Genomic DNA, 56,880 nt, shown 5'->3' on the forward strand with positions numbered 1-56,880 from the left:
CTCCCCCACAAGGGGGGAGAACGCCCGTGGCAGCGTCCAGTGTTCCTCCACACGCTCTGAGCCGCGAAGCCTGAATGACGGATCGATGTGCTTGCCTCGGGTCCTCTCCCCCCTTGTGGGGGAGATGGCCGGCAGGCCAGAGGGGGTAGGGCGTCCGCCTCTATCTCGTACGGATCGCATTGATCCTGCGAGGAGCAAGCGGAAGACCTCCACATGATGCCGACCACGACCGCATCGCTCGGCCGCGCCCCCTCCCAACTCGCCGGCACCTGGGAGGGCGGGCTGCTCATCTTCATCGCGCTGCTCTATCTGGCCGGAGCGGTCGTCAACCCGACCTTTTTCGGTTCGACCGAGGGCCTCCACGCGCTGCTGCGCGACACCTCCCGCGTCGGGATCATCGCCGTCGGCATGACCTTCGTCATCGTCAACAAGGATCTCGATCTCTCCGTCGGCTCAACCTACGGGCTGATCGCAGTCGTTTTCGCGAGGCTCTTCGCGCCGAACTTTCTCGATTTCGGCGTCGTCGCCACCATCCTCCTCTGCCTGCTCCTCGGCGCCGCCATCGGCCTCCTCAACGGCGTGCTCGTCACGCTCCTGAGAGTCCCGGCCTTCATCGCCACGCTGACGATGCTGTTCATCGGCCGCGGCTTCGTGCTGGCGCTGACCCATGGCCAGGCGATCTACTATTCGGGCAAGGCCAGGGACAACCCGCTTTTCCTTCACCTGGGCGAAACGAATGCCCTCGGCTTCAACAACCAGATCGCCATCTTCGCCATTGTCGCCGCGATCGGAGCGATCGTGCTTGCCAAGACGCGCTGGGGTTATGAGACCTTTGCCACCGGCGGCAACGAACAGGCGGCCGTCTATGCCGGCATCCCGGCGAATTGGGTGCGTATCCGCGCCTATCTGATCTCGTCGCTCTCGGCGACGGTCGCCGCCCTCCTGGCGGCCGCCCAGGACAAGGGCGTGACGCCGCTCTATGGCGTGAGCTGGGAGCTTACCGTGATCGCCTCGGTGATCATCGGCGGCGCCTCGATCCTCGGCGGCCGCGGCCGGGTCGTCGGGTCCTGCCTCGGTGCGGCGCTGGTCGTGCTCATCGACAAGGTGCTGCGCGAAGGCTGGCCGATCACCCGCACGGTCGTCATCGACGGCGAGAGCATCGCGGTCGGCGCCCGCTATACGCTGCCGGCAGGCGCAGTGCTGGTCTTCCTCGGCCTCCTCCTCGTCATCGCCGTGCTCATCGAACCCTATCTCATTCGCCGCCAGGTGCTCACCCGTTTCTGGGCCTGGCTGCGCCGGCGGCCGCCGCCTGCAGCGATGGAAATGGGTGGCGTTGCCCTCGAGGGGGTGCAGACCAAGGGAGCGATGGCGGCGGACATGGCGCTGTCGGCCACAGGGCTCGGCAAATTTTTGGCGCGGCGCGATGCGCTGGCCATCATCCTGGCCGCCGTTCTGTGGCTGACGGGCCTGGCGCTTCGGCCGGACTACTGGTGGAACCTCTCCAACACCTTCGCCATCCTCCTCAACTACACGGAGCTGGCGCTGATCACGATCGGGCTGACCTATGTGATCGCGGCCGGAGATATCGATCTCTCGGTCGGCGCGGTCCTGGCGCTTGCCGGCAGCACGGCGGCCTATTTCCTCAAGGTGCTGGGGGCCGATCCGATGACGGCGATCGCCATGGGGCTCGTCGTCGGCATGGCCGCGGGTCTCGTCAACGCCACCGTGACCGTGGGGTTCAAATTACCCTCCTTCATCGCCACGCTCGGCATGTTCTACATCGCCCGCGGTCTCGCCGCCTGGTTCGTTGCCGGGCAGCAATTGACCGGCTGGACCGAGGCCTACAATCTCATTGGCCGCAAGGTGAGCGACGTCCTCCTTTATTTCGGCGTCTCGCTGCCGCCGGGCATCATCCGTAACGTCACCGAGGTCGTCAGCGTCCAGACGGTCTGGATGTTCTTCGTCGCCGTGGTCGCCGGCGTCGTGCTTGCCTATACGCCGTTCGGCCTCAAGGTCTGCGCCACCGGCGGCAATCTCAGGGCGGCGGCCTATGCCGGCATCAACACCAGCCGTATCCGCTTCCTCTCGCTGATGCTGGCGGCCCTCTGCGCCACCATGGCGGGACTCATCAACGTCGCCTATTTCCGCAGCTTCAACCCGGTTGCCGGCCAGTTCCGCGAGCTCGACGCCATCGCCTCGGTGATCATCGGCGGCGGGTCGATCTTCGGCGGCCACGGGACGATGATCGGCGCGCTTGCCGGGGCCGCCGTCATCACGCTGATCCGGGCGCTGCTGCAGCTGAACGTCCAGGGGTTCACCATGCCGCAGCACTGGATCAACGTCTTCATCGGCGTCATTTTGATCGTCGCCGTACTGATCGACATATGGGTGCGCCAGGCCAACATCCTCGGGACTCTCCGGGCGCGCTTTGCGAAGCGAGCGCCAAGTGGAGCGGCAAGCCATGGTTGACACGCAATCGACCCAACCGATCGTCGAGATGCGCGGCATCGAAAAGGCCTTCGGCGCCGTGCAGGCGCTTCGCAAGGTCGATCTCGTCCTCTATCCCGGCGAAATCCTCGGCCTCGTCGGCGACAACTCGGCCGGCAAGTCGACGCTCATGAAAATCCTGACGGGCGCCTATCAGCGCGATACGGGCGAAATCTTCGTCGCCGGTGAGCCGGTGCAGTTCAAGAGCCCGCATGAGAGCCGTGACGCCGGTATCGAGATGATCTACCAGGACTTCGCGCTCTGCGGAAACATGGATGTCGGCCAGAACATCTTCCTTGGCCGCTGGCCGCTCAAGGGGCCGTTCGTCGACCGGCGGGCAATGTATGCGGAAGCCGACCGCGTGCTGAAGCGGCTGAAGGTCGATGTGAACTCGGTCTACCAGAAGGTCGAGAGCCTCTCGGGCGGCCGCCAGCAGTCCGTGGCGATCGCCCGCGCCATCTCCTTCGAGCCGCGCGTGGTCATCCTCGACGAACCGACCGCCAACCTTTCGGTGATGGCGACCGAACGGCTGCTCGAGACCATGCTCGAATTAAAGAGGCAAGGCGTCGCCCAGATCATCATCTCGCACCGGCTCGTCGACATCTTCGCCGTCGGCGACCGGGTCATGGTGCTGAAACGTGGCGAATATGTCGGCGACCGTTACATCAGGAATACCGACGAGCACGAGGTGCTGGAGATTATCGTCTCCGGCACCCGCGAGACAGCGCTGACGTCCGATGAGGCAAGACTGCGCCGATCGTAGGACGGCGACGATTCAAGGAAACATGCAGCGGGTCTCAGACCACCCGCGCCGTCACACAGTGGATCGAATTGTTGCCGTAGCCCAGACGGTTCCACTCGGCGTGCTCGGGCTGAGTCCGGCCCGCCATGTCGGTGGCACGCGCCCGCACGACGAGCGGTCCCGTCTCATCAAGGCGCATGATCAGCTCCCACCATTGCCATGCGGAACTCCGCCTTTCGCCCACGAGCCGCGCCTCGCGCCACGGCCCATCGTTCAGGCTTATATCGACCCTCGATATGGTTCCGGTGCCTGACCACGCGACGCCACGGATCGCCGTCTCGCCGCGTGGCAGGCTCTCCCCCTGATCCGGCGAAGCAATCAGCGCCCGCACATTCATGAGCGTTACCGGCTCAAGCTCGTCGCGCCCGTTCCGGACCCACTGGTACCAGTACTTTTCCGTCTGGTAGTGGGCCTCGCAGGGCGTGTCGGTAGCGATGATCTCGGTCAGCCACTTGACGGAGGCCACCGCATACCAGCCGGGCACGATCAGCCGCAGCGGGTAGCCGTGCGGCGGCGACAGCGGCTCGCCGTTCATCTCGTAGGCGAGCAGCACTCCCGCTTCGCGGATTTGGTCGAAGGAAAGATCGCGCTCGAAACGGATCGGGGCATCGTGACCGTCGACGACCCCGCCGTCCGCACCGCGGAACGTCAGGTGCGTCGCGCCGGGCTGCAAACCTGCCCGTTCGATCACCTCGATCAGCGGAACGCCGGTCCATTCGGCCGTGCTGACGGCGCCCACGCCCCAGGGTTCTCCGGGCACCTCTGGATCGAACTGGCTGCGGCCATTGCCGGCGCATTCGAGCGTCACCACAAGGCTCTCGGCGCGAAGATTGTGCAGGTCTCGCATGCTGAGGCTGAGGGGCCTTTCGACCAGCCCGCCGACGGCAAGCCGATAGCGCTCGCCATCGAGGTTCGGAATATCGAAGTGGTTGCGCAGGTAGAACCGACCGTTGGGCATGACCGCCCCGCCCGCGAGGTCCGGCACCGACGTTTCGCCGTTCAACGGATTGGCCCGATGAATGAGGAGTCCCGCCTCGACGGCGTCCTGGCAAGCGTCGGCAGGATCGAGCAGCGCGGCCGAAACCTCCGCCGGGGGCCGATCGCAGCCGCCACTCGCGACCACCTCGGCGCAGGTCGACGCCGCCATCGCCTCGACCTCGCCGACCTGACGGAACGGCGCCAGGAAAGCCTCGAGGGCGATCTCGTCCGCCGCCTCGGCGATGAAGAACAGCGAGTGGGTACCGCGAACGACGGCCTCGCCCTTGATGACGACGCCGTGGCGGGCAGCGCTCGGCCGGCTCAAATGGTTCAGCAGCATCACGCCCATTGCCGGATCGCGCGCGGGGCAGGCCTCGGGCGAATGCTGATGACGCACAATGAACAGAGGCATCGGGAACCTTTCGGCAAGGCCGCACGGGCATTCGCGGCAATATAGCATGTGGCATCTTCGCTTTCGCCGGGTATCGCTGAAAGTCTGCTGTGGGAGATGCCGGACGGCTATGGCGACGGCAAACTCCGTCATCTCTGCGATCTTACGATATGGACGGGTGCGCCGGGCCGCCGGCGTCACGGATGAAACCTCGGTCGCCTGCGGCCGCGTCGAGGCCGGCGAGCCGGCCGACCGGGCGGGACTTTGCGAAGGCGACGTCGTGTTGCCGATCGCGAGACCTTGGTGAACCGGCCTATCTCGCGTAGGTGCGAAGCGTCGCTGCCGACCCGTCTTCGAAGAGCGTCGTCAAAGCCTTGACGAGGGCGAGACGAAATGCGGCGTTGGCCGCCAGATCGGCATCGAACACGTCCTGCATCGTCAGATAGGCATCGACGATCCGTTCCGGTTCGACGACGTCCCGGACGAGACCCGCGATGCGGGCGGCATGCGGGTCGCGGACGTCGATCGGCTGGCCCTGTTCGTCCAACCCTCGCGCGTATCGCATCCAGGCGGCGACGCCGAGCGCCAGCCGCTCGTAGCCGGCGCCGGCCTTCAGGCGGTCGCGGATTGTGCCGAGCAGCCGCTGCGGCAGCTTCTGCGAGCCGTCCATGGCGATCTGCCAGGTCCGGTGACGGAGCCGCGGATTGCGGAACCGCCGCAGGAGATCGGCGCGGTAAGCGGCGAGGTCGAAACCCTGCAAAGGCGGCAGGGTCGGCGACGCTTCTTCGCGCATCAGTGCCTCGATGAGCGCCTCCATTCCCGGAAGGGACATGGCGTCGGCCACCGTCTCGGCGCCGGCCAGATAGCCGAGATAGGCGAGCGTCGAATGGCTGCCGTTGAGCAGCCGAAGCTTCATCGTCTCGAACACGGCGACGTCGTCGACGAAGACCGCTCCCGCCTTCTCCCAGGCCGGGCGGCCGAGAGGGAAATCGTCCTCGATCACCCATTGCTGAAATGGTTCGGTCATGATCGGCCAGGCGTCCTCGAGCCCAAGCGCCGCCGCGATGGCGTCGCGGTCGCTGTCCGTGGTGGCCGGCACGATCCGGTCGACCATGGTGGAAGGGGAGGCGACACTGCGTGCAAGGCCGGCAAGGGCCGGGTCGCGCAGTTCCGCGAAGCGTGTCACCACCCGTTTCAGCACGTGGCCGTTCGACGGGAGATTGTCGCAGGAAAGCAGGGTGAAGGGAGCGTTCCCGGCCCTGGCCCGGCGGGCAAGCGCCTCGACGATGAAGCCGATCGCCGAGCGCGGCCGCTGCGGATTCTCAAGATCATGGACAATGTCGGGGTGAGCTTCGTCCAGCGTGCCGGTCGCGGGATTGTGACAATAACCCTTCTCGGTGATCGTCAGCGAAACGATGCGCGTTGCTGGATCGGCCATCCGGGCTAGAACGGCTTCCGGATCCTCCGGTGCGCAGAGCAGCGCGACAACGCTGCCGACGATCTGCAACTGCTCGGCTTCGCCGTCCTGGATCTTGAGCGTGTAGAGTCCGTCCTGCGGTTGGAGCGCATCTCTCGTATCCGGGCTCCGCAGCGAAACGCCGGAGATGCCCCAGGAGGGATCGCCCGCGAGAATCGCCTCGGTGAAGACGGCTTGGTGCGCGCGGTGAAAGGCGCCGATGCCGAGATGGACAAGACCTATGGTGACGAGCGCCGGGTCGTAGTCCGGCTTTGTAACGCCCTCGGGCAGGCGGTCGAGCGTCCGTCTTGAAAGCCGCATGGCGCTCTCCTCCCGCGTCCGATTGGCAGTGCGGGCAAATTGATATACTAGTACAGCAGATGGTGTCAAACGCGGTGGACCGGAGATTGCGGCATCAAACATCAGATGGATCGGGTGGTATCAGGCTCCTCCGGGTGACGACCGCGGCCGCCATTTATCGGCAACTCTACGCTGCAATCGTCTCGCTTGAGTTGAAGCCGGGCCTGCCGCTGCAAGAAAAGCGCATTGCGGAGGAATTCGGCGTCAGCAGGACGCCGGTGCGTGAGGCGCTCTTGCGGCTCGCCGAAGCTGGCCTCGTCGAGATTTTCCCGCAATCGGGCACTTTCGTTTCACGAATTCCGCTGTCGGCGATTCCCGAGGCGGTGATCATTCGCAAGTCACTGGAGCGCACTACCGTGGAGTGCGCGGCACAAGTCGCCAATGCGGGGGATATCGCGCGTCTCGATGGGATCATCGCCCGCCAGCGCGCCCATGCAGTCACGAGCGAGGCTTCACTCTTCTACGAACAGGACGAGGCGTTCCACGAAGCGATTGCCGCGATCGCCGGCTATCCTGGCATCTGGATCCTTGTCAAAACTGCCAAGCTGCAGATCGATCGCGCCCGCCGGCTGACATTGCCGGTGCCCGGTCGCATGGCAACCGTCACGGAGGAACATGCGGCAATCCGCGACGCCATAGCGGCGCATGACAAGGATTGCGCCTCAGCGGCGATGATGCTCCACCTCGGCGCCGTCATTCCAGACGTCGAAGCTCTTCGGCAGCACCATCCGGACTACTTCGCCTAAGGTTCTTCAAGGGGAAGAGGTTCAAAATGCTCCAGAGCAACCGGGAGGACACGCCGTCCGGCCTTGAAGGTCATTTAAATGCCACAAAACTGAAGAGGCTCGGACATCGATCGACAACGATCGTCGCTGCCCGCTGGCCAATGTCAGGCCAATGCCTCTGCCGCACCAGAATGGTTGCACTTCCGGAGCGGGCATTTTCTCCAAGGACCGATGAGAAGGTTCGCCGCGACCAAAGCAGATCTGCGAGGTTCAATGCGATGCACTCCACCCAGGACCGTCTTCCAGTTTCCATCATCATTGCGAACTACAATTATGCGCAATTCGTGAGTCGGGCGATTGATAGCGCACTCGCCCAAAGCTACGGCAACGTGGAAGTCATTGTCGTCGACGATGCTTCGACCGATCATTCCGCCGAGGTCATCGCTTCCTACGGACCTCGGATAAAGCCGTGCATGAAAAAGGCGAATGGCGGTCACGGTGCAGCGTTCAACACCGGTTTTGCGGCAAGTCGCGGCGCGATTGTCCTCTTCCTCGACGCCGACGATTACCTCTACCCGAACGCTGTGTCCGAGATCGTCGCTCAGTGGGGTGACGATACCGCCCAGATGCAGTACAGATTGCATATCGTCGACCAGGGTGAGCACGTCAATGACGTGTTCCCGCCGCCCGAAGTGCCGTTCGACTCTGGCGATGTCACCCCGCAACTGTTGCGCCGTGCGCGCTACCAGACCACGGTCACCAGCGGGCTGGCCTTTGCCCGTTCGGCGCTGGAGAGCGTCATGCCGGTGCCGGAGCACGAATTCCGACAGGGTGCAGACGGTTATCTGGTCACCCTGGCACCGCTATACGGGAAGGTGAAGTCGATCGAGACTTGCCTCGGTGCCTACCGCATGCATGGAAACAACCATTCGATTTTCGCCGAGAAGCTGGGCCAGAGGGCCCGCTGGCGCGTCGAACACGATTTTCACCGGCTGCAAGCCCTTTCGCACCAGGCCGAGGAGGTTGGGCTGGAGGTGCGCAGGACGCCAATCTGCGCGATCCGACGCATATCGAGGAACGTCTGGCTTCGCTCTGCGTGGACCGCCAGCGCCACCCGGTCGCTGAGGATTCGAGGCTTTCGCTTGCCGCAGCCGGCGCCGCGGCCAGCATGGAAATGAACGTATCGCTGCGCCGCCGTGCCATGCTTGCAGCCTGGTTCCTGTCGGTCGGGCTCCTTCCGCGACGCATGGCGCAGGCGGTCCTTTCATGGAAGCTTGTCGCCTCTTCGAGGCCTGCTTTTCTCGCCCGGATATCCAAAACCATTCGCTATGTGACGGGATAGTCCGCCGCTGCCGCGGAACACGGGCCTGGCGAGCTGCAACAAAAGCGGTAGCTAATACGCCCCTCTCTAAATCAAACGGAATGTGGTAGATTTGCGCTGGGAGCAACGTCGGCTTGTGGAGAAGCCCGATGATGGCCGACCCGTTATGGGCCGGATCTTATGGACGTTGCATCAGCCTCTCCGCCAAGCCGGATAGGGCAGGACCTCCATGAGGTGGTCTCGCCAAGAGCTCGGATTGGGAGGTGTTCAATGGTGCGCAAATTCTGTCTGGCTCTCGCCGTCGCGGCATCTGCACTCGCGATCGCCGGCGCCGCATGGGCCGACTTCACGATCCTCGTGCCGTCGAGTGCCGAGGGCGACGGTCTCAGAGCCGCCGCCGCAGACTACTCGAAGATGAAGGGCACGAAAGTAGAGATCGTCCAGGCGCCTTATGCAAATGTCTTTGAACAGGCCGCCAACGCCGGCGCTACCAAGTCCGGCGTCTTCGACATCATTCTGATGGACGACCCGTGGATTCCATTCTTCGCCGAGAACGGGCACCTCGAGGATCTGACGCCTTACTTCAAGAACGCCGGAATGGAGGGGCCCGACGACGACTTCCTGTCGAAGTCGCTCGCGATCTGCCGCAATCCCTACAATACCGGCCCCTACGTCTGCCTGCCTTATGTCGGAAACGCGCAGATGTTCTTCTACGACCCCATCAAGTTCAAGGAAGCCGGCGTCGAGACCCCGAAGACCTGGGACGACGTGCTGAAGGCCAGCAAGGCACTGACCGAAGCCGGCGGTGGCCGCTATTTCGGCTACGTGTTCCGCGGCGGTCAGGGCAACCCGGTCGTTGCCGACTTCATGCCGATCTTCTGGTCCTACGGTGCCGATCTATTCAACGCCGATCGGTCCAAGGTGACGATCGACACGCCGGAAGGGGCAGCCGCGATGAAGACCTTCATGGCTCTGCGCGACGTCTCGCCCAAGGGTGTCGAAAGTTACAATGCCAACGAGGTCGGGACGGCGCTTGCCGCCGGCACGGCCGCTTCATCGATCAACTGGCCGGACTGGGTCGCGACCTTCGAAGATCCGAGCCAGTCTAGGATGGTCGGCAAGATCTCCCACAGCCCGATTCCCGCGGGCACGAAACCGGGCAGCTCGGAAATCGGCCACTGGACCATGGGCATCATGACCGCGTCCAAGAACAAGCAGGAAGCCTTCGACTTCATGATCTGGGCGACCTCGCCCGAGCAGATCAAGATCTCCGCCGAGCGCGGCAACCCGCCGGTTCGGACCTCGACCTTCACCGATCCGGAACTGACCAAGCAGGAGCAGTTCCGGCATTATCCGGTGCTGATGGAGGCGATCCAGGCCTCGACACCGCGTCCGCGCCATCCGAAGTGGCCGGAGATCGAGAATGCCTTCGGGATCGAGCTTTCAAAGGCGGTTGCGGGCACGATCACGCCGGAGGAGGCGCTGAAGAACTCACAGGCAGCAGTTGAAGAGATCACGGGCCTGAAATAGGCCGCGAACTGGCGAAGCGGGGCTTTTTGGCCCCGCTCCCATGGTGGTGCAGGCGATTGCCGGCGGCGCCCGCGCGGGGGCTTGAGGCGCGTATGGACAAGTTGTCCACGGGAGGGAGATGTTGGAGTCCGATAAAGGCACATTGACCACGCCGCCTCGCATGGGCGGTGGCCTGGAGCGTTGGGCAGAGCGCCATTTGCGGATCCTCATGCTTGCGCCAACGGTGCTCATTCTTCTCGCTCTGACGATTTTCCCCAGCCTCTACATGTTCTACGCGGCGGTCCACAAGATCAGCCCCAACCCCGATCTGCCCTGGCAGTTCGTCGGTCCCGGCAATTTCGCGCGGCTCCTTTCCGACACGCAATTTCACGTCGCGCTTCGCAACACCGCTGTCTTTACAATCGCGGCAGTGACGATCGAATTCCTCCTCGGTCTCGGGCTGGCATTGCTGCTCGACAGATTCATCCGTCGGCTGACCTTTCTGAAGACAGTGCTGATGATCCCGATGATGCTGCCGCCGATCGCCGTCGCGATCACATGGAAGATCATCTACGAGCCGCAGTTCGGCGTACTGAACGAAATCATGTTCCGGCTCGGACTTCCCTTGCAGGCCTGGGCGGGCGACGTGAACCTCGCGATGTTCTCGATCATCGTTGCAGATGTCTGGCAATGGACGCCGTTCATATTCCTCCTGATGCTGGCGGGGCTCGCCAGCCTGCCGGTCGAGCCCTACGAGGCTGCCGTGCTCGACGGCGCCTCGTCGTGGCGGCAGTTCTGGGACCTGACGCTGCCCTTCCTAAAGCCGGTCATCGCCATTGCTCTTCTGCTGCGCGTCATGGATGCGCTGCGCCTTTTCGACCTGGTTTTCATCCTGACGGGCGGAGGCCCGGCGGATCGCACCAAGGTCCTCAGCCTTTACATCTATCAGGTTGCCTACCGCTTCGCCGATACCGGCTACGCGGCGGCGATTTCGCTGTTCGTGCTGTTCGTGACGATCGTTCTCAGCACCTGGTTCATGAAACGCATGCGACTGGCGGAGTGAGAGAATGGCGACGATCAGGACACGCAGCCGCCGCCGGGAGATGCTTCTCCGTCTGTCGGCATATCTGGTGATCCTCGTCGCGTTGGTCCTGACGCTCTTTCCCGTCTACTGGATCGCGGCGAACTCGTTCAAGTTCGATATCGACATCTTCGCCGTGCCGCCGGAATGGCTGCCCCGCAACCCGACACTGAAGCACTACGAGGAAGCCTTCATCGAACGCCCGTTCCTGCGCTATGCGCTGAACAGCCTTCTCGTCGCGGCCGGGACGACCATCGTTTCCGTCGCCTTCGGCACCATGGCCGGCTATGCGCTGGCACGATTCAGCTATCCCTGGCAGTGGCGCAAGCAGGTTTCGTTCTGGATCCTCTCGACGCGGATGATGCCGCCGATCGTCAGCATCATCCCGCTCTATCTGTTCTTCAATTACTTCGAGATGCTCAACACGAAATCGGCGTTGATCATTGCCTATACCGCCTTCAACCTGCCGTTTGCGACCTGGATGATGAAGAGTTATTTCCAGGATCTGCCGGTGGAACTGGAGGAGGCGGCAATGGTGGACGGCGACACGCGGTGGGGCGCCTTCCTGCACGTGGCGCTGCCGCTGGCCCGGCCCGGGCTCGCGGCCACCGCCATCTTCTGCCTGATCATTTCATGGAACGAATTCCTGCTGTCGCTTATCATCACGCTCACCGAGCAGTCGCAGACGCTGCCGATCGGCATTGCCGGGCGGGTGACGCAATACAAGACCCATTGGGGTGAGATCAGCGCCGCCGGCTTCATGGCCTGCGTACCGATCGTCATCTTCGCCTTCATCGTCCAGAAGCACCTCGTCCGGGGGCTCTCCCTCGGCGCCGTCAAGGGGTAAGGGGGAGGGGTTGAGGCCTATGGCGTCCGTCCGGTTCGACAATGTGACAAAGAAATTCGGCGAGTTCGTCGCGGTCCACGATTTCAATCTCGAGATTCGCGACAAGGAATTCCTCGTGCTGCTCGGCCCCTCGGGCTGCGGCAAGACGACGACGATGCGGATGGTCGCGGGGCTGGAAGAAGCGACGTCCGGCGACATCTACATCGACGCCGATCGCATCAACGACGTGCTGCCGAAGTATCGCGATGTGGCGATGGTCTTCCAGTCCTATGCTCTCTATCCGCATCTCTCGGTCGAGGACAATATCGGCTATCCGCTGAAGATCCGCAAAGTGCCGCCGGAGGAATACAAGCGCCGCATCACCGAAGTGGCACGGCGGGTCGAGCTCGACACGATGCTCAAGCGCCTGCCCAAAGAGCTGTCGGGCGGCCAGCGCCAGCGCGTCGCGCTCGCCCGCGCCATCGTCCGCACGCCGCGCGTCTTCCTCATGGACGAGCCGCTCTCCAACCTCGATGCCAAGCTCAGAACCCAGATGCGCGCCGAGTTGAAGCACCTGCAGCACGAGTTGCAGGTGACGACGATCTACGTGACCCATGACCAGATCGAGGCGATGACGCTCGCCCATCGCGTCGCCGTGATGAACAAAGGGGTGATCGAGCAGCTTGGAACGCCGCGGGAAATCTACAACGATCCGCGCACCCTTTTCGTCGCGGGTTTCATCGGCTCGCCGGCGATGAACCTTATCCCGGGCGAAGTGAAGGACGGCGTGTTTGTGAGCGCCGGCCTGCGGGTAGGGGGCGCCGGTCACGTCAGCATCCCACGGGCCGTGCTTGGCGTCCGTCCGGAGGACGTCCACGCGGCGAGCGCCGAAGACCCCGACGTCAATCTTGTCGCGCCGATCTATTCGGTGGAGCTTACCGGTGAGAACACGCTTGTCAGCCTGCAACTCGGCGGCCGGCTGATGACCCTGCGCGCCGACAAGAATTTCGCCGGCCAGATCGATCAGCGCGTCGGCGTCAAGGTCGAGACAGACCGGATGTTCCTGTTCGATGCGGAGACGGAGCGACGTGTCGATTTCCAGACTAATCGTTGAGATGCTGGATGAGGATCGGCAGGGCAGAGGTGGGTGCGGCCGGATACTCAAAGTGCGCTTTCATACAATGCCAGCGGCAATCGCTCTCGTCATGGCGTCCGCAGCGCTCGCCGCCGATGCCGGACCTATCACCGACAATCCGCTCATCGCCATTCCGGCTGGTTCCTTCGTCTTCGGCCGCGACGACGGCCTCGAAAACGAACGCCCGCGGCGCGTGGTGCAGGGGCAGCCATTCGCGATCAACCGGACCGAGATCACCAACCGGCAATATGAAGCCTTCGTGGCGGCGAGCTGCCACCGGCGCGCCTTTTATGTCGATCATCCCTTCCTCGGGCTCGCCGACCGCCCGGTCGTCGGTGTGAGTTGGGGCGATGCGGATGCCTTCTGCCGCCACTACGGCCTTGATCTGCCGTCGGAGCAGCAGTACGAGCGGGCGGCGCGGGGCGTTGAGGGCAACGCCTTTCCCTGGGGCCACAGCTCCAGCGACGACGCGCGGGCCAATGTCGGTGCCGATGCCTGCTGTTCCGGCGACGACCGCGACGGTTACCCGATGACCGCACCGGCCGATTCCTTCGCCGCCGGTGCCAGCCCTGAAGGCGTGCTCAACCTGGTCGGCAATGTCTGGGAATGGACGAGGGACATCTACGCGCCTTACATGGGAGCATCCGCCGCCGAGAACCGCCATCGCGTACTGCGCGGCGGGTCCTGGAACAGCGACGCGGGCCACCTGACGACCACCTACCGGCTCGCCTACGATCCCGATTTCCGTTTTGCAGCGAATGGTGGCTTCCGATGCGTCCGCTCTTCGCCCTGATCGCCTGTATCGTTCTGCTGGCGCGCAGCGCTGGTGCGGAACCGCTGGCTGCAGCGGACTACCGGCTCGAAACGGTCCATGTTCCCGGCGCCGCCTTTGCCGGCCTCGCCCGCGACGGCGGGAGCCTGCTCGTGACCGACCTCGCGGGCGGGCGCCTGTACCGACGGGATGAGGACGGGCGTCTGGCCGCCTTCGGTCCCGTCTTTCCGCACGGGCCCGACGTGATCGGCGACCCGACGGGGCCGTATCGCGTCGCGCGTGTCGGTGGTGAATTTGTCGTCGCGCAAGGATGGACACCGATCGATGCCAAGGAAACGCCACTTGATCACAGCCTGGTTGCGATCGACGATGCGGGAAAGACGCGGGTCATCAGCAATGACTTCTGGAACCCCTTCGATTTCGTCGCCGCCGACCAGGGCTTCTATGTCGTCGACGCGGCGCGCAACAGCGTCGAGCTTGTTGCGCCGGATGGACGAAAGAAGACGCTCATCAGTTTCCGACGATTGCCCCAGGCGGAGGGGGCGTTACAGAGCCTTTCGCCGACGGAATTCGAGGCGGGCAGCGGCTACGAGGTCGATGCGGTGCCGACCGGCATCGCGCTTCACAAGGGGCGCCTCTATGTCGCGCTCTTCGGCGGCTTTCCCTTTCTTGCCGGGGCGGGGAAGATCATATCGATTCCCGCGGCCGCCGTGTCCGAACCGCGGCTCGAGGCCGACCGCCTCAATGCGCCGGTGGCGATCGTCTTTACCGACGACGGAGCAATGCTTGTGCTCGAACACGGCACCTATGATCAAAAGCAAGGTTTTGCAAAAGGCAGTGGCCGACTGCTGAGGATCGAAGCCGCGGCAAAAAGCAGAACCACCATCGTCAGTGGCCTGACACGCCCGGTCTCGGTGCTCGTCTGGGACGAGCGGCAACTCGTCGTCTCCGACCTCGCCGGCAACCTGCACTTCCTGCGACGGGATTAGCTCGTCTCCGAAGGACCGCCTATCGCCGAGGCACGGGGATTACGCTCAGTGCTTGGTGCTAGTTTCCTCGCGAACCGCTTCCTCGTGATACCAGCAGCCGTCGATGGCAGCCGCGCAGACGTCCGACGAAATGAGATCCGCTTTGCGCTGTGCCTCGGAACGAGGCTCCTCGGCCTTCCGGGAAATGCGTGTCGGGAACTGATAGATCGTCGCGGTCTTCCCGTGAAAACTCGTGGCCATGTTCTGGTCTCCGGTGAGTCCTGTCGAGAAAGATAGTACGCCGCGGCAGAAATTGCACATCATTTGCGCGAATTGCCGAAAAAACGTTCAATTGCGTGCCGGAATCACGAGCATGCTTCCGCGCCTGGGCGCGAGCGAGGGCATTCGGTGCGATTTTTTAGGCAGCTGCGCGCAACTGACGCATTTTGCGGCGTTCGCTCCACCGCCGTCCGACGCGGATGTCGGAGGGCCGAGCGGCAAGGAGATGCAGGATATCCAGCAAAATCAACGGGGTGGCGAGTAGCTGGTGCCTGAGGCGGTGAGGGGCCGGTCGCCGCGCGCCGTTCGGTCGATCGCTCGGAATCTCGTCTCGATCCGCTGCCGACCGAAAAAAGAGTCGAGCCGGCCGCCGAGTTGGCACGCTTGATGCTTGAAGGGAGTCGATCCCTGGTGGTCGAGCACGTTTTCCGTGCAAGGCCGCGCCAGGAATTCTCAAACCTCGCAGCACCACGTTAGAGAGATTCGCTAATGACCAAGTATAAGCTCGAGTACATCTGGCTCGATGGCTACACGCCCGTACCAAATCTCCGCGGCAAGACGCAGATCAAGGAATTCGACGCGTTCCCGGCGCTCGAGCAGCTTCCGCTCTGGGGTTTCGACGGCAGCTCGACGAACCAGGCCGAAGGCCGCAGCTCCGATTGCGTGCTGAAGCCGGTTGCCGTCTATCCGGATCCGGTCCGCACCAACGGCGTGCTGGTCATGTGCGAAGTCATGATGCCGGACGGCAAGACGCCGCATCCGTCGAACAGCCGCGCAACGATCCTCGACGACGAAGGCGCCTGGTTTGGCTTCGAGCAGGAATACTTCTTCTACAAGAACGGCCGCCCGCTCGGCTTCCCGGAGCAGGGCTATCCGGCGCCGCAGGGCCCGTACTACACCGGTGTTGGCTATTCGAATGTCGGTGATGTCGCCCGCAAGATTGTCGAAGAGCATCTCGACATCTGCCTGGCTGCCGGCATCAACCATGAAGGCATCAATGCCGAAGTCGCCAAGGGCCAGTGGGAATTCCAGGTCTTCGGCAAGGGCTCCAAGAAGGCAGCCGACGAAGTCTGGATGGCGCGCTACCTGCTGCAGCGCCTGACCGAAAAATACGGCATCGACGTCGAGTACCACTGCAAGCCGCTCGGCGACACCGACTGGAACGGCTCCGGCATGCACTGCAACTTCTCGACCGCCTACATGCGCGAAGTCGGCGGCAAGGACTATTTCGAAGCGCTGATGGCGGCCTTCGACAAGAACCTGCAGGAGCACATCGACGTCTACGGCCCGGACAACCACCTGCGCCTGACCGGCAAGCATGAGACGGCCCCGTGGAACAAGTTCAGCTACGGCGTTGCCGACCGCGGCGCGTCGATCCGCGTGCCGCACAGCTTCGTCAACAACGGCTACAAGGGCTATCTGGAAGACCGCCGCCCGAACTCCCAGGGCGACCCCTACCAGATCGCTTCGCGCGTGCTGAAGACGATTGCTTCCGTTCCGACCGCGGTTTCGAAGGTCGCCTAATTACTCCCAAGCCTCTTCAGGGCGTCGACCTCGGTCGGCGCCTTTTTTTGTTCGGCTATCTGCGGATCATTCGGTCCCGTGGCGCCTTGCGAGGATCCAGTCGACGGCGGCCGAAATGTCCTGCACCGTTGCAGTCGGCACCGGCGCGAAACGCGCCTCGTCGCCCTCGCGATACTTTCCCGTACGCACCAGCAGCGCCTGGCCAAGACCGGCGTTGAGCGCGCCGGCAACGTCCGTTTCCGCATCGTCCCCGACCATCGCGGCTTCTGCTGCCGCGCAGGGTATTGTGGCAAGGGCAGAGTGGAAAAAGCCGGGCGCTGGCTTGCCGAGGACGATTGCCTGTCGCTGGCCGGCAAATTCCAGCGCGGCGACGAAGGCGCCGGCATCGAGGCTCAACTTGCCGTCGGCGTCCTTGAAGCTGCGGTTCGGCGCAAGCGCCAGCAGCTCGGCGCCATCGACCAATTTTCGGAAGGCTGCGTTCAGCGCCTGATAGTCAAAGGCATCGCCGGCGTCGCCAATGACGACCGCCATGCCACCGTCCGCAGGCAGATCCTGGAACTCCGAAACAAGATCGGGATGGACGAGTAGATGCGCCGCTCGGCCGCGCTCGCGAAGCCAGAAGCAGGCGGCCTCGGCCGGCGTGAAGAGCTCGTCGCTCGCCACGGACAGCCCCAGTCTCGCGAGCCTGGCAAGGATCGTCGGCTTGCTGGAGCGGGTCGTGTTGCTGACAAAGCGGATGGGAAGGCCGGCGGCGCGCAGGCGGGCGACCGCCTCTGCCGCGCCCGGCACGACTTCCTCGCCATCATAGATGACGCCGGCAAGATCCAAGAGCACAGCGTTGATCATCAGACGAAGATGACATGCAGGTGGGGCGGGTCAAGCTCTGGCATGCTCGGGCGTCGGCGGTTACCACGTTGCTGGATGACCACTTGCGCCCGAAATTGGTTGCGCCATGCCAATCTGCAACTCATCAAAACGTTGACATAGATCGCATTGCCCCAGCATTTTAAGGCCGGATTCGGGGCTTCATCAGACAGTTCACATATGCGCAAGCTGAGACAAGGGGTTGCAGCACTGGCGGTGCTGGCAAGCGGGCTGCCCTCTGCGGCCGAGGTTCTCCCGCGCGCAATGTCTGCCGAGGGCTCGGTTATTTCGCGGAAGTCCGGTGAGGAAATTCGTTTCATCGAAGTAGAGGGCTGGCGCAACGTCGAGGTCAGCCAGGATCTGATCGCCGGCGATACGTTGCGGACCAATGCTTCCGGCAGCCTAGCTCTCCTGTTTTCCGACGACACGCAAATGCGCATGGGACGCAATACGACCCTTCTCGTCAAGGAAATTGGTCAGGGCTCCGACAGCGAGCTTGAACTCAAGTCCGGTGCCATATGGGCCCGGGCCAAGCGCGGCGGCAGCGGCCTTACCGTCGATACGCCCTCAGCTGCTGCAGCGATCCGCGGGACCGACTGGACGCTCAGCGTGAGCGGCAATGGAGAAACGACGCTCTCGGTGCTGGAGGGCAGCGTGGAACTCAAGAACGCCCAGGGTTCCGTGACCGTCAATCAGGGGGAGGGCGCGGTTGCATCCATTGGCCAGGCGCCGCGCAAATATATCCTTGTGAATCTCAAGGAACGCGAACAGATCCTGCTTTATTCGGAACTGCGTGGTGTTTTCGCAGGTATGCCGGCAAGCGGGTTGAGCAGCCGCGAGACGCGTGTCGAACGCAAGCGCATCCTTGCTATGCCGCCGATCCAACGCAGCGATGAGGACTGGCTTGCGCTCGCGGAAGCCTCGCTGACGCATGACGGCAGGGAAGCGGCCCAGGAGGCGCTGAGCAAACTGCGGCGGCCTTTGCCGACACACCTCGAAGCGCGGGCCAAGCTCGTCGAAGCGATGATCGCCGGGCTGGAGCAGCGCTATGGCGATGCAAGCCGGTTATTCGCCGCGGCCTTGCCCGCACTGCCTCGAAATCGCAAGGCATCGGCAATCTACGGTCGCTGGTTCGCCGACGCCTTGGCTAGTCCCGATCGCCAGGTCCCGCCGCCGGGGGAGGGCGCCGATGGCGACGATGTCACCGCGGCATTGATGCGGGCCGCAGCGGCGTCCCATACACTCGGCCCGACCGGAGCGATCGAGATCTTGAGAGCGGCCGAGCGCCGTTTTCCTGATGATGCACGTTTGCCGGCGATGCGCGCCGACCTCGCTTTTGAGCTCGACCGCCGCGACGAAGTGAGGGAGGCGCTTGCCCGCGCCAAAGCGCTCGATCCTGATGAGCCCGCCTATCTTTTGGCCAATGCACGCTTCCGAGCGTCGGTGTCGAGCGACCTTGATGGCGCGCTCGTCGACCTGAAACGCGCCGCGGAAATGGCACCGGGAAATGATGCCGTCTGGAATGAACTGGGAATCACACAGAGTGACCGCAACGCGATCGTCGAGGCGGATGCCGCGCATCGGCGTGCGATCGAACTGAACCCGGAAAATGCCGTCCTCTACGCAAACTATGCGCGCTTTCTGATGGACAATGACCAGTTGGCGGCGGCAAAGGCCGAGATCGACAAGGCGGAAGGGTTGGATCCTCATTCCTACGCGGTTCTGGCGGCCAAGGGCCGTTATCTCTTGCGGATCGGTAAGACTGAGGAAGGCGAGAAGACGCTGCTCGAGGCCTCCGCTGTCAACCCGACCTACGGGGACAGCCTCATCGGTCTTGCGATCGGCAGCTATCAACTCGGGGCGGAGGAGGAGGCGGCCCAGGCGCTCGACAATGCCGACAGGTTTGATCCGGACAATCCGTCGATTTCGTTGATCCGCTCAGCCGTCGCTCTCGACGAATATAGAGCCGACGACGCGATCGTTGAGGCACGTGAGGCGCTTCGCCGCCGCCAGGCGCGCGGCGGTTATTACAGCGGCTACGATGCCAATCGACAGGTCTCCTCCTTCCTTGGCGTCGCGCTCGACAATGTCGGTATGAACGAATGGAGCCAATATTACTCCGACCGCTCCTATGATCCTTTCAGATCGACCACTTACTTCGACGAGGCCGCCGGCGGCCGGACCAGTCCTTTCGAGGGATTTTCGCCCTTGCTTCCCCCGAGCGAGCGCACGCAGGCTGGCAGTTCGACCGTGTCTTCCAACTTGCAGGCCCTCCTGCTCGATCCGCTCGCGGTCGCGTCCTCCGCCATTCGCGATTCACTCGAACGAACCAGCTTTTTCGAAGCGGCCGTTGGCGGCGGCCTGATCTCGCAGGATGGCGAGCTCGGCTGGAAGAGCGATATTCTCGTCCAGGGTACGAGCTATGCGTTGCTGCCCATCAGCTACTACCTGCAGGCGGAAGCACTGCAGCCCGATAGTCCGCGCGCGAATGATCGTGATGACATCACCGGCGCGAATTTCGCTGTCGGCATACGTCCGACCCTGGAGGACAATGTCTACCTGTTCGGCGATATCGTCGATCTCGACGCCGGTTATCCGGGGCAGACGTGGTTACCGACCCCGTTCGACAAGAGAGAAACTCGATTCTCCGACCTTGGGATCGGTTGGAGCCATACCTTTGGTGAACGCAATCTTCTGCAGGCGTTCGCCGTCGTCGGCGACACTGACCAGAGTATCGAATTGGTCAACAGGATCGGCTCGTACCGCGTCGAGCAAGAAACGGAAGAGGAAACCGCAACGATCGGCGTCAGCCATCTATACGGGATCGGACCCTTTACGCTTCGCTACGGTGCCGAGACCGGCCGGTTCCATGTGCGCGACTCTGCAATCTATACGGATCTGCCCACGGGAGGCGTGTTCTTCGTCGATCGATTTTCCGACAAAGGCAAGGCAACGCGCGCCTACACCGACGTCACATGGGACGCGTCGGACGATCTCCAGCTCCAGGGGGGTGCCTACGCAAATTGGTTGGACGACGGTTCCGACGATTGTCCCTGCCTTGATCCTCGCATCGGGGTCGCCTGGTCACCGGTGGAAAATCACTGGTTGCGCGCCTTCTATCGAGAAGACACGCAATTTTCGTCGAACTACACGCTCGCTCCCGTCTCGACAGTTGGATTGGCGCCGCTTGAGTTGCCGTTGTTCATCGGGGGCAGCACAGAAACGGCAGCGCTGCGTTGGGAGGCGGAATGGTCGGAGCGCTTCTTCACTTCGATCGAGTACCAGCACCAGCGCTTCGAAGGGCTTTCACTGGATGTCCCTGATCTGCTCGGCAGCTTCGATACGACGACGGGAGAGATCGACCGCGTCAATATCAGTGCGAACTATTGGATCGGTGAAGGTCTCGGTACCTTCGGCTCGTTCACCTGGAACCGCAGCGTCGACCTGACACCCGGAGGGTCCGGAGAGTTTCGCGTGCCGCTTGTGCCCGATTATCGTGCACAGGTCGGACTGACGGTCGTTCACCCCTCGCGCGTAAAGGCTAGCTTAGCCCAGACACTCGTCGGAGAACGAGTCGGTGCGCCGTTTGGTATCGATCTGTCGTCGTACACGACCACTGATGCCGCGATTTCGTGGGAGTCTTCGAGCGGACATCTGGAGCTCGGTATGCAATTGCTGAACGCGTTCGACAACGATTTCGAACTGGCCCTTGGTATCCCCGGCCCAGGCCGGACTGTCCTGGGCACCATCAGGGCAAAGTTCTAGCGGTCTCAATCAAGCGGCCGAAGTCACATTCCGTGCCGTGTGGGACCGAGCACCTTTCCGCGTCATCAGCCGCGGCGGGTGTCCGGGAAGTTGGCCGGGTTGATGCCCAGGGTGTGGAGGTCGCGGGCGTTCGGGCGGCGGTGACCTTCGACTGCCGCGGCTGCGGCGCTCGCTGCGCCCAGGACGGCGAAGGCGCGGCCGATGAAGCCCATGCGGTTCTTGCTAGTCATTGTCTTTGCTCACTTTCCGTTTCAATTCGATGAGCAAAAGATGGGCCCGGCGGGGTTATTTTGCAATGCACAAAACCTCACTCCAGCCATGCAACGAAAGCAGGCCCGATTGGCGGTCAGCCAATCGGGCCTGGAGGTGAGCGGGGCGTGGCTGCCCCTCCGCGTCCCGCTCCACGAAGCGCCTTGGGAGGCGGAAGGGATCAGTCTTCGCTGGCGGCAAGCTGGGCGAGAACTTCGCCGCGGCCGCGGGCCCTCAGGATCAGCGGCACGATGAATGCCAGGGCCGCGATTCCCAGCAGCACCGCGGCGATCGGCGAGGTGAACAGCACGGTGACGTCGCCCTGGCTGATCGAAAGGGCCCGGCGCAATTGCTGTTCGGCGAGCGGGCCGAGGATCAGGCCGACGACGACCGGCGCGATCGGGTAGCCGAAGACCCGCATGATGTAGCCGAGCAAGCCGAAGGCGAGCAGCATGCCGAGCTCGAACACCGAGGGATTGGCTCCGATGGTGCCGAGCGTCGCGAACAGGAGGATGCCGGCATAGAGCCAGGGCTTCGGGATCGTCAGCAGCTTCACCCAGAGGCCGACCAGCGGCAGGTTCAGGACGAGCAGCATGAAGTTGGCGATCAGCAGGCTTGCGATCAGGCCCCAGACGAGCTGCGGATTGGTCGCGAAGAGCAACGGGCCTGGCTGCAGGCCATATTGCTGGAAGCCGGCCAGCATGATGGCCGCAGTCGCCGAGGTCGGCAGGCCGAGGGTCAGGAGCGGCACGAGCGTGCCTGCCGCAGAGGCGTTGTTGGCTGCTTCCGGGCCGGCGACGCCTTCGATCGCGCCATTGCCGAATTCTTCCGGATGCTTGCTCAGGCGTTTCTCGGTGGCATAGGAGAGGAAGGTGCCGATCTCGGCGCCACCGGCCGGCATCGCACCGATCGGGAAGCCGATGAACGTGCCGCGCAGCCAAGCCTTCCAGGAGCGCGCCCAATCCGTGGCGCTCATCCAGACCGAGCCGCGTACGGCCTCGACCTTGTCGGGTCCCTTGTCGCCCTGCGCGGCGATGTAGAGCGTTTCGCCGATCGCGAACATGGCAACGGCGAGCGTTGTCACCTCGATGCCGTCGAGCAGATCCGGAACCCCGAAGGAGAGTCGCGCCTGGCCGGTCAACTGGTCGATGCCGATGCAGGCGAGCGTCAGGCCGACGAAGAGCGAGGTGAGGCCCCTGAGCGTCGAGTCGCCGAAGGCGGAAGAAACGGTGACGAAGGCGAGCACCATCAGCGCGAAATATTCGCGCGGGCCGAAGACGAGGGCCAGCTTGACGATATAGGGGGCGACGAAGGCAAGGCCGAGCGTTGCAATGAGGCCGGCGACGAAGGAGCCGATTGCCGCTGTTGCCAGGGCGGGTCCGCCACGTCCGGCGCGCGCCATCTTGTTGCCTTCGAGCGCCGTGACGATCGACGAGCTCTCGCCGGGCGTGTTGAGCAGGATCGATGTCGTCGAACCGCCATACATGCCGCCGTAATAAATACCGGCGAACATGATCAGCGAGCCGCCGGGATCAAGCTGGTAGGTGACAGGCAGCAAAAGCGCCACAGTCAAAGCGGGACCGATGCCCGGCAGGACGCCGACAGCCGTGCCGAGTGTCACGCCGATCAACGCGTAGAGCAGATTCATCGGTTGCGCAGCAACCAGCAGCCCCTGCAGAAGGAAGTCGAGAGTACCCATAGGTGCCGGCCTTTCTAGAAGAGCAGACGTTCAAGCGGTCCTGCCGGCAGCGACAATTGCAGGACTTTGGCGAAGATCGTCCAGACCAGGAAGCTGGCGACGATGCCTAAGGGGATTGTCAGCCAAAGCTGCCGCTTCCCAAAGCCGCGCGCCGTCATGGCGAAGAGGATGCCGGTGGCGATCGAAAAACCGACCGCATTCAAAAGCAGCATCTGCGCCGCAAGACCGCCGACGATCCAGGCGACCGGTCCGAGCTGCTGCGGTTCGCGCTCGGCGAAATCGCCCCTGAAGCCCTCGATGGCTGTCCAGATGGCAAGCACGATAAGACAGCAGGCGATCGCGTAAGGCACGGTGGTCGGGCCGACCTGCGAGTAGCCGGCGAGCCCGGTGAGACGGGAAACGTCCCAGAAGATCAGGCCGGCAATCGCAGCGAGCACGACGGCGATGATCAGCGCCGCCCTGTCAGGGCGGCGCGTTTCGACGGAAGGGCTATCTCCCTTGCTCATTTGACCAGTCCGATGTCCTTGAGGACGGCTTCGGTTGCCGAAACGTCCTTGGCGAGCTGCTCATCGAAGGCGGCGCCGGCGAGGTAGGTGTCCTGCCAGCCCTTGGTCTTCAGCACTTCCTGCCAGCCGGCGGACTTGGCGAGCTTCTCGATGTCGGCGGAGACGGCAGCCTTCTGCTCGTCGGTGAGGCCCGGAGCGGCGGCGACCATGCGCCAGTTCTCGACGACGACGTCAAGGCCCGATTCCTTCAGCGTCGGGGCATCGATATCCGGAAGACGTTCGGCACTCGATACGGCGATCAGGCGGAGCGTGCCGGCCTTGACCTGCGACTCGAATTCGCCGTAGCCGGAAATACCGGCGGTCACCTGGCTGCCGAGAATGGCGGCCAGGGCCTCGCCACCGCCGGAATAGGCGATGTAGTTGATCTTGGTCGGGTCGACGCCGGCAGCCTTGGCGATGAGGCCGACGGCGATGTGGTCGGTACCGCCGGCCGATCCGCCGCCCCAGGAAACGGCGCCCGGATCTTTTTTCAGGGCCTCGACGAGATCAGCCATCGTCTTGATCTCGGAAGCGGCCGGAACGACGATTGCCTCGTATTCGCCCGTCAGGCGCGCGATCGGCGTGACGTCCTTGAGGGTAACCGGCGAGTTGTTGGTCAGGATGGCGCCAACCATGACATAGCCGCCGACGAGCAGCGCGTTCGGGTTGCCCTTCTGCTGGCTGGCGAACTGGGCGAGCCCGATCGTGCCGCCGGCGCCGGGAACGTTCTGCACCTGCACGTTGCCGGAAATGCCTTCCTGCTGCATGACGGTCTGCAGCGAACGGGCAGTCTGGTCCCAGCCGCCGCCGGGATTTGCCGGCGCGATGATCGTGTAGTCGGCGGCATAGGCCGGAAGCGCCAGCGCGCCGGCGAGAATGGATGCGAGGAAGAAATGTTTCAAGGTCGGTCCTCCGTAGGCGCGGTTCGTCCGCGCGGTGATTGTTGTCGCGAACGGGAGAAACGGGCGGCTGACCGCGAAGCGGCAACCTCCGACCGGATTGGTGATTTCCTCCCGATGCGCTGCTGGCATTCCGCCTCCACGGGTCGCCAGCGGCCCTAAAGCAACATAGAAAGCTGACATTAACCTGACATCAACCCGGTAGCGCGTAAACGGTTTGTTTCGGCTACCAGGGATATTCACTGCAGTCTGAGCACCTCGTTCCATCGGGCGATCAGCCGGGCACGCTTCACCTGATCGAGATAGACCATCAGTCCGGGGCTGACCGGGACCGGCTTCAACTGCCCGCCCAGCATTTCCTGCATCGTATTGGCGGTGTTCTCGCCGGCGACCTCCGGGCTGACGGCCGGGATCTGCAACTCGCGCGCCATGATCGTCTGGCCTTCCTTCGACATGAAGAATTCGAGATAGCGGCGGCCAAGATCGGGAGAGGCGGCCGCCTGCGGCACGAGACCGATTCGCGACATCACCACAGTATAGTCCTTCGGCAGCACGATGCCGACATCCGGATGCCGCGAGGCCCAGTCGGCGGCATAGGAGCCGAGGATGTTGTAGCCGAGCACGAAGCGTCCGTCGGCGACCCGCTCGAGGATCGCCTGGCTCGTCGAATAGAGTTTGACGCCGGCAGCGCCCATCGCCTGGATGACGCTCCAGATTTCGCCGAATTGTTCCTGGTCGCGGGCCATGAAGAGGAAGCCGACGCCCGACCGCTCGATGTCGTAGGTGCCAATGCGGCCGAAGACAGCGCTGCCTTGCCGCTTCAGGTATTCGACGAATTCGGCGCGCGTCGCCGGCGGGCGCTCCGTCGCGAAGCTCGGCTTGTGATAGACAAACACGGCCGGCTCGAAGGTCAGCGCGTAAGCCGTGTTGCGCCAGTTGGCCCAGGCCGGCCAGCGGCTGCTCATCGGCAGGTCGCTGCGTTGCGCGTAGCCGTCGTTGCTGAGCTTGACCTGCAGGTCCATGGCGGAAGAGAAGGCGAAGTCGGCCGTCCTCTGACCGGCATCGGTTTCCTTGACGATCCGGTCGTAGATCTCGCCGGTGAGCATATCCTCGTAGCGGACCGCGACATTCGGATTGGCCTTCTGGAAACCGACGATCATCGGCCGCGCCAAGGGCTCATCGAGCGAGGAATAGACGACCAGAACCGGGGCGTCCGTATCGCCGGAAACGGCAGGGAAAAGCACCGGCGCGGCACACGCGAACCGGGCGAAAAACAACCAAAAAGCGAAGAAAATCAATAAGCGCATAATTCACAATGCCTCACCCGCACGCCGTTCACAAGCAAGGTCGCGACCGATAAGGTGGGGCGGGGAGACGTGACAATTGCGAATCTTGCTCGTTGAAGACAATCAGGCCCTGGCAGAGGGCCTCTCGACCCTCTTGCGTGACAGTGGCTACGCCGTCGACGTGGTGAACGATGGCGCGTCCGCGCATGCCGTCGCCGCGGCCGAGAGCTTCGATCTGGTGATCCTGGACCTGAACCTGCCGGAGATGGACGGGCTCGATGTGCTGCGCGCCATGCGGGCCCGGCAGAACCGGGCGGCCGTCCTGATCCTGACGGCGCGCGGCTCGCCCGAAGAAAGGGTGAAGGGCCTCGACCTCGGTGCCGACGATTACCTGATCAAGCCTTTCGACATCGGCGAGTTCGAGGCGCGCGTCCGGGTCCTGCTCCGGCGCCAGGCGGGGTTGCGCAGTTCGATCGTCAGCTATGGCAACGTCTCGCTGGATCTCAATGCGCGCAGCTTTTCCGCCGGCGGCGTACCGATCGAAATTCCGGCGCGCGAACTGGGGCTTCTCGAGCTTCTCTTTATGCGCGCCGGCAAGGTGGTCGCCAAGGACGCGATCGTTCAATCGCTGACCGGCCTCGATGACGACCTCAGCCCGAATGCGATCGAGCAATATGTGAGCCGGCTGCGCAAGCGCCTGGCGCCCTACGGCCTGACGGTGCGCACCGCCCGCGGCATCGGCTACTACCTCGACAAAGCGGCCAACCCCGAATGAGGACCGTCGTCTATTCGCTCAGACGCAGGCTGCTCGGCTGGCTGCTGATCTCAACGGCGGTGATCGGCGTGGTCGCGCTGATGGATACCTATCGGGAAGCCGTCAAAACGGCGAACGTCGTCTCGGACCGGGTCCTCGCGGGCTCGGCGCTGGCGATCGCCGAGCGCGTGGTCGTCGCCGAGGACGGCACGTTACAGGTCGACATTCCCTATGTGGCGCTCGAAATGCTGACCTCGGCTGCGCAGGATCGCGTCTTCTACCGGGTGGACGGGCCGCCGGGTGCGTTCATCACCGGCTACCAGACGCTGCCGTCGCTTCCCGAGGTGGCCGGCCAGTCGACGAGCTTCGCCGATGCGGTCTTCCGCGGCGAGCCGATCCGCCTCGCAGTGCTTCGCCGCTCCGCCTCTACCGGTGTCAATTCCGTTCCCTTCGTCGTCACCGTTGCCGAGACGACGATCGCCAGGCGCCAGCTGACGCAGACGATCCTGCTGCACTCGGCGCTGCGCCTCGGATTGATGATCGCCGGTGCCGCCCTGATCGTCTGGGTGGCGGTGACCTTCTCCTTAAGGCCGCTCTATCGGCTTGGCGACGCGATCGCCGAGCGCAGTCCAGATGATCTCCACCCGATCGGCGAGCGCGTGCCGAGCGAGGTTCAGGGGCTCGTCGACACGGTCAATTCCTTCATGGTGCGCCTGCAGTCGGCGCTGGATGCGCTTCGCCATTTCACCGGCAATGCCAGCCATCAGTTGCGCACGCCGCTCGCCATCATCCGGACGCAGCTGGCGCTCGCCCACCGGTCGGCGACGGTCGAAGAGGCGCGGGCCGCCGCCTCGAAGGCGGATGAGGCGGTCGCCAATGCCGAGCGAATCCTCGCGCAATTGCTGCTGATGGCGAAGATCGACGCGGCGGCGAAGGAAGAGGCGCGCGGATCGGAGCGCATCGAACTCGCCCGGCTGGCGCGCAGCGTCACGGCCGAGCATGTGCCCGCGGCCGGCGAGGTCGGGATCGATCTCGGTTTTGCTGGCGAGGAAGAGCATTGGATCCGCGCTGAGCCGCTACTCATCGGAGAGCTCCTGAAGAACCTCGTCGGCAATGCGCTGCTCTATGCGGGGCGTGGGGCGGAGGTGACGGTGCGCGTCTCAGCGTTGAACGAGGGGGTGGCGCTCGAAGTCGAGGACAACGGACCGGGCATCAGGCCGGAGCTGCGCGAGGCTGTGCTGAAGCGCTTCCGGCGCGGCGGCAACGAGGCGCCCGGCACCGGGCTTGGCCTGCCGATCGTCGAGGAAATCGCCGCGCTCTACGGCGGCACGATGCGCCTCGAGGACGGCGAGGGGGGCCGAGGGCTGAAGGTGGCCGTGACTTTCCCGGCGGGATGAAGGGAAGCGAAATGGCCCTTTGCTAGTCGGCCCCGCCCGACTGACGGGCGGCCGCTATGCGTTGGCACGATCCTGATCGTCGTCGCGGTCGCGGACTTCGAGAAGAGATGCGGCGTCGCGGGTCTGGACCCGAAGCAGTTCGTTCCAGAGCTGACGGGCGAAACGCGATTGAACCTGGTTCGCAGGCTTGCGCTGCGATGACATGATTAATCTCCGGTAGGTTTGGATGCCCCTGATATAGTCTATCGGCACCGCGATTGCCACGGCGGAGTCTACCGGGCTGCCTTGCAGGACAAGCATATGTCGAGCGGCAAGAATACCGTCCGGTAACAGTAGAAAAACAACAAAAATGCCGGGATGAATTTCTTCATCCCGGCGAGGTACTTCCCTGGGAGAGCAGTGTTATTTACGCCTTCTTGCGGCCCTTCTGGCGATAGACGTCGACGACCACGGCGGCAACGATGATCACGCCCTTGACGATCTCCTGGTAGTAGGCGTCGACCCGCAGGAAGGTAAAGCCGGAGGTCATCACGCCGAGGATGATCGTACCGATGACGGTGCCGGTGATACGGCCGACGCCGCCGGTGAGCGACGTGCCGCCGATGACGGTCGCGGCGATGGCATCGAGTTCGTACATGACACCCATGCCGGCCTGGGCGGTCTGGGCGCGGGCCGCGGTGACGACGCCGGCGAGGCCAGCCAGCATGCCGGCGATCGCATAGACCTTGATCAGATGTGCTTCGACATTGATGCCCGAGACGCGGGCCGCCTGGACGTTGGCGCCGATCGCATAAGTGAACTTGCCGTAGCGGGTGTAGCGCAGCGCGATGTGGAAGATCAGCGCGACGACCAGGAAGACGATGACCGGCCAGATGCCCGTGCCGATGAAGTTGAACTGGTCGGTGAGGCCCGAGACCGGCTGGCCCTTGGTGTACCACTTGGAGAGGCCGCGCGCCGACACCATCATGCCGAGGGTGGCAATGAAGGGGGGGATCTTGGTTCGCGCGATCAGTTGCCCGTTGATGTAGCCGGCGATAAGGCCGATGCCGACGCCAAGCCCGATCGGCACGATGGCCGGCAGGTCGGTCAGCGAAGGATAGAGCGCCCGCGGCCAAGTGGAGGCTTGCGCGACGCTCGCCGAGATCATCGCCGTCATGCCGACCACGGAACCGGACGAGAGATCGATGCCGCCGGTGATGATCACCTGCGTCACGCCGACGGCGATGATGCCGATCACCGACACCTGCAGAATCATGATCGTCAGGCGCTGGGAATTCATCAGGAAGCTCTGGCCGACGAAGAGCCAGCCGAGGACTTCATAGACAAGCGCGATGCCGATCAACACCAGGAAGATGTTGAGCTCGGGCGGCAAGCGCCGCCTCGACCCAGCGAGGGCCGAACTCGTGCCCTGTGCAGCGATATTGGTTTCCATTGTCTTTCCTCCCTGCGGTCGGCGTTCGCGCGCCTCTAGCGCGCGGCAAGTTCCATGACCTTGATTTGGGTGGCTTCTGCCCTGTCGAGGAAGCCGGTGACGCGGCCTTCGTGCATGACCATGATCCGGTCGCTCATGCCGAGCACCTCGGGCATTTCCGACGAGATCATGATGACGGCGACGCCGTTGCGGGCCAGTTCCGTTACCAGACGGTGAATCTCGGCCTTGGCGCCGACGTCGATGCCGCGTGTCGGTTCGTCGAGGATGAGAATATGCGGATTGGTGAGCAGCCAGCGGCCGATCAGCACCTTTTGCTGGTTGCCGCCCGAGAGGTTCTCGATGCGCTCCTGCAGGTTCGGCGTCTTGACGCGCAGCTTGCGGCTCATCTCCTCGCAGGCTGCGGTGATCTCCTTCTCGGAGACGAAGCCGCGCTTGACGAACCTATCCTGCAGCACGGCGACCTGCATGTTCTCCAGAATGTCGAGGATGAGCAGGCAGCCGGTGTCCTTGCGATCCTCCGTCAGGAAGGCCATGCGGTTGCGGATCGCCGTGTTGGGGTTGTCGATGACCAGTTCCTTGCCGTCGATCGCGATTGTGCCCGAACTTGCCGGCGTCACGCCGAACAGCGTCTCGGCGACGTTCGAGCGGCCGGAACCGACGAGGCCGGCAACGCCGAGGATCTCGCCGGCGCGCACGTCGAAGGAAACGTCCTGGAAGACGCCGTTGAGCGTCAGGTTCTTCACCGACAGCACGACATCGCCGATCGGCACTTCCTCCTTCGGGAACATCTGGGTGATCTCGCGGCCGACCATCATGCGGATGATGTCGTCGCGGGTGACCTGGCTGGAAGCGTGCGTGCCGATATATTTGCCGTCGCGGAACACCGAGAATTCGTCGGCGATCTCGAACAGCTCGTTCATCTTGTGGGTGATGTAGACGATGCCGATGCCCTGGGAGCGCAGGTCGCGGATGATCTCGAAGAGATGCGCTACCTCGCGTTCGGTCAGCGCCGAGGTCGGCTCGTCCATGATGAGGACGTCGGATTCGTAGGAGACTGCCTTGGCGATCTCGACCATCTGCCGGCTGGCGACCGAGAGGTGCCGGACCTCGATCTCCGGGTCGATGTTGATCTTCAGCCGCTCGAACAGCTTGGCGGTCATGCGGTGCATTTCGCCGTGATCGACGAAGCCGAAGCGGTTCTTCGGCTCGCGGCGGATCCAGATGTTTTCGGCAACCGTCATGAACGGCATCAGGTTCAGTTCCTGATGGATCATCGCAATGCCGTTTTCGAGCGCGTCGAGCGGCGACTTCAGCTGGATGTCGACGCCGCGGAGCTTCACCTCGCCCTGGTCCGGGTGGTAGATGCCGGCGAGGATCTTCATCAGCGTCGATTTGCCGGCGCCGTTTTCGCCCATCAGCGCATGCACGGTGCCGCGCTTCAGCTTGAATTCGACGTCGTCGAGCGCGACGACGCCCGGAAATTCCTTGCGCACGCCTTCGGCGGTCAGAAGGTATTCGGCATTGGGTACGGCACCGCTGGCGCGCACGGCTGCCATCGTTGTGGGACTGAGCGTCATTGTCATTGCCTCCCCATTTTCCGGCGTCGGCCGGAACGTCCACGCGCCGGGCGGAACAGCCCTTCTACAGCCCCGATTGGAGCTTCAGGCGGGACTTGCTTCGAATGGGAGCGCGGCGGCGGCCGCGCTCCCAAGAGGAACGATCAGTTCTTGGCCTGGTATTTGTCCAGGTTATCCTTCGTGACGAGTTCGAAGGGGATGTAGACCTTCTTCTCGACGGATTCGCCCTTGGCGAGCTTGAGCGCCGTATCGACCGAGCCCTGGCCCTGGCCGGCGGCGTTCTGGAACACGGTCACGTCGAGGTCGCCGGCAGCCATGGCGGCGAGCGCGTCCTGGGTGGCGTCGACACCGCCGATGACGACCGAGTCCATCGACCGGCCGGCCGCCTTCAGCGCCTGGATGGCGCCGATCGCCATTTCGTCATTGTTGGCAATCACGGCATCGAACTCGAGGCCGGCGGAAAGCCAGTTGGTGACGAGGTCGGCACCCTGGGTACGCGACCAGTTGGCGGTCTGCTCCTCGACGATCTCGATGCCCTTGCAGGCGTCGGTGGCGAGTACGTCGTGGATGTCCTTGGTGCGCATGCGGGCGGCCTGGTTGGAAAGCTCGCCCATCATCACGACGGCCTTGCCCTTTCCGCCGAGCAGCTTGCAGACTTCCTGCGTCTCCAGCGTGCCGGATTCAACTTCGTTGGATGCGACGAAGGCCTGCTTCTCGGGGAGCGAGTCGATATTCACGGGCTCGCGGTTGACGTAGACCAGCGGTATGCCGGCATCGGCTGCGATCTTCGACATGGCGGCAGTTGCGTCCGTGTCGACCGGGTTGACGATAATGGCGTCGACACCGGCAGCGATGAAGTTCTGGATCTGGCTCTGCTGCTTGGCGACGTCGTTCTGAGCGTCTTCGATCTGCAGCTCGACGCCGTTCAGCGTCTTGGCGTAGTCCTGCATGCCGTTGCGCAGGACCGTCAGGAAGTTGTCGTCGAACAGCGCCATCGAGACGCCGATCGTCTCTGCATGCGCAGCCGTCGACATCATGACAGCCATCGCAGTGCCCAGAATGAATTTCTTCATGTCTACTTTCTCCTCCACTTTTGGTGCCGGCCACACCCTCTCTTGCCGGAAACTCGACTTTCTCTGATCGAGCTCATTTCTGGTCGGCAGCGCACTCCCGATGCGCTTCCGATTAAAACGGAACAAACAAACCAGTCGTTTGTCATTACGGAATATGTATTCCATTTTATCCGGGCGCCGTCAAGTGCAACTTGCGGCGCCCGGGCGGATTTCCGCGCTTTCGCGCGAGCGGTCAGGTGCGGGACTGCAGGTAATCCATGCTGTCGCGAATGGCCTTGGCCGGATCGGTGAGGGCATGGACGGCAGGCGCGAAGGGCTCGAACGAGAAGGGTCCCTGATAGCCTTCCGCGCGCAGGCGGCGGATCTGCGCCGCATTGTCCAGCCGGTCTGCGGCATCGACCAGGATTCTGTGGGGATCCCGCATCTCGGAGACCGCAACACCCTCGTCGCTGACGCCGGAAATGTGGACGAGGCCGGTCAGTGTCGGGAAGCATGCGTCTTCGCCGGCCAGATGATGGTGGAAAGTGTCATGGACGAGACGGAAGGTCTCTCCGCCGATTTCCCGGATCGCTTCGGCGGCTTCGGTCTTGGAGCGCAGCGAGCAGATTTCGAAGCCGAGCGGTTCCACGAGGCCGATGATGCCGGCCGCGTCGAGCATCGGCTTCAGCGCTTGCAGGGCCGCGCGTAGGTTCGCCTGGCGTTCACCGTCCTTCTGGCCGCTGCCGTCATTGACAGGCACCAGTACCAGCGCCCTGGCGCCGCAATCGCGTGCATAGGAAATGAGCTCGCGCGCTTCCGCGTCACGCGCCTCGTTCCATTCGTTGAAGCGCTGCAGGGCGTTGATCGAGATGATCGTCAGTCCGTACTTTTCCGCAAGCGCCTTCACCTCCTCGGGCTTCGTGCCGTCCAGGATGGCATTGCCGGACAGGTCGTTGCGAATCTCCACCGCCGAGATTCCGAGCGATTTTGCCAGAGCAAAGAATGCATCGAGCGGCAGGCCCGGTGCAGCCATATGGTTGAGGGCGAAGGGAAGGGCGGTCATTGAAGGGTCCTCCGAGAATGTTTGGAATGGTTGTCGCGGTTGTTCGGAACGTTTGTTCCATTTCCGGTCGACAGCCACATTCACCAGTTGGACGGTTTCCGTCAAAGCCATAGACGGGCAAGAGTATCGCATTCCTGCAAGAATACGTGGCGACGCTGATGGAATTCTGTCATGGGGCGTGCCACCCGATGCACCCTTGCGCCGAGTGATGCGCCGTCAGCGCATGAGCCTTCGCTCGAGGAAGTTCTGCATGTCGATGTCCTGTTCCGCGTCGTGAGCGAGGAAAACCTGATAGCGCATCAGGTCTTCTTCGCGTGCCTGTTCCGTATGCGCTCGAACGCGTTCCCTGCAGTATCGACCTTGCCGTCCTGCACTTGTTTATTGGTTAGAGCCAAGATTTTCAGGAGCGCCAGCGTCTCCTGTGTCTCCTCGTATTGCGTCAAATCCTGCAGAACGGCCTTGGCTTCGCCATGCGAAGTGATGACGACCGGCTGCCGGTCCTCGCCGAGCTTCCGGATGACCTCGGACGCGTTCGCCTTGAGATAGAGTTTGACCTGCTCGGACGGTTTCATGCCGTAGCTCCTGCTTGACCATAATATAGACCGTTCAAGGCCAAGCAGAAGAGCCTGCGCCGTTTGATCACTTCATCCCGTTCGCCTCGGCAATGAAATCCGAGAGCATAGGCACATAGTCCTCGCCGCGCCCGGCCCCGACGGCCTGGGCGAAGGAGTTTCTGACGGCCGCGCCGATCGGGTTCGCTGCGCCGCTCGCATTGGCGAAGGCGGCGAGATAGCTCATGTCCTTGAAGCCATTGCGGATGGCGAACTTGTGGGCATTCGGATCACGCTCCAGCACCCAGCGGAAGAAGGTCTGGTAGAACGGGCAATCCATGCGGCCGCCGCGGACGACGCTGTCGAAGATCTCCGGTGTGAGACCGGCCTTGCGCCCGAGCATCAGCGCCTCGGAATAGAGTGCGGCATAGCCCATCGACAGGAAGTTGTTGAGCAACTTCATCGTGTGGCCGGTGCCGGTCGGGCCGGTATGGACGATGCGGCCGGCGAAACATTCGAGCACCGGCCAGACGCGACGGACGTCGACTTCGGCGCCGCCGACCATGACGTCGAGTGTACCGGCGGCAGCATCCGCCGGGGTGCGGCTCAAGGGCGCGTCGATGAGCGTGATGCCCTTGCGGGCGAGGTCGGTGGCGAGTTTCGTCGTGACGGAGGGGTCGGAGGTCGAGCAGTCGACGATGGTGATCGGCTTGCCGGCGGTGGCGATGCCGTCCGCGCCTTCGACGACCGAAACCACCTCCGGCGAGCCGGTGACGCAGAGCACGACAATGTCGCATTGCTCCGCCATCTGGCGCGGCGTCCTCGCCTCTTTCGCGCCTGCCGCCACGAGGGCCTCTACCGGTGCCCGGTTGCGGTGCGCCATAACCGAGAGCGGCCAACCCTTCTTCAGAATGTTCGCCGCCATGCCCTGGCCCATCAGCCCGAGCCCGATGAAACCTACATTCGCTTTCGTCATGCTCACCTCCCTGCGGTTGCCGCTATCGTGCACGAGAATCGGGGCATCGTCAGGTCCAAAATGCGTTCGGCGAAGCCGGGCGAGACGGTGAACTCATCAGCGGTTGGCAGAAGCGCCAATGGCGAGATAACACAAGCGGAGGGCCCACTTTTCGGCTAAAGTTTTCTTCTCGAGCATCTGAGGGCGCTGAGATGTTGGGCTCTGACCTGGAAAAATTCATCGAGCAGGATCATCTGGCTTTGGATGCCTTCGTGAAGGGCGATCCTGAACCTCTGAAAGACCTCTATTCGCGACGGGAAGATGTCATTATCGCCAATCCGTTCGGGCCGCCGGCGAAGGGATGGGAAGAGACCGCCGCGACCATGGAACGGGCTGCCACCAATTTCCGGGACGGTGAGGCCACTGGCTTTGAGCGCATCTCCGAGTATGCGACGGCGGACCTGGGATACATCATCGAGGTCGAGCAGTTCCGATCCAGGGTCGGCGGCGGCGACAAGCTGGTGCCGTTTGCGCTTCGGGTCACCACGATATTCCGGCGGGAAGAGGACGCGTGGAGGGTCGTCCTTCGTCATGCCGATCCGATAACCTCAGCCCGCCCGCCGGCGTCCATAGTCAGCGAGTAGGGTTGCCGGACAACCATGAACGGCTCTAATCCCGCAACATGATCCATGCCGGCGCGTGATCGCTGGCATTGTCGCGGCCGCGGACATCCCTGTCGATGCCGGCGCCGGCGAGCCGCCGTCTGAGCTTGCGGCTGAGAAGAATATGGTCGAGGCGCAGGCCGGCGTTGCGCTGCCAGCGATTGCGGCGATAGTCCCAGAAGGTGAAGAGTTCTTCTTCCGGGTAGACCTTGCGCAGCGCATCGAGCCAGCCCTGGTCGAGCAATTGCCGGAAGGCGGCGCGACTTTCCGGCTGCACCAGCGCGTTGTCGTCGTAGGAGCGGGTCGGATAAATGTCGCGGGGTTCCGGAACGACGTTGTAGTCGCCGGCGAGCACGACCGGCAGGCCGGTTTCGAGCAGCTCTGCGGCGTGGCTGGCGAGGCGCCGGTGCCAGGCGCGCTTGTAGTCGAATTTCGGGCCCGGCTGCGGATTGCCGTTGGGGGCGTAGAGCGCGGCGATCAGAATGCCGTTCACGGCCGCCTCGATGTAGCGGCTTTGCGTGTCGGAGGGATCGCCCGGCAGTTCCGTCCGGGTGAGGACCGGCTCGCCGCCGCGGGCGAGGATTGCCACGCCGTTCCAGGCGGACTGCCCGCGCCAGACGGCCCCGTAGCCGGCGGCTTCGATCGCCGATTTCGGGAACTGCGCGTCGGTTGCCTTGAGTTCCTGGAGGCAGACGACATCGGGTTCGGCCGCGTTGAGCCAGGCCAGGAGGTTTTCGAGCCGCTTGTTCACGCCGTTGATGTTGAAGGTGGCGATCTTCATTCCGGCTTACCGGCCCAAGTCACTAACCCACCGCCTCAAGGTTCCGGCCACCGTCTCAAGGTGGTCGGCGGCCGAAAAGCCGGAGATGCTCTTGCGTGGTTTGAGGTCGTGGTCGCCGTCCTCGAGCCAGAGGATTTCGATTTGGTCGGAAAGGGTGTAGCCCCGGACCTCTTCCCGCGTGCCGAACTCGTCGCGGGTTCCCTGGCAGATCAGCGTTGGTGTCTTGAGACCGGCAAGATGCTTGGTACGGAGCTGTTCGGGTTTGGCCGGCGGGTGAAACGGGTAGCCGAGGCAGATGAGCCCGGCGATCTTTCCGCTGGTGTGAAGCTCGTCGGCGACCATGCTGGCGACGCGTCCGCCCATCGACTTGCCGCCGATAATGAGTGGCCCTGTCGCGCCGAGCTCGGCGACCGCCGCGCGGTATTCCGGATTGAGCGTTTCGGCACGCGGAGGAGGCTTGCGCTCGCCTTTGCGCCGCGCTGCCATATAGCCGAATTCGAACCGGGCGACGCGGAAGCCGGCGGCAGCGAGCGCCTTGGCCGTCGCCGACATCGAAGCCGAATCCATCGGGGCACCGGCGCCATGCGCGAGAAGAAGGGTGACCGGCGCGCCCTCCGGTCCGTCGAAAAGGAATTTTCCGTCCATCTTTCAGCCGTCCTGCGTGATTCTCTCGATCGCTATATCATCCAGCAAATCAAAGTGCTGCGACGACGATTTGCGTCTCCGGTCAGGCGCGCGGCGCGGTCGGGAGAAGGTGGAGGTTCACGAACTGCACGCCGCGCTCGGCCGTCCGGGCCCATTCGGATTCCTTGTCGAGTTCGAGGTAACGCTTCCACCAGTGGCGCGCCTCGCCAAGATTCCCGGCATCGAATTCGAGCTTTGCCAGGTTGAAGACCGCATCGGCATAGTCGATGTCGACGTCGATCGCTTTCTGCAGGTGTCGGCGGGCCGTGTCGATGCGGCCGCGTCCGCTCATCAGCCCGGCGAGGTTGAACCAGGCCTCGGCGAAGGAGGGATCGAGCTTGAGCGCCCGGGCGTAATCATGTGCGGCGTCCAGATCGAGGCCGGCCGCTCGAAGGCAGTTGGCGCGGTTGAACGCGGCGACCGAGTCGGTGCGGTCTATCGCGAGGTAGCGCTGGTATATTGCGGCGGCTTCGTCGTAGTCGCCTTCCTCCTCGGCCTCTTCGGCTCGTGCGAAAAGCTCTTCGAGTTCCGCCTCCTCGACCGCCCCGAGATCGAGCAGCAATTGTCCGTCGAGCTCGCTCAGGCCTTCGGCGCGCCGCGCATAGATCGACTTCGAGCCTTCGTGGTGGAGGGACAGTGCCGTCAGCGAGGCGACGTGGCTGGAGCGATGGACGGAACGAGCGATCGCTCCCCAGCCGGCGCCACTGGCGATCAGACCCGCATATTTGCGGGCGAGGATCACGTCGCGGAATGAATAGGGTTCGGTGTCGTGCTCGAAAGCGTCGAACAATGACAGGAGATCGAAGTGGCGCGGCGCGATCTTCGCCTGATCGATCAGCGATTGCCGCGGCAGCGCCGATGTCTCGGGCGCGGTCGCGAGCCCGAGCAGCCGCAGAAAGCCGTTCTCGCTGAGCGATCGCCGGCCACAGCCGGCCTCCCGTTCGAAACGAGCCTCGATTTCCGCATCGGTCGCCTTGGTGAGCAGCCCGCGGCCGAAGACCACATAGGCGGTCTGTCGCGTCACGCCGCGGCGCAGGTGCCCGCTCTGGCGCTCGACTTCGCGTGCTATGAGCCGTCGCGGAAACGTGGCAAGCGCCCCGACGATGCCGATTGTCTTGCCGGCGACCGCCATCAGGCCTTCTTCTGCGTGGTCGTCTTCTTTGCCGCGGCGGGTTTGGCGGCAGCACTCTTCGCTGCGGGTTTTGCAGCCGGCTCCGCTTTGCTTTTGCTCTTGGCCGGCGGCTTCGCCTGCGACAGGCTTGCCTTCAATGCGTCCATCAGGTTGATGACGTTGCCGCGGTCAGGCGGGGCTGCGATGATCGGCTTGTGGCCCTTCAACTTCTCGCGGATCATCTGCATCAGCGCGATCTCGTAGCGATCCTCATAGTTTTTCGGATCGAAGGTCGTGGTCTTTTGCTGAATGAGCGCTTCGGCGAGCTGCAGCATTTCCGGCTCGGCATTGCCGACCGGGATGTTGCCGAAATATTCGGCTGTGCCGCGCACTTCATTGGGGTTGCGAAGCGTGCAGACAAACATGCCGGTCTCACGCGGCCCGATGGTGATCACCCGTTCGCGGCTCGAAAGCACGAGGCGCGCGATGGCGAGCTTGCCGCTCCTCCGCAGGGCCTCGCGCAAGACGATGAAGGTCTCCTCGGCCATCGCCCCGTCCGGCGCCAGATAATAGGGCGCGTCCTGGTAGATCACGTCGACGGAGCCTTCGTCGACGAAGGCCTCGATGTTCATCGTGTGGTTGGATTCGATCTTGACGCTTTCGAGGTCGGCCTCGTCGATAACGATGTATTTCTTGTCCTCGTATTCATAGCCCTTCACCAGGTCGGATCGCTCGACCAGGCCGAGTTCCGGGTCAACCGGCTTCATGTTGATCCGGTTATGGGTGTCCTTGTGAAGCTGGTTGAAGGTAATGCGTTCGCTCGTCGTCGTGGCGGGATAGAGCCGTACGGGACAGCTCACGAGGCTAAGCCTCAGATAACCCTTCCAACTTGCCCTGGGTGCCATGATTGTCTCCTGCGCGGTGCTACCCGGTTACTTCTCCGCATTGGAAAGCATAGGCAAATCCCGTGCACAGTCGTCGATTTCGGCCCAGGGATCGCCGGACGTGGCCAAGAGGCCAGGTAACGAAGAATAATTTAAATCCTCGGGAGCGTCGATAGTCTCGAGATCGGCCCAGCTTAAAGGCGTAGAGGCCGGCAGATTCGTGCGGGCGCGCAGCGAATAGGGCGCCGCGGCGGTGTGGCCGCGGGCGTTGCGGTGGAAGTCGATGAAGATGCGCTTGACGCGCTTGCCCTTGCCCATCGTGGTGACGAAGCTCTCGGGAGCCGTCGTCGCCAGATGGGAAGCAATGTCGCCGGTCGACTTGTGGACCTTCTTCCAGTCGCGCTTCGGCCGGATCGGCACGACCACATGGACGCCCTTGCCGCCCGATGTCTTGACGAAGGGGAGGAGGCCGAGCGCCTCGAGCTCGGCCTTGATGTGAATTGCCGCTTCGACTACTTCGCGCCAGCCGATGCCCTCCCCGGGGTCGAGGTCGAAGACGACGCGATCGGGTTTCTCGAGCTGCGCCCGCGTCGAGCCCCAGGAGTGGAATTCGACGACGCCGAATTGCGCCAGCGCCAGGTAGCCTTTGGCATCCTCGACCGAAAGATAGCGTTTCGCCTCGCCTTCGGAGCTCATCGCGTCGAAACCTCTCACCGAAGGCGGCATGCCGGTAAAGGGATGGCGCTGGAAGAAGCAATCCTCGAACTTTCCCGTCGGGCAGCGGACGAGCGAAACCGGGCGACCGAGGATATGCGGCAGCATGAAGTCGCCGACCATGGCGTAATAGAGGGCGAGATCGAGCTTGGTCGGCCCGGACTTGCCGAACAGCCGGCGGGTCGGATTGGTGATCGAGATGCCGGCGAGGTCGGCGTCGGAGATCAGCCGCTTTCGCTGCGGCGAAGTCGGCGTCGAGAGGTCGACGTCGCGCAGCCCCTGGAACACCGCATGGCGGAGGATATTGTCGGTCGTTCGGTTGCCGTAGTGAATACGCGCCCTCAGGACCGGCCGGACCCAGATGATCTCCTTCGGCGCCCCCTCGAGCTTCGCCGCTCCCTCCCTGAGCGGCTCCAGTCGCGCCCGCAACTGTTTCAGCGTTTCGGCGTCGAAGCCGGTTCCGACCTTGCCGCGATATTGCAGCTCGCCGTCGATCCACTCGCCGAGCGCCAGCGCGGCAAGACCTTCTGCGGCCTCGGACAATGTATAGCCGGCGATCACGAAATCTTCCGCCTTCAGCGCCTTGGTCTTGGTCCATGTCTTGGAACGCCCGCTCTGATAAGGGGCCGAGGCACGTTTGGAAATTATCCCTTCGAGCCCCAATTCCGAGGCATGTTCGTAAAAGGCGCGACCGTCGCCGACGACGTGATCGCTGAACTGGATGGCGGACCGGCTCGACAATTGCGCCGCCAGCAATTGCTTGAGCAGCGCCTTGCGTTTCTCGAGCGGAACAGTCGTGAGGCTCCAGCCGTCGAGATGGAGAAGATCGAAGGCATAGAAGACCAGCCTGTTGCCGGCGCCGGCGGAAAGCGCTTCCTGGAGGAGCGAAAAACGGCTGATGCCTTCCTCGTCGAGCACGACGATCTCGCCGTCAATGACAGCATCGCGGCACGGCAGGCGCCGGAAGGCTTCCGGCAAGTCGCCGTAGCGCCTCGTCCAGTCGAGGCCGCCGCGGGTGATGAGCCCCACCTCGCCGCCGGATAGATGCGCCATGGTGCGGTAGCCGTCGAACTTGATCTCATGCAGCCAGACTTCGCGCCCGGGGGCGCTGCCCGGTGGAATCGCCGTCGGCGTGGCAAGCTGAGGCTCTATGCGTGTCGGCGTCGTCGCCTTCGTCGCGCCAGGAAGGGCGGCCGGTTTAAGTTTTACCGCCTTGGCCGCTGGCTTCGGCCTGTCGACGAGCTCCTCGATCCGCCGGCCGGATTTGACGCTTTCCGGCCGGGCGGCGAGAATGTCGGTGGAGAGGTCGGCGGCCGGGTCGCGTTCCTTGAAGAGAAGCCAGTGGCGATGGTCCTCTTCGCCAGGCCGCGGCTTCAGCCGGGTCAGCATCCAGCCGCCCTTGAGCTTTTCGCCGGCGAGGCGAAACTTGAAGGCGCCCTTGCCCAGGCTCTCCTCGACTCGTCCATCGGCGCCCAGACGCCGGCGTCCCAGACGATCATCGGGCCGGCGCCATATTCGCCCTCGGGGATGACGCCCTCGAAATCGATATATTCGATCGGATGATCTTCGGTCTCGACCGCCAGGCGCTTGTCGGCCGGGTTGAGCGACGGGCCCTTGGGCACGGCCCAGCTCTTCAGCACGCCGCCGACCTCAAGTCTCAGGTCATAGTGGTCCGCGGTCGCATGATGCTTGTGCACGACGAAACGGTTGCCGCCGCCGGCGGGGCTGCCGACCGGCTCCGGCGTCTTCGAAAAATCCCGTTTCTTGCGGTAGGCCTCAAGCTTCGTCGTCGCCATACGAGCAAGCTATGGCCTATCCATAAAACCCGCAATATCGGTTGATGCGAGAAGCGTTCCGGCTCGATGGGCTCCGTCTCAGGCGAACCGGCCCGGAACGCCGAGGGCCATGTGGCGGTTGACGTCCTTGTAGAGCAGATAGCGGAACTTGCCCGGTCCGCCGGCATAGCAGGCCTGCGGGCAGAAGGCCCTGAGCCACATATAGTCACCGGCTTCGACCTCGACCCAGTCGGCGTTGAGGCGGTAGACCGCCTTGCCCTCGAGAACGTAGAGGCCGTGCTCCATCACATGGGTTTCCATGAAGGGAATGACGCCGCCGGGCTCGAAGGTGACGATCGTCACATGCATGTCGTGGCGCATGTCCGAAGGATCGACGAAGCGGGTCGTCGCCCAGCGCCCGTCCGTATCCGGCATCGGCGTTGGCGTGATCTCGCGTTCGTTGGTGACAATCGGTTCGGGGAGGGGGATTCCATCCACCCTTTCGTAGGCCTTGCGGAACCAGTGGAACCGGGTCGGCGTGGAGCCGTCATTGCGCAGGCTCCATTCGGCGCCGGGCGGGATGAAGGCGTAGCCGCCGGGCTGCATCTGATGGGTTTCACCGCCGATGGTCAGGCGGAAGTCCCCGTCGACCACGAACAGCACGGCTTCCGCGCGGGGGTCGCTCTCGGGCCGATCGCTTCCTCCCGAGGGTCCTACCTCCATGATGTATTGCGAAAAAGTCTCGGCGAAGCCTGATAGCGGCCTCGAGAGCACCCAGAGGCGCGTGTTCGTCCAGTGCGGCAGGTAGCTAGTGACAATGTCGCGCATCACGCCTTTGGGAATGACCGCGTAGGCCTCGGTGAACACCGCCCGATCCGTCAGCAGGTTCGATTGCGGCGGGTGGCCGCCTTGGGGGAAATAATAGTTGCTCTGCATTTTTTGTTACCTGTTGAAGTGTCTGTTCGAACCGGACTAACGGCCGTTGATGGGGTGAGCGATGGCCGTGCTAGGGACGACATCGCTGGCCGCGGAAGTTTGGAATACAGGTGCGGGTTTGGGGCTTGCAGCCTCGTCGCCATCGAGAACTCGGTGCGCCTGTTCGCGATCGATATCGCCCTCCCAGGCGGCGATGACCACTGCGGCCACGCAATTGCCTATCAGGTTTCCGAGTGCTCGGGCAATGCCAACGAACCAGTCGACCGAGAGGACTAGGACAAGGCCGATGGCCGGAATGACCGGAATGGCCGAAAGCGTTGCCGCCAGCACGACGATGGCGGATCCCGGAATGCCGTGCGCGCCCTTCGAGGTCAGCAGCGCCACGCCGAGGATCAGCAACAGGTCGCCCGGCGCGAGCGGCGTATTGGTCGCCTGGGCGATGAACACGGCCGCGAGCGTCAGATAGATCGAGAAAGCGTCGAGGTTGAACGAATAGCCGGTCGGAACGACCAGGCCGACCGTCGAATCCTTGATTCCGAGCCGTTCGAGCTTGCGCATGACCTGCGGCAGAACGCTGTCGGATGAGGCCGTGGCCAGGACGATCATCAACTCCTCGCGCAAATATCCAAGGAACTTGAAGATGCTGAAGCCGGCAATCCTCATGATCAGCCCGAGAACGCCAAACACGAAAAGGGCGATCGTCGCATAGAGCAGGACGACCAAGTAGCCGAGCTGCTGCAGCGAGCCGATGCCGTATTTTCCGACCGTATAGGCAATCGCGCCGAAGACGCCGATCGGAGCGAGCCGGACGATGAAGCCGATCACCTTGAAAAGCACCTGCGTCGTCTGATCGATCAGCTCGGCGACCTGCCTGCCGCGTTCGCCGACAAGGGCAAGGCCCGATCCGAACAGGACAGCGAACAGCAGCACCTGCAGGATGTCACCCTTGGCGAAGGCGTCGACGACCGTCGTCGGGATGATGCGCATCAGGAAGTCGACCGTGCCGGTGACCTGGGAAACCTTTTCGGTGTAGGCGCCCAAGGCGCTTGCATCGAGTGTTGCCGGATCGACATTCATCCCGTGGCCGGGGCCGAAGACGTAGGCGGCGATCAGTCCCAGCGCGAGCGCCAGCGTCGTCACGGCCTCGAAATAGATGAGCGACTTGAGGCCGACCCGTCCGACCTTTCTCAGGTCCCCGGCACCGACGATGCCGTGCACGACCACGCCGAATACCAGCGGCGCGATCACCATCTTGATCAGCTTGATGAAGCCGTCCCCCAGCGGCTTCAGCTGTGCCGCAAACTGCGGCCAGACAACGCCGACAAGGATACCGAGGACGAGCGCGATGATGACTTGTCCGAACAAGGACCTGCTAAACTTGGACATTTGTTCCTCCCAGAAAACGCTGTGAGCCTGGCGCTGCGGCAGGCAATGGCTTGTGCTCAAGCCGATGCGCGGCCCGCTGCCGCCGCCTGCTCGTGGACTTGGACCGCTTCTAACGACGTGCACCCTCCTCGTGCGACGCCCGGTCCATCCCTGGCGATGGGAACAGAAGGAGTGTGATATGTCCAATATATTGTTTGATTGGATCAATACATATATCATATCGACATGGTGAATGTGGAGGTCGCGATGGAGCTACGGCATCTGCGCTATTTTCTCGCCGTCGCCGAGGCGGCGAGTTTCACGGCGGCGGCAAAGAGCTTGAATATCTCGCAGCCGCCCTTGAGCCAGCAGATCAAGGATCTGGAGGAAGAGGTCGGCACACGTCTCTTCGAGCGTTCGAGCCGGCATGTCGAACTCACCGAGGCCGGCGTCAGTTTTCTCGAGCAGGCGCGGATGATCCTCGGGCAGGTGGAACATGCCACGCATCAGGCGCGCGCCATCGGATCCGGCCAGGTGGGCATGCTCAATATCGGCACGACCGGCTCGGTCCTGCTCGGGCAGCTGTCGACCTTGATCGCGAGATTCCGGGATCGTCGGCCGGGCGTCTTCGTCCGCATTCATGAAATGGATCCGCAGGCGCAGGAACTGGCGCTGCTGTCGCATCGCACCGACCTCAGCTTCGTGCGCAAGCCCCGCTACAATGCCGAACTCGTCGCCAAGGTTGCCTGGCAGGAAAAGGTTGGCGTCGCCCTGCCGGCGCATCATCCGCTCGCCCGCCATGAAACGGTCGAGCTCGGCGCGCTGCGGCAGGAAAGCTTCGTCTTTCTCCGACTGGCGGATTCGCGCTTCGCCCGCTATCTGCACGACTGCTGCGTCGCTGCAGGCTTCGTGCCGAACATCACCAACGAAGTGGTGGAATCCTATTCGCTGACCAGCCTCGTCTCCGCCGGTCTCGGCGTGGCGCTCGTTCCCGAATGCATCCGGAATCTTTCGCGTCCCGGTGTCGTCTATCGTCCGCTTGCGGATCCCGCGCCGGAAGCGGATGTCTATGTTCTCAGCCGGCCGAACCACGGCCCCGTGGTCGCGAGCTTCCTCGAGGAAACTGCGGCGATGTTCGGCTAGGGCGGCGCCTCAGCTCTCTCCCGGCCGGTGGCCGCCGATGGCGCGGGTCAATTCGTCCGCGGTCCGGCGAACGAGAGAGCCGAGCGTCTCGAGCCTGTCGTCGTCGATGCGGACCGACGGTCCCGAGATCGAAATGCCGCCGATCGCCTCACCATACTCGTTGAACAGCGGCGCGGCGATGCAGCGCATGCCGAGCGTGTGTTCCTCGTCGTCGATCGACCAGCCGCGATTGCGGATCTCCTGGATGTTCCTGATCAGCGCCGGCAGTGTCTTGAGCGTGCGGTCGGTGAAATGGGTCAGCGTCTTGCCGCTGAGCGTCTTGGCGATCTCGGTATCCGACCAGGTGGAGAGGATCGCCTTGCCGATGCCAGAGGCGTGGCTAGGGCCACGCCGTCCCGGGCGGAAAAAGGCACGCATCGGCGCATGGCTTTCGACCTGCGAGATGAACACGACGTCGCCGTCGTCTTCGATGCCGATATTGGCGGTCTCGCCGCTTTCCTCCATCAGCCGTTTCAGGAAGGGCCGGCTGATCGTGCCGAGTTTGCGGAACCGCAGGAAGGCGTTGCCGATCTCGAAGGCCCGCACTCCAATCGTCCACTCGCCGGTATCTGGATCATGCGCGACCATGCCGTGGCTCGATAGCGAGGTCAGCAGGCGGTGGATCGTCGATGGCGCCAGCCCCGTCTCGTCGGCCAGATCGGTCAGCGTCGAACCGTCGCGATCTGCCACGAGGCTGAAAAGCGCCAGGCTGCGGTCCAGCACCTGAACGGAGGAAGGCGTCGAATTGGGGCCTGCCTTCCGGCCCCGCTTGCCTTTCGTCTGCTCCGATACGACCGCCACCGCCGAATACTCCGTCACGACTCTTTCCTTAGCCAATAGCGGCGACGCACGGTTTTGACCAGTGCCGGCGTGCAGGAGCGCCTGATGCCAATTTCCATATAATGGCAATTAATTCCATTTTTGTGTTGACGATATGAAATTATGGATTATGTTTCCATCAAACAGGAGGAGTTCCCATGGCCAAGATGCGCGCTGTCGATGCAGCGGTTCATGTTCTGGAAAAGGAGGGGATCGATTGCGCCTTCGGCGTTCCGGGTGCGGCGATCAATCCGCTCTATTCGGCGCTCCAGGCGCGCGGATCGATCCGCCATATTCTTGCCCGCCACGTCGAAGGCGCCTCGCACATGGCGGAGGGCTATACCCGGGCGAAGCACGGCAATATCGGCGTCTGCATCGGCACGTCAGGCCCGGCCGGCACCGACATGATTACCGGCCTCTACTCGGCCTCGGCGGATTCGATCCCGATCCTCTGCATCACCGGCCAGGCGCCGCGCGCCCGTCTCGACAAGGAGGATTTCCAGGCCGTCGACATCGCAGCGATCGCCGGGCCGGTCACGAAATGGGCGGTCACGGTCATGGAGCCGGCACTGGTCCCGTTCGTTTTCCAGAAGGCGTTCCATCTGATGCGCTCGGGCCGCCCCGGCCCGGTCCTCATCGACCTGCCGGTCGACGTCCAGCTTGCCGAAATCGAGTTCGATCCTGAGACCTATGAGCCGCTGGCGCCCTACAAGCCGGCCGCGACCCGCGCCCAGGCCGAAAAGGCGCTCGCCATGCTGAACGCGGCGGAGCGGCCGCTGATCGTCGCCGGCGGCGGCATCATCAATGCGGACGCCTCGGATCTCCTCACCGAATTCGCCGAGATCACCGGCGTCCCGGTCATTCCGACCCTGATGGGCTGGGGCACCATTCCGGACGACCATCCGCTGATGGCCGGCATGTGCGGCCTGCAGACCTCGCATCGCTACGGCAACGCGACGCTACTTGCCTCCGATTTCGTCTTCGGCATCGGCAACCGCTGGGCCAACCGCCACACCGGCAACGTCCCGACCTATACGGAAGGTCGCAAGTTCATCCATGTCGATATCGAACCGACCCAGATCGGCCGCGTTTTCGCGCCGGACTTCGGTATCGTTTCGGATGCGGGGGCAGCCCTCAAGCTCTTCCTCGACGTCGCGACCGAATGGAAGACTGACGGCAAGCTGCGCGACTGGTCGGCCTGGGCCGAGGAGTGCCGCGAGCGCAAGCGCACGATGCTGCGCAAGACCCATTTCGACCAGACGCCGCTGAAACCGCAGCGCGTCTATGAAGAGATGAACAAGGCCTTCGGCCGCGACACCTGCTTCGTCTCGACCATCGGCCTCAGCCAGATCGCCGGCGCGCAGTTCCTGCACGTCTACAGGCCGCGCAACTGGATCAACTGCGGCCAGGCGGGTCCGCTCGGCTGGACCCTGCCGGCAGCGCTCGGTGTGCGTGCTGCCGATCCCAACCGGCCGATCGTCGCGCTTTCCGGCGACTACGACTTTCAGTTCCTGATCGAGGAGCTCGCCGTCGGGGCGCAGCACAAGCTCCCTTACCTGCATGTCGTCGTCAACAATTCTTACCTCGGACTGATCCGCCAGGCCCAACGCGGCTTCGACATGGATTTCGAGGTGAGCCTCGCCTTCGACAACATCAATGCGAGCGGCGATGCGGAGAAGGGCTATGGCGTGGACCACGTGGCGGTCGCCGAAGGCCTCGGCTGCAAGGCGATCCGGGTCAAGAGCCCCAACGAGTTCGCCGACGCCTTCGGACGGGCGCAGGCCCTGATGGAGGAACACCAGGTGCCGGTCGTCATCGAATTCATCCTCGAGCGCGTCACCAACATCGCCATGGGCGCCGACATCAACGCGGTCGTCGAGTTCGAGGAGCTTGCCGCGCGCGGCGAGGACGCGCCGACCGCGATCGCCGCCCTGCTCGATTGAAAACCATCCAGAGCGCGGGATGGAAAGAGCGTCTTTCCGCCCGCACCCTCACCTTGCAAGAGGAGTAACCGCATGCCGAGATTTGCGGCAAACCTGACCATGCTGTTCAACGAGGCGCCGTTCCTCGACCGTTTTGCGCTCGCCGCGAAGGCCGGCTTCGAAGGCGTGGAATATCTCTTTCCATACGAGTTCGAAAAAATGGCCCTGCGCACGGCCCTCGAGCGCAACGGCCTCACCCAGGTTCTCCATAACCTGCCGGCCGGCGATTGGTCGCGCGGCGAGCGCGGCATCGCCATCCTGCCGGACCGGGTCGATGAATTCCGCCGGGGTGTCGCGAGCGCCATCGACTATGCGACTGCGCTCGACTGCAATCAGGTCAACTGCCTCGTCGGCATCGCACCCGACGGTGTGCCGGATAGCACGCTGCGCACCACGCTCGTCGGCAATCTGAAGCTCGCGGCGACGGAGCTCGGCAAGCACGGCATCCGCCTGTTGATCGAGCCGATCAACCGCTTCGACATTCCGAGCTTCTATCTCAACACTGTCGGTGAGGCGGCTTCGATCATCGAAGAGGTCGGCAGCGACAACCTGTTCGTCCAGTACGATCTCTACCACCAGCAGCGTACCGAGGGCGAACTGATCGGTACTTACAAGCGCTATTCCGACCGCATCGCCCACGTCCAGCTCGCCGACAACCCCGGCCGCAACGAACCGGGCACCGGCGAGATCAACTACCCCTTCGTCTTCGACGCGCTGGAGGCCGCCGGCTACGGGGGCTGGATCGGTTGCGAATACAAGCCACGCACGACGACGGCGGAGGGCCTCGGCTGGCTCGGCACTGAGTGCGCGCGCAACCAATCTGCAGACATCATCAAGATCAGGAGCTAAGCACAATGGCAACTATCGGTTTTATCGGACTGGGTATCATGGGCACGCCGATGGCGCGCCACCTGCAGGATGCGGGTCACACCGTCGTCACCTCGAAATTCGCCATTCCGCCGCGCCAGGAGCTCCTTGATCATGGTCTGCGGTTCGTCGAGACGCCGAAGGCACTCGCCGAGACCGTCGACACGATCATCCTGATGCTGCCGGACACGCCGGAAGTGAAGGACGTTCTCTTCGGCGAGAACGGCGTCTCTCTGGGTCTCGGCAAGGGCAAGCTGGTCATCGACATGAGCTCGATCTCGCCGATCGAGACGAAGGAATTCGCCAGGAAGATCCGCGAAACGGGGGCCGAATACCTTGACGCGCCGGTTTCCGGCGGCGAGGTCGGGGCGAAGAACGCCACGCTGAGCATCATGGTCGGCGGCACGCCGGAATCCTTCGAGCGCGCCTTGCCCCTCTTCAAGCTGATGGGCAAGAACATCACGCTCGTCGGCGATTGCGGCGACGGTCAGGTCACCAAGGTTGCCAACCAGATCATCGTCGCGCTGACGATCGAGGCGGTATCCGAAGCGCTGGTCTTCGCCTCGAAGGCGGGCGCCGATCCGGCCCGCGTCCGCGAGGCGCTGATGGGCGGCTTTGCCTCCTCGCGCATCCTAGAGGTTCACGGCGACCGGATGATCAAGCGGACTTTCGAACCGGGCTTCCGCATCTCGCTGCACCAGAAGGATCTGAACCTGGCCCTGCAGGGGGCGAAGAGCCTCGGCATCTCGCTGCCGAATACGGCGGCGACGCAGGAGCTCTTCAACAACTGCGCCGCCAATGGCGACAGCGGGCTCGACCATTCCGGTCTGGTCCGGGCGCTCGAGCGCATGGCGAACCACGAGGTCGCCTGACGCACCTAGAGCGGGATGAGGAAAAGTGTGTGCGGTTTTCCGCCCGCATCCCGCTCTAATCTTTAGAGTCGATCAGCGTTTATGCTTTTCGGTCGCTCGACCCAAAAGCATCGTGATCTTAGATGTGCATGGTCGACCGGGCGGGCGTCCCCATCCACTACGGCAATCATGCATCCGGGCGGCGGAAGGAGGAGCCGCCGCCCGGGATTTTCCGAATGGGAGGGAAAATGGCCGCCATTGCCGATCCGCGTCAATTCCTGGAGTCGTTGTTCACCTCGGCGGTCGCCGCTGCCGATCCGATGCGCGTCCTTGCCGCCAATCTTCCGGAACGGCCGAAGGGCCGCACCGTCGTCATCGGCGCCGGCAAGGGTGCCGCGCAAATGGCGCAGGCCTTCGAGGCGCTGTGGCCGGGGCCGCTCAGCGGCGCCGTCGTGACGCGCTACGGCTTCGGCGTTCCTTGCAGGCACATTGATGTGCTCGAAGCCTCGCATCCCTTGCCGGATGAGAGCGGACTACAGGCCTCGAAACGTCTGCTCGCCGAGGTCAGCGGCCTGACGCCGGATGATCTGGTTGTGGCGCTGATCTGCGGCGGCGGTTCGGCGCTGCTCCCGTCGCCGCCGGCAGGGCTTTCGCTCGAGGACGAGATCGCCGTCAACCGCGCGCTGCTTGCTTCCGGTGCGCCGATCCGGGCGATGAATGCCGTGCGCAAGCACGTCTCGACCATCAAGGGCGGGCGACTGGCCGTCGCAGCCTACCCGGCGCGGGTCGTGTCGCTCGTCGTTTCCGACATCCCCGGCGACGATCCCGCATTGGTCGCCTCCGGTCCAACGCTTGCCGACGACAGTACGCGCGCCGACGCCTTGAAGCTCGTCGAGCGCCATCGCCTGGCACTGCCCGAAAGCGTCCTCGCCTGGATGGCGAGCGAGGCGGCGGATGCGCCGAGGTCCGACGATCCACGTTTTGCCCAAAATCAAGTTCGGCTGATCGCATCGGCCGGCGTCTCGCTGGAGGCTGCTGCGGCCGAGGCGCGGGCGGTCGGCGTCGAGGCGATCATCCTTTCGGATTCCGTCGAGGGCGAGGCGCGCGATGTCGGGATGGTCCATGCGGCAATCGCGCGCGAGGTCGCGACCCGCAGCCGTCCCTTCAACAAGCCAGTCGTCGTGCTTTCCGGCGGCGAAACCACCGTGACGGTGAACGGCGCCGGCAGGGGCGGCCGCAACAGCGAGTTCCTGCTATCGCTCGCCCTCGGCATCGACGGCGTCGGCGGCATCTCCGCGCTCGCCGCCGACACCGACGGCATCGACGGTTCGGAAGACAATGCCGGCGCCTTCGCCGACGACACCACGATCGCCCGCCTACTTGGGCGGCGGATCGACGCGGCGGCGCTGCTTCAGCGCAACGATAGCTGGGCGGCCTTCGATGCGCTCGGCGACATCTTCAAACCGGGGCCGACCGGCACCAACGTCAACGATTTCCGGGCGATGCTGATCCAGTGAGCACAGCCGGGATAAACAACAACAGACGGGAGGAAATGCGATGAAATCCCTGCCGATCCGGCCCCTGTCGCGGGCCGAATTCGCCCCCTTCGGCGACGTGATCGAACTCGACGAGGCAAAAAGCTTCGCCATCAATGCCGGCAAATGCATTCGTTACCACGATCTCGCAACGGTCGAGACGACAGGCCCTGCGGCGCGCGCCCTGATCAGCCTGCTGCGCGGCGAACCTTATGAAATTCCGCTGCCGCTCAAGTTGGTGGAGCGCCATCCGCTCGGCAGTCAGGCCTTCGTGCCGCTGACGGAGAACTCATTCCTCGTCGTCGTCGCCCCGGATGAGAACGGCAGGCCGGGCGAGCCGATCGCCTTCGAGACCGCGCCCGGCCAGGGCGTCAACATCGCCCGCAATGTCTGGCACGGCATCCTGACGCCGCTCAACGGAGTATCCGATTTCGTCGTCGTCGATCGCGGCGGCGAGGGCTGCAATCTGGAAGAACATTTCTTCGACATGCCGTACCGGGTCGAATACGCCTGACCGACATCGTGGCCTCCACACTTGTTGCGAGGCCATCGAGCTCTTAGTTTCGGGCCATCCGAGTCCGTGATCTATTGAGCAATGCTTCAGTCGGCGAGAAAAGTGTGGGGAGAGACCGGGTGGGGCGTACCGACCTCGGTCGCCCTGCATCTGGTGCTGGCGTTTCTCCTGCTGGTTCGGCTCCCCGAGCACGCTCCGCCGGCAAAGGAGCAGAGCATCAATGTCGAGCTCGTTTCGCCGCCGAAGCCTGAGGCGAAGCCGCAAGAGAAACCGAAGGAGGCAAAGCCCGAGCCTTCCCGATCGCAGCCGCAGGTCTTCGAATCCGCTTCGGCTAAAGTCGACAAGGAAAAACCCCCGCAGCCGCAATTGCCGCCTGCCGCGCCAAGCCGGATCGACAAACCGAAATCACCCGATGCGCAAGCAAAGCCCGCCCCGGCCAAGACGGAGAGTGCCGACAAGCCGGCCGAAACAAGGGCGGCATTTGCGGAGTTGCGGGTTGAGGCCGAAGACGCGGTGAGCAACGCGGAAGATGCCGACCCGGCGCCGCAAAGCGCGCCTGTTCCCAAGGAGAAGCCCGTTGCCGAAGAAGTGAAAGAGGACGTGGCGCAGGAGCCGTCGGAGGCTGCCTATGAGCGCCAGCCGAGCGAACTGGTGCAAGCGAAGCAACTTTATTCCAAGGATGCCCTGTCGGACCCGCGCGTCAAACAGGCGATCGGCAGGCTGCCGCCGAAGAGGCGCATCGTCCAGCTTTGCACCATCGAGGCGCTGGAACAGGTGCGCCGCCAAAGATCTGACGCTTTCCCGGACATGCTGGTCCCGTTCGGTCCCGTCGGCGGTTTGGTTTCGGCCTCCGGTCTCAGCGCCAGCGGCGGCGCCTATCGAAGCCGCGGGAAATGGTACGCGATCGACTTCAAATGCGAGGTCAATTCGGAGACGACGTCGGTCGCCTCCTTCAGCTTTGCGATCGGCGGGGCTATTCCGAAAAGCGAGTGGGGCGTGCGCCAGCTGCCGAGGGAATAGGTGTTGGGTGAGCGAACTGGCTGAGGACGAGGCTCGACGGCCGATCCTGAGTCACCCCTCCCCAACCCCTTGTAACTTGAAAGCTGCCGCTTGTGCTATGGCTATGGCTGCGGTGGCGGATGGCATTTGCCGACATCTGAAGCGACGAAGCGGTCGCGAAGGTGAGAGGCGGGCGCGGCAGGTTAAGCCCCTCCCACCTGTGGGGAGGGGTTGGGGGAGGGGTCTCTTCAGCGCATCATCGCCAGTGCCGCGCCGAAAAAGTCCTCGCCTCCGAAGTTCCCCGATTTGAGAGCCAGCAGCATGTCGCCCTGGGCGTTGCCGACCGTGCGAAGCACCGGCACGCCGGGGGCGATCTCGGGGCCGATCAGGAAGGCGGGGATGGCGAGTCTGTCGACCGTTGCACCTGACGTCTCGCCGCCGGCGACGACGAGGCGCTTGACGCCGCTGGCCACCAGTTCGCTGGCGATCGTCGCGGTTGCAGTTTCGATGGCGTGACCGGACGCCTCGCGCCCGTATTGCGATTGCAGGCGTGATACCACATCGGGCGAGGCGCTTGCGGCGATGACGACCGGGCCCGCGGAAATCCGCTCGCCGGCCCAGGCAATCGCCGCGGCAATTTCGTCGGACCCCTTGAGCAACCTTTCGGTGTCGAGCCGCAGCACCGGCAACGCCCGTTCCGCCACTTCGAGCTGCCGCAGCGTCGCGGCGGAACAACTGCCGGCGACGATCGCAGCCAAGCCTCCGACGGGTCGAACAGCATCCGACGCGGGGGCGTCTGCCGAAGAGGCGCGACCAGAGCGCGCGATGGCGCGCGCAAGGCCGAGCCCCAGGCCGGAGGCGCCGGTCGATACCGGCGTCCGCAGCGCCACCTCACCCAGCGTTTCGAGGTCGCGCTCTGAGGTCGCGTCGGCGATCGCCGCGGTCATGCCATCGCCATGCAAGGCATCGAGCCGCGCCCTGACTGCGGCGGGTCCGGCCGTAACAGTCGGCAAATCGACGAGACCGACGCTGCCTTGCGACTGCCGTGCCAGGACCCGCACCAGATTGGCGTCGTGCATCGGATTGAGCGGGTGATCCTTGAGCGGGCTTTCGTTGAGCGGTTGGCCATTGACGAAGAGATGGCCGAGATAGACCGTCCGTCCGGTTTCCGGAAAGGCCGGGGTGACGAGCACGACGCCGCCACCCGCAGCTCGGGCGAGCGCTTCCGTCACCGGGCCGATATTGCCCTGATCGGTGGAATCGAAGGTCGAACAGATCTTGTAGAGCACATGGGTGGCTCCGCGATCGCGCAACCAACGGTCTGCCTTGCTTGCGGCAGCGACGGCCTCGTCGGCGGCAACCGAGCGGATCTTCAGCGAGACGACGACCGCGTCGACCTCGGGCAAGGCGATTGACGGGTGGGGAATGCCGACCGTCTGCACGGTACGAAGTCCGTTTTTCGTCAGGGTATTGGCGAGGTCGGCGGCGCCTGTATAGTCGTCGGCGATCGATCCGAGAATGATGCTCATTGGTCAGCTCCTCGCAAAAGGTTTGAACCAGCCTAGGCCGTCGACCGTTTCGCCGCGCGGGGTGTACTCGCAGCCGACGAAACCGGCGTAGCCGAGCCGGTCTATCTCGGCGAAGAGATAGGGATAGTTCAGCTCTTCGCCGTCCGGCTCCTGCCGCGAAGGCACGCTGGCGATCTGGATGTGGCCGCTGATCGGCAGCAGGCGGCGGAGCGCCATCGTGACGTCGCCATGGATGATCTGGCGGTGGTAGATGTCGAACTGGAGCTTGAGGTTCGCAAGCCCGAGTTCGGCGATCAGCCGTTCGGCGGCGCCGAAATCGTTGAGGAAATAGCCGGGCATGTTGCGCCCGTTGATCGGCTCCAGCAGGAGGTCGAGTCCGTTCTCGGCGAGGCGCTCGGCCGCATAGGCGACGGAGCGCCGGTAGCAGTCTGACGCCTCCGGATCGGAGGGGTCGGCGAGGCCCGCCATCAGATGCAGCCGCTTGACGCCGGTCGCGGCAGCATAATCGAGCGCGCGTTCGACGTCGGATTTCAACTCCTCGAAGCGGCCGGGGAGGGCGGCGATGCCGCGCTCGCCCGCCGCCCAGTCGCCCGGCGGCAGGTTGAAGAGGGCCTGCTGCAGGCCGTTTCGAGCCAATCGCTCGGCGATCGCCTCCGGCGCCGCCTCATAGGGAAAGAGATACTCGACGGCCGTAAAGCCGGCTCCGGCGGCGGCGTTGAAGCGGTCGAGGAACGACCACTCGTTGAACATCATCGTCAGATTGGCGGCGAAAACGGGCATCTCGATCGTCCTTATGCCTTGTCCGTGCCGGGCAACTTGGCGCCGGAGAGCTGCGCATAGAGGCGCGCCAGCGATGAATCGTCGTCGCGCCCCATGCCGGCACCGGAGGCAGCGAGATACATCTGCAGGGCAGCCGCCACCAGCGGCACCGGATAGCGCTCGGTCCGTGCCATGTCCTGGACGATGCCGAGATCCTTGACGAAGATCTCGATTGCGCTGAGCGGCTTGTAGTCGCCCGCAAGCACATGCGGGACGCGGTTTTCGAACATCCACGAATTGCCGGCCGAGGCGGTGATCACCTCGTAAACTTTTTCGAGATCGAGCCCCTGCTTGGCGGCGAAGGTGATCGCCTCGCAGGCGGCGGCGATGTGCACGCCGGCCAGGAGCTGGTTGATCATCTTGAAGGCCGCTCCGGTTCCGGCGGCGTCGCCAAGCTCGTAGACCTTGGCGGCCATCGCATCGAGTGCCGGCCGGGCGGCGGCGAAGGCTTCAACCGAGCCCGACGCCATGATCGTCAGTTCGCCCTTCGCGGCGCGCGCGGCGCCGCCGGAGATCGGAGCATCGAGATAGTGGAGGCCGAGCGCTTCGACTTGCTCAGACAGGCGACGTGCGATGGCCGGGTCCATGGTCGCGGAAGAGACGAAGACCGCGCCGGGCTTCATGGCCGCGGCGATGCCGTCTGCGCCGAACAGGACGGTCTCTGTCTGGGCGGCGTTCACGACCACCGAAACGACAATATCGGCATCGGGCACGGCCTGCCGCAGCGTCGCGGCGCCGCGGCCGCCCTCAGCGACGAAGCGATCGACGGCTGCCGGGGTAATGTCGTAGCCGACGACCTTGAGGCCGGCGCGTTTCATGGACCGGGCCATTCCGAAGCCCATGGATCCGAGACCGATCACAGCCGCAGTGACGGCGCGTCCCGGATTTTCAGCATGCGGTGACATCAACAGATTCTCCAGTTCTGATGGGGCAACGGAGCGCCGCCGGGTCGAAGGATCCGGCGGTGCCGATTTGGAAGCTTACCGGTTCACGGTCTTTGCGGGAACCGCCAGCACCGCCAGTGAACCGATAATGAGCGCTGTGGCCAGGAGATACATGCCGGCGCTGTTGCTGCCGGTGAAGTCCTTGAGATAGCCGACCAGGAAGGGCCCGAGGAAACCGGCGAGATTGCCGACCGAGTTGATCCAGGCGATGCCGGCCGCAGCGCCCGTCCCGGCCAGGAAGGCCGTCGGCAGCGACCAGAAGAGCGGTGCGCAACTGATAGCGCCGGCGGCGGCGAGCGAGAGGCAGACGATCGCCAGCGACGTGCTCGTTGCCATGGTCGCCGCAATGAAGCCGCCGGCAGCGACGACGGCCGGGACGACGAGGTGCCAGCGGCGTTCGCGGAACCGGTCCGAGGAGCGCCCGAGCGCCAGCATGGCGACGAAGGTGCAGATATAGGGGATCGCGGAAATCAGGCCGATATTGAGGTTCCCGGTGACGCCGGTCGCCTTCACGAGCGTCGGCATCCAGAAATTCAGGCCGTATTGTCCGAGCACGAAGCAGAAGTAGATGAGGCACATCAGCCAGACGCGCGGGTCGGTCAGGGTTCCCTTGATGCTGTGCGGGCTCGATGATTTGCTCCGGTTCTCGGCGTCGATATTGGCGGCCAGCAGCTTCTTTTCTTCCTTCGACAGCCACTTCGCGTGCCCGATCGTGTCGTCAAGATAGAAGAAGGTGGCGATGCCGAAAATAATCGCCGGGATCGCCTCGATCAGGAACATCCACTGCCAGCCGGAAAGGCCGTGCGTTCCGTGGAAACTGTCCATCAGCAGGCCGGAAAGCGGATTGCCGAATATGGACGAGATCGGGATTGCCGACATGAAGATGGTGATGATCTTGGCGCGCCGATGCGCCGGATACCAGGTGGTCAGATAAAGGATGATGCCGGGGAAGAAGCCTGCCTCTGCGACACCCAGCAGGAAGCGCAGGATGTAGAACACCGTTTCCGAGGTGGTGAACATGAAGGCAGCGGAGATAACGCCCCAGGTGATCATGATGCGGGCGATCCACACCCGGGCCCCGACCTTGTTGAGGATGACGTTGCTCGGCACCTCGAACAGAAAATAGCCGATGAAGAAAATGCCGGCACCGATGCCGTAGGCCGCTTCCGAGAGGCCGAGCTCGCTCGACATCTGCAATTTCGCGAAACCGACATTGACGCGGTCG

General features: G+C 63.7%; 49 protein-coding genes and 2 pseudogenes (1 of these 51 cut by a window edge). 23 read left to right on the forward strand and 28 right to left on the reverse strand.

The annotated features are described in order from the left end of the window. Positions 1 to 213 precede the first annotated feature (213 nt). The gene (locus N181_RS18615) at positions 214 to 2,469 is read left to right on the forward strand and encodes an ABC transporter permease (protein ID WP_060563651.1); all 2,256 of its coding nucleotides are present in this window, start codon (positions 214 to 216) and stop codon (positions 2,467 to 2,469) included. After that, positions 2,462 to 3,250 carry an ATP-binding cassette domain-containing protein gene (locus N181_RS18620; RefSeq protein ID WP_037428441.1) on the forward strand — a complete coding sequence of 263 codons (789 nt, stop codon included), beginning with the start codon at positions 2,462 to 2,464 and terminating at the stop codon, positions 3,248 to 3,250. Before N181_RS18615 ends, N181_RS18620 begins: the two co-directional genes overlap by 8 nt. 34 nt (positions 3,251 to 3,284) lie before the next feature. Here the strand turns inward: N181_RS18620 and N181_RS18625 are convergent, their stop codons facing one another. Beyond that, positions 3,285 to 4,679, reverse strand: coding sequence for a sulfite oxidase (locus N181_RS18625; RefSeq protein WP_037428443.1), 1,395 nt, complete (start codon positions 4,677 to 4,679; stop codon positions 3,285 to 3,287). A 109-nt stretch (positions 4,680 to 4,788) separates the two neighbouring features. Here N181_RS18625 and N181_RS33270 point away from each other — a divergent pair, with 109 nt between their 5' ends. Further along, positions 4,789 to 4,965, forward strand: coding sequence for a hypothetical protein (locus N181_RS33270; RefSeq protein ID WP_153451592.1), 177 nt, complete (start codon positions 4,789 to 4,791; stop codon positions 4,963 to 4,965). Between the two features lie 6 nt (positions 4,966 to 4,971). Here the strand turns inward: N181_RS33270 and N181_RS18630 are convergent, their stop codons facing one another. Continuing rightward, positions 4,972 to 6,435 carry a mannitol dehydrogenase family protein gene (locus N181_RS18630; RefSeq protein WP_060563652.1) on the reverse strand — a complete coding sequence of 488 codons (1,464 nt, stop codon included), beginning with the start codon at positions 6,433 to 6,435 and terminating at the stop codon, positions 4,972 to 4,974. A 59-nt stretch (positions 6,436 to 6,494) separates the two neighbouring features. On the opposite strand from N181_RS18630, the gene N181_RS18635 reads away from it, so the two are divergent. The 8 genes and pseudogenes from N181_RS18635 (at position 6,495) to N181_RS18670 (ending at position 14,832) form a co-directional block, all read left to right on the forward strand. Further along, complete coding sequence (locus N181_RS18635; RefSeq protein ID WP_050994573.1) at positions 6,495 to 7,220, forward strand: GntR family transcriptional regulator; 726 nt, start codon at positions 6,495 to 6,497, stop codon at positions 7,218 to 7,220. 257 nt (positions 7,221 to 7,477) lie between these two features. Then, positions 7,478 to 8,541, forward strand: a pseudogene (locus N181_RS18640) (glycosyltransferase family 2 protein). Positions 8,542 to 8,790: 249 nt separating this feature from the next. Beyond that, positions 8,791 to 10,050 (forward strand): ABC transporter substrate-binding protein, encoded by a 1,260-nt coding sequence (locus tag N181_RS18645; protein WP_014331281.1) that lies wholly within the window; start codon positions 8,791 to 8,793, stop codon positions 10,048 to 10,050. 118 nt (positions 10,051 to 10,168) lie between these two features. Continuing rightward, positions 10,169 to 11,092, forward strand: a complete 924-nt coding sequence (locus N181_RS18650) for a carbohydrate ABC transporter permease (protein WP_037428461.1) — start codon at positions 10,169 to 10,171, stop codon at positions 11,090 to 11,092. Positions 11,093 to 11,096: 4 nt separating this feature from the next. Further along, complete coding sequence (locus N181_RS18655) at positions 11,097 to 11,957, forward strand: carbohydrate ABC transporter permease (protein WP_037428464.1); 861 nt, start codon at positions 11,097 to 11,099, stop codon at positions 11,955 to 11,957. A gap of 19 nt (positions 11,958 to 11,976) precedes the next feature. Beyond that, on the forward strand, positions 11,977 to 13,050 hold the full coding sequence (locus tag N181_RS18660) for an ABC transporter ATP-binding protein (RefSeq protein ID WP_037428467.1): 1,074 nt from the start codon (positions 11,977 to 11,979) through the stop codon (positions 13,048 to 13,050). A gap of 67 nt (positions 13,051 to 13,117) precedes the next feature. After that, complete coding sequence (locus tag N181_RS18665; RefSeq protein ID WP_060563654.1) at positions 13,118 to 13,864, forward strand: formylglycine-generating enzyme family protein; 747 nt, start codon at positions 13,118 to 13,120, stop codon at positions 13,862 to 13,864. Then, positions 13,843 to 14,832, forward strand: coding sequence for a ScyD/ScyE family protein (locus tag N181_RS18670; protein ID WP_037428473.1), 990 nt, complete (start codon positions 13,843 to 13,845; stop codon positions 14,830 to 14,832). The genes N181_RS18665 and N181_RS18670 overlap by 22 nt, the downstream gene beginning before the upstream one ends. A 45-nt stretch (positions 14,833 to 14,877) precedes the next feature. Here N181_RS18670 and N181_RS18675 read toward each other — a convergent pair whose 3' ends face one another. Continuing rightward, positions 14,878 to 15,072 carry a DUF2735 domain-containing protein gene (locus tag N181_RS18675; protein ID WP_037428476.1) on the reverse strand — a complete coding sequence of 65 codons (195 nt, stop codon included), beginning with the start codon at positions 15,070 to 15,072 and terminating at the stop codon, positions 14,878 to 14,880. Positions 15,073 to 15,579: 507 nt separating this feature from the next. Between N181_RS18675 and N181_RS18685 the strand changes: the two genes are divergently transcribed. Continuing rightward, positions 15,580 to 16,614, forward strand: coding sequence for a glutamine synthetase beta-grasp domain-containing protein (locus N181_RS18685; protein WP_037428481.1), 1,035 nt, complete (start codon positions 15,580 to 15,582; stop codon positions 16,612 to 16,614). Between the two features lie 66 nt (positions 16,615 to 16,680). On the opposite strand, the gene N181_RS18690 is transcribed toward N181_RS18685, so the two are convergent. Then, on the reverse strand, positions 16,681 to 17,460 hold the full coding sequence (locus N181_RS18690; protein WP_037428483.1) for a TIGR01458 family HAD-type hydrolase: 780 nt from the start codon (positions 17,458 to 17,460) through the stop codon (positions 16,681 to 16,683). Between the two features lie 198 nt (positions 17,461 to 17,658). Here N181_RS18690 and N181_RS18695 point away from each other — a divergent pair, with 198 nt between their 5' ends. Further along, positions 17,659 to 21,243 (forward strand): FecR domain-containing protein, encoded by a 3,585-nt coding sequence (locus N181_RS18695; RefSeq protein WP_060563655.1) that lies wholly within the window; start codon positions 17,659 to 17,661, stop codon positions 21,241 to 21,243. 65 nt (positions 21,244 to 21,308) lie between these two features. Here N181_RS18695 and N181_RS34070 read toward each other — a convergent pair whose 3' ends face one another. The 5 genes from N181_RS34070 to N181_RS18715 form a co-directional block, all read right to left on the reverse strand. Next, entirely contained in the window at positions 21,309 to 21,473 is a 165-nt protein-coding gene (locus N181_RS34070) for a hypothetical protein (protein WP_014762305.1), read from the reverse strand. 200 nt (positions 21,474 to 21,673) lie between these two features. Continuing rightward, positions 21,674 to 23,191: a tripartite tricarboxylate transporter permease gene (locus tag N181_RS18700; RefSeq protein WP_037428485.1), complete on the reverse strand. Its 1,518-nt coding sequence runs from the start codon at positions 23,189 to 23,191 to the stop codon at positions 21,674 to 21,676. Positions 23,192 to 23,205: 14 nt separating this feature from the next. Beyond that, positions 23,206 to 23,697 (reverse strand): tripartite tricarboxylate transporter TctB family protein, encoded by a 492-nt coding sequence (locus N181_RS18705; RefSeq protein ID WP_037428487.1) that lies wholly within the window; start codon positions 23,695 to 23,697, stop codon positions 23,206 to 23,208. Continuing rightward, positions 23,694 to 24,638 carry a Bug family tripartite tricarboxylate transporter substrate binding protein gene (locus tag N181_RS18710; RefSeq protein ID WP_060563757.1) on the reverse strand — a complete coding sequence of 315 codons (945 nt, stop codon included), beginning with the start codon at positions 24,636 to 24,638 and terminating at the stop codon, positions 23,694 to 23,696. The genes N181_RS18705 and N181_RS18710 overlap by 4 nt, the downstream gene beginning before the upstream one ends. Before the next feature lie 236 nt (positions 24,639 to 24,874). After that, a complete protein-coding gene (locus N181_RS18715) occupies positions 24,875 to 25,942 on the reverse strand; it encodes an ABC transporter substrate-binding protein (protein ID WP_037428489.1) in 1,068 nt (355 codons plus the stop codon). A gap of 76 nt (positions 25,943 to 26,018) precedes the next feature. Between N181_RS18715 and N181_RS18720 the strand changes: the two genes are divergently transcribed. After that, positions 26,019 to 26,696 (forward strand): response regulator transcription factor, encoded by a 678-nt coding sequence (locus N181_RS18720; RefSeq protein WP_037428491.1) that lies wholly within the window; start codon positions 26,019 to 26,021, stop codon positions 26,694 to 26,696. Continuing rightward, a complete protein-coding gene (locus N181_RS18725) occupies positions 26,693 to 28,072 on the forward strand; it encodes a sensor histidine kinase (protein ID WP_037428494.1) in 1,380 nt (459 codons plus the stop codon). Before N181_RS18720 ends, N181_RS18725 begins: the two co-directional genes overlap by 4 nt. A gap of 54 nt (positions 28,073 to 28,126) precedes the next feature. On the opposite strand, the gene N181_RS34075 is transcribed toward N181_RS18725, so the two are convergent. The 7 genes from N181_RS34075 to N181_RS18755 form a co-directional block, all read right to left on the reverse strand. Further along, positions 28,127 to 28,276 (reverse strand): hypothetical protein, encoded by a 150-nt coding sequence (locus N181_RS34075; RefSeq protein ID WP_162832821.1) that lies wholly within the window; start codon positions 28,274 to 28,276, stop codon positions 28,127 to 28,129. 202 nt (positions 28,277 to 28,478) lie between these two features. Beyond that, positions 28,479 to 29,504 (reverse strand): ABC transporter permease, encoded by a 1,026-nt coding sequence (locus N181_RS18730; protein WP_037392189.1) that lies wholly within the window; start codon positions 29,502 to 29,504, stop codon positions 28,479 to 28,481. 35 nt (positions 29,505 to 29,539) lie between these two features. Further along, positions 29,540 to 31,081, reverse strand: a complete 1,542-nt coding sequence (locus tag N181_RS18735) for a sugar ABC transporter ATP-binding protein (protein WP_037428529.1) — start codon at positions 31,079 to 31,081, stop codon at positions 29,540 to 29,542. Between the two features lie 143 nt (positions 31,082 to 31,224). Beyond that, positions 31,225 to 32,154 carry a sugar ABC transporter substrate-binding protein gene (locus N181_RS18740; protein ID WP_037392191.1) on the reverse strand — a complete coding sequence of 310 codons (930 nt, stop codon included), beginning with the start codon at positions 32,152 to 32,154 and terminating at the stop codon, positions 31,225 to 31,227. A 232-nt stretch (positions 32,155 to 32,386) separates the two neighbouring features. Further along, the gene (locus N181_RS18745; protein WP_037428497.1) at positions 32,387 to 33,196 is read right to left on the reverse strand and encodes a TIM barrel protein; all 810 of its coding nucleotides are present in this window, start codon (positions 33,194 to 33,196) and stop codon (positions 32,387 to 32,389) included. Between the two features lie 299 nt (positions 33,197 to 33,495). Continuing rightward, positions 33,496 to 33,768 carry a type II toxin-antitoxin system Phd/YefM family antitoxin gene (locus tag N181_RS18750; RefSeq protein ID WP_037428500.1) on the reverse strand — a complete coding sequence of 91 codons (273 nt, stop codon included), beginning with the start codon at positions 33,766 to 33,768 and terminating at the stop codon, positions 33,496 to 33,498. Positions 33,769 to 33,835: 67 nt separating this feature from the next. Continuing rightward, complete coding sequence (locus N181_RS18755) at positions 33,836 to 34,723, reverse strand: NAD(P)-dependent oxidoreductase (protein WP_037428503.1); 888 nt, start codon at positions 34,721 to 34,723, stop codon at positions 33,836 to 33,838. Between the two features lie 191 nt (positions 34,724 to 34,914). On the opposite strand from N181_RS18755, the gene N181_RS18760 reads away from it, so the two are divergent. Then, a complete protein-coding gene (locus N181_RS18760) occupies positions 34,915 to 35,346 on the forward strand; it encodes a YybH family protein (protein WP_037428505.1) in 432 nt (143 codons plus the stop codon). A gap of 25 nt (positions 35,347 to 35,371) precedes the next feature. Here the strand turns inward: N181_RS18760 and xth are convergent, their stop codons facing one another. From xth to N181_RS18795, 7 genes and pseudogenes are all read right to left on the reverse strand, one after another. Then, positions 35,372 to 36,145: an exodeoxyribonuclease III gene (gene xth / locus N181_RS18765; RefSeq protein ID WP_037428508.1), complete on the reverse strand. Its 774-nt coding sequence runs from the start codon at positions 36,143 to 36,145 to the stop codon at positions 35,372 to 35,374. A gap of 6 nt (positions 36,146 to 36,151) precedes the next feature. Further along, positions 36,152 to 36,790 (reverse strand): alpha/beta hydrolase family protein, encoded by a 639-nt coding sequence (locus tag N181_RS18770; protein WP_037428511.1) that lies wholly within the window; start codon positions 36,788 to 36,790, stop codon positions 36,152 to 36,154. Between the two features lie 82 nt (positions 36,791 to 36,872). Then, positions 36,873 to 37,961: a tetratricopeptide repeat protein gene (locus N181_RS18775; RefSeq protein ID WP_037428514.1), complete on the reverse strand. Its 1,089-nt coding sequence runs from the start codon at positions 37,959 to 37,961 to the stop codon at positions 36,873 to 36,875. After that, positions 37,961 to 38,845, reverse strand: a complete 885-nt coding sequence (ku, locus tag N181_RS18780; protein ID WP_037428516.1) for a non-homologous end joining protein Ku — start codon at positions 38,843 to 38,845, stop codon at positions 37,961 to 37,963. Before ku ends, N181_RS18775 begins: the two co-directional genes overlap by 1 nt. A 27-nt stretch (positions 38,846 to 38,872) precedes the next feature. Then, positions 38,873 to 41,334: pseudogene (ligD, locus tag N181_RS18785) on the reverse strand (DNA ligase D). A 78-nt stretch (positions 41,335 to 41,412) separates the two neighbouring features. Continuing rightward, complete coding sequence (locus N181_RS18790; RefSeq protein ID WP_037392210.1) at positions 41,413 to 42,249, reverse strand: bifunctional allantoicase/(S)-ureidoglycine aminohydrolase; 837 nt, start codon at positions 42,247 to 42,249, stop codon at positions 41,413 to 41,415. A gap of 36 nt (positions 42,250 to 42,285) precedes the next feature. Continuing rightward, positions 42,286 to 43,635 carry a C4-dicarboxylate transporter DctA gene (locus N181_RS18795; protein WP_037428522.1) on the reverse strand — a complete coding sequence of 450 codons (1,350 nt, stop codon included), beginning with the start codon at positions 43,633 to 43,635 and terminating at the stop codon, positions 42,286 to 42,288. A 246-nt stretch (positions 43,636 to 43,881) separates the two neighbouring features. Here N181_RS18795 and N181_RS18800 point away from each other — a divergent pair, with 246 nt between their 5' ends. Beyond that, the gene (locus N181_RS18800) at positions 43,882 to 44,757 is read left to right on the forward strand and encodes a LysR substrate-binding domain-containing protein (RefSeq protein WP_037428545.1); all 876 of its coding nucleotides are present in this window, start codon (positions 43,882 to 43,884) and stop codon (positions 44,755 to 44,757) included. 9 nt (positions 44,758 to 44,766) lie between these two features. Here the strand turns inward: N181_RS18800 and N181_RS18805 are convergent, their stop codons facing one another. Then, the gene (locus tag N181_RS18805; RefSeq protein ID WP_234885873.1) at positions 44,767 to 45,615 is read right to left on the reverse strand and encodes an IclR family transcriptional regulator; all 849 of its coding nucleotides are present in this window, start codon (positions 45,613 to 45,615) and stop codon (positions 44,767 to 44,769) included. Positions 45,616 to 45,773: 158 nt separating this feature from the next. On the opposite strand from N181_RS18805, the gene gcl reads away from it, so the two are divergent. The 6 genes from gcl to N181_RS18835 all read left to right on the forward strand — a co-directional run bounded on the left by gcl (position 45,774) and on the right by N181_RS18835 (position 52,384). Then, complete coding sequence (gcl, locus tag N181_RS18810; RefSeq protein ID WP_037428534.1) at positions 45,774 to 47,558, forward strand: glyoxylate carboligase; 1,785 nt, start codon at positions 45,774 to 45,776, stop codon at positions 47,556 to 47,558. Between the two features lie 72 nt (positions 47,559 to 47,630). Next, positions 47,631 to 48,446, forward strand: a complete 816-nt coding sequence (gene hyi / locus N181_RS18815; protein WP_037428536.1) for a hydroxypyruvate isomerase — start codon at positions 47,631 to 47,633, stop codon at positions 48,444 to 48,446. 5 nt (positions 48,447 to 48,451) lie between these two features. Continuing rightward, a complete protein-coding gene (gene glxR, locus N181_RS18820) occupies positions 48,452 to 49,336 on the forward strand; it encodes a 2-hydroxy-3-oxopropionate reductase (protein ID WP_037428539.1) in 885 nt (294 codons plus the stop codon). A 227-nt stretch (positions 49,337 to 49,563) separates the two neighbouring features. Then, positions 49,564 to 50,832, forward strand: coding sequence for a glycerate kinase type-2 family protein (locus N181_RS18825; RefSeq protein WP_037428540.1), 1,269 nt, complete (start codon positions 49,564 to 49,566; stop codon positions 50,830 to 50,832). A 40-nt stretch (positions 50,833 to 50,872) separates the two neighbouring features. Beyond that, the gene (locus tag N181_RS18830) at positions 50,873 to 51,364 is read left to right on the forward strand and encodes an ureidoglycolate lyase (protein ID WP_060563656.1); all 492 of its coding nucleotides are present in this window, start codon (positions 50,873 to 50,875) and stop codon (positions 51,362 to 51,364) included. Between the two features lie 81 nt (positions 51,365 to 51,445). After that, positions 51,446 to 52,384 (forward strand): DUF930 domain-containing protein, encoded by a 939-nt coding sequence (locus tag N181_RS18835; RefSeq protein ID WP_037428557.1) that lies wholly within the window; start codon positions 51,446 to 51,448, stop codon positions 52,382 to 52,384. Between the two features lie 227 nt (positions 52,385 to 52,611). Here the strand turns inward: N181_RS18835 and otnK are convergent, their stop codons facing one another. The 4 genes from otnK to N181_RS18855 form a co-directional block, all read right to left on the reverse strand. After that, complete coding sequence (otnK, locus tag N181_RS18840) at positions 52,612 to 53,892, reverse strand: 3-oxo-tetronate kinase (protein ID WP_037392236.1); 1,281 nt, start codon at positions 53,890 to 53,892, stop codon at positions 52,612 to 52,614. Positions 53,893 to 53,895: 3 nt separating this feature from the next. Further along, on the reverse strand, positions 53,896 to 54,672 hold the full coding sequence (gene otnI, locus N181_RS18845; protein ID WP_037392238.1) for a 2-oxo-tetronate isomerase: 777 nt from the start codon (positions 54,670 to 54,672) through the stop codon (positions 53,896 to 53,898). Between the two features lie 11 nt (positions 54,673 to 54,683). Continuing rightward, on the reverse strand, positions 54,684 to 55,616 hold the full coding sequence (gene ltnD / locus N181_RS18850) for an L-threonate dehydrogenase (RefSeq protein ID WP_037392239.1): 933 nt from the start codon (positions 55,614 to 55,616) through the stop codon (positions 54,684 to 54,686). A 75-nt stretch (positions 55,617 to 55,691) separates the two neighbouring features. Beyond that, positions 55,692 to 56,880, reverse strand: partial view of an MFS transporter gene (locus N181_RS18855; protein WP_037392242.1) — the 3' portion only. 128 nt of this gene lie beyond the right edge of the window; only the last 1,189 of its 1,317 coding nucleotides appear in the window; its start codon lies beyond the right edge, outside the window; it ends in the stop codon at positions 55,692 to 55,694.

The organism is Sinorhizobium fredii USDA 205, assembly GCF_001461695.1.
Taxonomy (GTDB): Bacteria; Pseudomonadota; Alphaproteobacteria; order Rhizobiales; family Rhizobiaceae; genus Sinorhizobium; species Sinorhizobium fredii.

What these genes read in the sequence shown, in the direction of transcription:
- N181_RS18615 (WP_060563651.1), top strand. Translation starts at nt 214, where the DNA reads ATGATGCCGACCACGACCGCATCGCTCGGCCGCGCCCCCTCCCAACTC.
- N181_RS18620 (WP_037428441.1), top strand. Translation starts at nt 2,462, where the DNA reads ATGGTTGACACGCAATCGACCCAACCGATCGTCGAGATGCGCGGCATC.
- N181_RS18625 (WP_037428443.1), bottom strand. Translation starts at nt 4,679, where the DNA reads ATGCCTCTGTTCATTGTGCGTCATCAGCATTCGCCCGAGGCCTGCCCC.
- N181_RS33270 (WP_153451592.1), top strand. Translation starts at nt 4,789, where the DNA reads ATGGCGACGGCAAACTCCGTCATCTCTGCGATCTTACGATATGGACGG.
- N181_RS18630 (WP_060563652.1), bottom strand. Translation starts at nt 6,435, where the DNA reads ATGCGGCTTTCAAGACGGACGCTCGACCGCCTGCCCGAGGGCGTTACA.
- N181_RS18635 (WP_050994573.1), top strand. Translation starts at nt 6,495, where the DNA reads ATGGTGTCAAACGCGGTGGACCGGAGATTGCGGCATCAAACATCAGAT.
- N181_RS18645 (WP_014331281.1), top strand. Translation starts at nt 8,791, where the DNA reads ATGGTGCGCAAATTCTGTCTGGCTCTCGCCGTCGCGGCATCTGCACTC.
- N181_RS18650 (WP_037428461.1), top strand. Translation starts at nt 10,169, where the DNA reads ATGTTGGAGTCCGATAAAGGCACATTGACCACGCCGCCTCGCATGGGC.
- N181_RS18655 (WP_037428464.1), top strand. Translation starts at nt 11,097, where the DNA reads ATGGCGACGATCAGGACACGCAGCCGCCGCCGGGAGATGCTTCTCCGT.
- N181_RS18660 (WP_037428467.1), top strand. Translation starts at nt 11,977, where the DNA reads ATGGCGTCCGTCCGGTTCGACAATGTGACAAAGAAATTCGGCGAGTTC.
- N181_RS18665 (WP_060563654.1), top strand. Translation starts at nt 13,118, where the DNA reads ATGCCAGCGGCAATCGCTCTCGTCATGGCGTCCGCAGCGCTCGCCGCC.
- N181_RS18670 (WP_037428473.1), top strand. Translation starts at nt 13,843, where the DNA reads ATGCGTCCGCTCTTCGCCCTGATCGCCTGTATCGTTCTGCTGGCGCGC.
- N181_RS18675 (WP_037428476.1), bottom strand. Translation starts at nt 15,072, where the DNA reads ATGGCCACGAGTTTTCACGGGAAGACCGCGACGATCTATCAGTTCCCG.
- N181_RS18685 (WP_037428481.1), top strand. Translation starts at nt 15,580, where the DNA reads ATGACCAAGTATAAGCTCGAGTACATCTGGCTCGATGGCTACACGCCC.
- N181_RS18690 (WP_037428483.1), bottom strand. Translation starts at nt 17,460, where the DNA reads ATGATCAACGCTGTGCTCTTGGATCTTGCCGGCGTCATCTATGATGGC.
- N181_RS18695 (WP_060563655.1), top strand. Translation starts at nt 17,659, where the DNA reads ATGCGCAAGCTGAGACAAGGGGTTGCAGCACTGGCGGTGCTGGCAAGC.
- N181_RS34070 (WP_014762305.1), bottom strand. Translation starts at nt 21,473, where the DNA reads ATGACTAGCAAGAACCGCATGGGCTTCATCGGCCGCGCCTTCGCCGTC.
- N181_RS18700 (WP_037428485.1), bottom strand. Translation starts at nt 23,191, where the DNA reads ATGGGTACTCTCGACTTCCTTCTGCAGGGGCTGCTGGTTGCTGCGCAA.
- N181_RS18705 (WP_037428487.1), bottom strand. Translation starts at nt 23,697, where the DNA reads ATGAGCAAGGGAGATAGCCCTTCCGTCGAAACGCGCCGCCCTGACAGG.
- N181_RS18715 (WP_037428489.1), bottom strand. Translation starts at nt 25,942, where the DNA reads ATGCGCTTATTGATTTTCTTCGCTTTTTGGTTGTTTTTCGCCCGGTTC.
- N181_RS18725 (WP_037428494.1), top strand. Translation starts at nt 26,693, where the DNA reads ATGAGGACCGTCGTCTATTCGCTCAGACGCAGGCTGCTCGGCTGGCTG.
- N181_RS34075 (WP_162832821.1), bottom strand. Translation starts at nt 28,276, where the DNA reads ATGTCATCGCAGCGCAAGCCTGCGAACCAGGTTCAATCGCGTTTCGCC.
- N181_RS18730 (WP_037392189.1), bottom strand. Translation starts at nt 29,504, where the DNA reads ATGGAAACCAATATCGCTGCACAGGGCACGAGTTCGGCCCTCGCTGGG.
- N181_RS18735 (WP_037428529.1), bottom strand. Translation starts at nt 31,081, where the DNA reads ATGACGCTCAGTCCCACAACGATGGCAGCCGTGCGCGCCAGCGGTGCC.
- N181_RS18740 (WP_037392191.1), bottom strand. Translation starts at nt 32,154, where the DNA reads ATGAAGAAATTCATTCTGGGCACTGCGATGGCTGTCATGATGTCGACG.
- N181_RS18745 (WP_037428497.1), bottom strand. Translation starts at nt 33,196, where the DNA reads ATGACCGCCCTTCCCTTCGCCCTCAACCATATGGCTGCACCGGGCCTG.
- N181_RS18750 (WP_037428500.1), bottom strand. Translation starts at nt 33,768, where the DNA reads ATGAAACCGTCCGAGCAGGTCAAACTCTATCTCAAGGCGAACGCGTCC.
- N181_RS18755 (WP_037428503.1), bottom strand. Translation starts at nt 34,723, where the DNA reads ATGACGAAAGCGAATGTAGGTTTCATCGGGCTCGGGCTGATGGGCCAG.
- N181_RS18760 (WP_037428505.1), top strand. Translation starts at nt 34,915, where the DNA reads ATGTTGGGCTCTGACCTGGAAAAATTCATCGAGCAGGATCATCTGGCT.
- xth (WP_037428508.1), bottom strand. Translation starts at nt 36,145, where the DNA reads ATGAAGATCGCCACCTTCAACATCAACGGCGTGAACAAGCGGCTCGAA.
- N181_RS18770 (WP_037428511.1), bottom strand. Translation starts at nt 36,790, where the DNA reads ATGGACGGAAAATTCCTTTTCGACGGACCGGAGGGCGCGCCGGTCACC.
- N181_RS18775 (WP_037428514.1), bottom strand. Translation starts at nt 37,961, where the DNA reads ATGGCGGTCGCCGGCAAGACAATCGGCATCGTCGGGGCGCTTGCCACG.
- ku (WP_037428516.1), bottom strand. Translation starts at nt 38,845, where the DNA reads ATGGCACCCAGGGCAAGTTGGAAGGGTTATCTGAGGCTTAGCCTCGTG.
- N181_RS18790 (WP_037392210.1), bottom strand. Translation starts at nt 42,249, where the DNA reads ATGCAGAGCAACTATTATTTCCCCCAAGGCGGCCACCCGCCGCAATCG.
- N181_RS18795 (WP_037428522.1), bottom strand. Translation starts at nt 43,635, where the DNA reads ATGTCCAAGTTTAGCAGGTCCTTGTTCGGACAAGTCATCATCGCGCTC.
- N181_RS18800 (WP_037428545.1), top strand. Translation starts at nt 43,882, where the DNA reads ATGGAGCTACGGCATCTGCGCTATTTTCTCGCCGTCGCCGAGGCGGCG.
- gcl (WP_037428534.1), top strand. Translation starts at nt 45,774, where the DNA reads ATGGCCAAGATGCGCGCTGTCGATGCAGCGGTTCATGTTCTGGAAAAG.
- hyi (WP_037428536.1), top strand. Translation starts at nt 47,631, where the DNA reads ATGCCGAGATTTGCGGCAAACCTGACCATGCTGTTCAACGAGGCGCCG.
- glxR (WP_037428539.1), top strand. Translation starts at nt 48,452, where the DNA reads ATGGCAACTATCGGTTTTATCGGACTGGGTATCATGGGCACGCCGATG.
- N181_RS18825 (WP_037428540.1), top strand. Translation starts at nt 49,564, where the DNA reads ATGGCCGCCATTGCCGATCCGCGTCAATTCCTGGAGTCGTTGTTCACC.
- N181_RS18830 (WP_060563656.1), top strand. Translation starts at nt 50,873, where the DNA reads ATGAAATCCCTGCCGATCCGGCCCCTGTCGCGGGCCGAATTCGCCCCC.
- N181_RS18835 (WP_037428557.1), top strand. Translation starts at nt 51,446, where the DNA reads ATGCTTCAGTCGGCGAGAAAAGTGTGGGGAGAGACCGGGTGGGGCGTA.
- otnK (WP_037392236.1), bottom strand. Translation starts at nt 53,892, where the DNA reads ATGAGCATCATTCTCGGATCGATCGCCGACGACTATACAGGCGCCGCC.
- otnI (WP_037392238.1), bottom strand. Translation starts at nt 54,672, where the DNA reads ATGCCCGTTTTCGCCGCCAATCTGACGATGATGTTCAACGAGTGGTCG.
- ltnD (WP_037392239.1), bottom strand. Translation starts at nt 55,616, where the DNA reads ATGTCACCGCATGCTGAAAATCCGGGACGCGCCGTCACTGCGGCTGTG.